A 54803-nucleotide genomic window follows, 5' to 3' on the forward strand; every position below is an offset into this window, starting at 1 on the left:
CTCTGGCAAGCGCGGAGTTTACCACCTTGCGCCTGCGGCTGCTCAAGGTCGCTGCGCGCGTCGTAGAAAGTGCTAGCCGCATCCGCATTGCCTTCGCTTCCGCCTGTCCGGATGCCGACCTGTTCCGCGCCCTCGTTCTCCGGCTGAAGCCTGCGCCGACGTAGCCCATGCGGCAGCGCCGCAGAACTCCGAGCCCAGCCCTTCAACCCGAAAAGCCCATCAATCCGAATGCGGTGAAACAAACGCCAGCGATGCCGGTCGTCCGCGCAATACAGCCAGCCGCAGCAAATGCCCAGAGCGGACCCGAAACCGAGCGTCGTGAATAAGAGAGGTTAGGGAATGCATATTGACAAACCCGCGGTCTTGCTGCGGCCGGGTCGTGCACCAAGAAGAGGGATGCAGAAAGAGGGCCTGCGCACCATCCGCTTTCCACCCCATAACCGCTCTCTAAAAACGAAGGCAGGCTCCATTCCGCCCGGAAAGGAGCCTGCCTTCTCGCGAAAGGTTCAGGACCGCACGTCGGCTTCGGTGACGGGCGCGACCTTGATTTCCACGCGGCGGTTGGACGCCTTGCCTTCCTCGGTCGTGTTCGACGCGATGGGCTGCGTCTCGCCGAAGCCGCGCGTCGCGATGCGGGCGGACTGGACGCCGTGGGATGTGAGATAGTCGGCGACCGACCGGGCGCGCCGTTCGGACAGGCCCTGATTATAGCTGTCGCTGCCGTCGCTATCGGTGTGGCCGTATACGTCGATATAGGTCTTGGGATATTGCGCCAGCACGGACGCCACATCGTTCAGCGTCGGCTGGAACTGCGGCTGCACGGCGGCGCTGTCGAAGCCGAAGGTGATGCCCGAGGGCATCCGCAGCAGCAGATTGTCGCCGTCGCGGATCACGTCCACGCCCGTGCCCGCGGTCTGCTCGCGCAGCTTGCGTTCCTGCGCATCCATATAGGCGCCGATCCCCGCACCGGCGACGGCGCCGATCCCCGCGCCCAGGATCTTTTCCGTGCGGTCATGCCGCCCGCCGACCAGATCGCCCAGCAGATAGCCGCCCAGCGCGCCGCCGACGCCGCCGATCGCGGCCTTCGAAATCTGGCGGTTGCCGGTTTCCGGGTCGGTGGTGCAGGCGGCGGTCGCCAGCATGGCGGCAAGGCCCGCGGCGCTCATGATGCGGTAGGAAAGCTTCATCGGTCCTGATCCCTTGTCTTTATGCGTCCCTGGAGACGACAGGTGTGAAATCGTCGAAAGCGGAACTTGTTCCACTATCGAACTGAACCGACACTGATGGGACTGTTGTGGAAATGAAAGAATATTCGTTATAGGGGGATATCGACCGCCATGGCCATGCTTTCCCCTCATTCGCTGTCGCCCTTTCCCTGGGTCGATCTTGTCATCATCCTCGCGCTGGTGGCGCTGAACGGCGTGTTCGCCATGTCGGAACTGGCCATCGTGTCGTCGCGCAAGCCGCGGCTTCAGGCGATGGAGAAGGCGGGACGGCGCGGGGCGCGGTCGGCGCTGACGCTGGCGAGCGATCCGGGCAAGTTCCTGTCCACCGTGCAGATCGGCATCACCCTGATCGGCATCGTCGCGGGCGCCTATTCCGGGGCGAGCCTGGGCGGGCCGGTGGGCGAGCGGCTGCGGCTGCTGGGGCTGTCGCCCCATCTGGCGGCGAATCTGGGCTTTGCGCTGGTGATCGGCCTCACCACCTATGCCTCGCTGATCGTCGGGGAGCTGGTGCCCAAGCAGTTCGCGCTGCGCCGGCCCGAAGCCATCGCGGTGGTGGTCGCCAAGCCGATGATGTGGCTGGCGCGGCTGACCGCGCCGGTCGTGTGGGTGCTGGACGGGTCGAGCGCGCTGATCTTCCGCCTGCTGGGCATGACCCGCGAGTCCGAGGATCATGTGACGGCGGAGGAACTGCACCTGATCGTCGCCGAAGCCAGCCGGTCCGGGGTGATCGAGGAAAGCGAGCGCGCGATCATCTCCGGCGTGGTGCGGCTGGCCGACCGGCCGGTGCGGGAGGTGATGACGCAGCGCATGGACGTCGACTGGATCGACATCGGCGCGGACGAGGCGACGATTCGCGCCCGGCTGCTGGAAACGCCGCATACCCGCCTGCCGGTGGGGCGCGGATCGGTGGAGGACATCGTCGGCATCGTGCAGGCGCGCGACATCATGACCGCGCTGTTCCGGGGAGAGGCGCTGGACCTGGAGGCGCTGATCCGCAAGGCGGAGGTCGTGCCGGATCAGGTGGATGCGATGGACGCGCTGGAAGTGCTGCGCCGCGCCGACGTGCCGATGGTCATGGTGCATGACGAATATGGCCATTTCGAAGGGATCGTGACGCCCGCCGACCTGCTGTCGGCCATTGCGGGGCATTTCGCTTCGGACCGGGACACGGACGAGGAGCCGGACCTGGTGGAGCGCGAGGACGGCAGCCTGCTGGTGTCGGGACAGATGCCGATGGACCAGCTTGCGGATCGGATCGGCATCGACCTGCCGGAGAACCGGGACTATGCGACGGTCGCGGGCCATGCCCTGTGGCTGCTCAAGCGGTTGCCCGAAGTGGGCGATCATGTCGACGATCAGGGCTGGCGTTTCGAGATCGTCGACATGGACGGGCGCAAGATCGACAAGCTGCTGATCGCGGAGCGATGACGCCGCCTTCCGACGGTCCGGCGCTGGACGCCGTGGCGGAGATGCTGGCGCGCGATCTGGCGGGTGCGCCCGGCGGGCTGTTCGTGCTGGGCCTCTGCGGCGCGCAGGGGAGCGGCAAGTCGACGCTGGCGGCGGCGCTCAAGGAACGGATGGAACGGAGCGGCGCGGCGAGCGCGGTGCTGTCCATCGACGATCTCTACCTGCGCCGGGCCGAGCGGGCGGAGTTGGCGCGGACGGTCCATCCGCTGCTGCGGACGCGGGGCGTGCCGGGCACGCATGATGTTGCGCTGGGCCTGGAGGCGATCGCCGCGCTGGAGCGGGGCGAGGCGGCGGCCCTGCCGCGCTTCGACAAGGCGGCGGACGATCGCGCGGACGAAGCCGATTGGAGCCGGGCGGCGGCGGGGACGCGGCTGCTGATCCTGGAAGGATGGTGCGTCGGCGCGCGGCCGCAGGCGGAGGCGGCGCTGACGGAACCTGTCAACGCGCTGGAGCGTGCGGACGATGCGGACGGCGTGTGGCGGGGCTTCGCGAACGCGGCGCTTGGCGGGGCGTATCAGCGGCTGTTCGCGCGGCTCGACCGGCTGGTGCTGCTGGCCGCGCCGGGTTTCGAGGTGGTGCGGCGCTGGCGGACGCAGCAGGAAGAGGCATTGCGCGCGCGCGTGGGCGCGAACGGCGCCGGCGTGATGACCGATGCCCAGATCGCGCGCTTCATCCAGCATTATGAGCGGCTGACGCGGCATATCCTGACCGAAATGCCGGATCGCGCAGACCTGACGATCCGTTTGGGGGAGGACCGGGCGGTGCGGGGAATCCGCGCGCTGGATTGATCCCATCCGGTTGAGGGGGTGGGGCATGTGCCCGCGGGGCCTCACCCGTTCCTGAAGGATTCGCGTGGAGGAGGGGGCAACCTCGCTCCCCTCCCGCCTGCGGGAGGGAGGGCCAGCGCGACGTCTGCTATTAACCCCCTTCTGTTGCTATTAGTCCCCCTTCCGTCATGCCAGCGACCCCCGGTCCTACTCTTCCGTCCGGAACAGCACCGTTTCGCCCACCAGCAGGAACAGCAGGAACGGCGCCCATGCCGCCAGAAACGGCGGATAGGCGCCCAGACTGCCCATGGCGAGCGAGAAATTATCCGCCACGAAATAGGCGAAGCCCAGAGCCATGCCCAGCACGGCTCGCACGAAAAGCTGGCCCGACCGCGCCAGCCCGAACGCCGCGACGGAACCCAGGATGGGCATCAGGATCGCGGAGAGCGGCCCCGACAGCTTGTGCCACAGGCTCCCCGCCAGTTCGGACGTCGGCCGTCCGGCGTCATGCAGATCGGCGATGGCGGAGCGCAATTCGCCAAAGGTCAGCGCGTCGGGATCGACCTTCGCCAGGGTGAACTGCTCCGGACGGATGTCGCGGCCGAAATGGACCGTGCCCAGATCCCGCACCGTGCCGCGCGTCACGTCGAACTGCTGTGCGTCTTCCAGCACCCAATCCCGGGCGCGGGCGTCATAATGGCCTCTGGGCGCGCGCACGATGGTTGTCAGGCTGTTGTTGACGCGATTGTAGATATGGACTTTCCGCAACTGCGTCGCCGTGCCCCGGCCCGCAACGATGGTGGCGTTGACGAGATTGTTGCCGTCCAGCACCCAGGGATTGACCTTGACCCCGCTATCCTGCGGGATCGGGCCGTAATCGACCGCCTGCCAGGCGCTGAGCGCGGCTGTCGAGCGCGCCACGACCCGCTCGTTGAAGGCATAGCTGATGAGGGCCACGCCCAGCGCCGAAGCGATGAGCGGCGCCAATATCTGATGCGCGGACAGCCCCGCCGCCTTCATCGAGATGATCTCGCTGTTCTGGTTGAGCGTCGCCAGCATGATGAGCGTGCCCAGCAGCACGGAAAAAGGCAGAAAACGGGCAATGATCTGCGGCGCGCGCAGGCCGACATAATGCCATAATTGCGCGTCGCCATTGCCTGCATAAGCCAGGATGTCGCCCGATTCTCCCAGCAGGTCGAGCATCTGGAGCACCACCACCAGCATCGCCAGCACGGCGAAGGTCCGGGTGAAGAACAGCCGCGCCATGTAGAAGCTGATCTGGCGCGACGGGAAGAAATCGAACATCACGCCGCTCCCTGCGGTTCTTGCGTCGAACTGCCGTTGCGCCGGTTGCCCAGCGGCAGGATGCGGCTCACCTGCTTGCCGATCTTGGCGAAGGCATATTCCAGCGCACCGATCGGCTGGCCGCCGGGGCGATGGGCGACGACATGATACATCCAGAAGATCAGGCCCGCCGTCAGCGCGAACGGCCCCCATAGCGCGATGATCGGATCGACGCGGCCCAGCGCGCCGACGCTTTCGCCATATTGATTGATCTTGTGATAAGTCACGATGAACACGATGGAGAGGAACACGCCGAGCGCCGACGTGGAGCGCTTGGGCGGGATGGCGAAGGCCAGCGCTGCCAGCGGCAGCAGCATCATCATCACCACCTCCACCATGCGGAAATGGAAATTGGCGCGCACCTCGTCCCGCAACTTTTGCGGCGTGGCGGGGTCGCGCGCAATGGTGACGAGCTCGGGCAGCGTCTTTTCCCGGTCCACGTCGCGGCCCCGGAAACTTTCTATCTGCGGCAGGTCGATGGGCAGGTCGTGGCTGGAGAAGGAGAGGATGCGGGGCGTCTTGTATTTGGGCGCGTTGTTCACCAGCACGCCGTCGCGCAAACGGAAGATGATGGTGTCCGGATCGTCCGTCGCCAGAAAGCTGCCTTGCGCCGCCGTGACGGCAAGCGACTGGCCGTTCCGGCCTTCCGCGCGCACGAAAATGCCCTGAAGATTGCGCCCCTCGTCCAGGCTGCGCTCGATCCGCATGGTCATGCGCTTGCCCAGGCTGGTGAACTCGCCGACCTTGATCGACGCACCCAGCGCGCCCGATCGCAGTTCGAAACGCAGCGCTTCATAGGCATGGCGGGACAGCGGCTGAACGAAACCGACAATGCCCAGATTGAGGAGCGCCATGGCGATCGCGAATATATAGGGCACCCGCAAGAGCCGCCCATAGGACAGGCCCACCGCCCGCATCACGTCCAGCTCCGACGTCTGCGCCAGTTTGCGGAAGGCGAGCAATATGCCCAGCATCAGCCCGATCGGAATGCCGAGCGAGAGATATTCGGGCAGCATATTGGCCAGCATCCGCCAGACGACGCTGACCGGTCCGCCCTCGGCCGCGACGAAGTCGAACAGGCTCAGCATCTTGTCCAGCACCAGCAGCATGGCGGCGATCACCAGCGTGCCCAGCATGGGCAAGGCGATCAGGCGGGCGAGATATCGATCGATGGCGGTCAGCATTTCAATATGTCGTCGTCCCATCACCATGTTTTGGCCGCAAAGCCGGACCATATCCGATTCCACGGAAAAAGCGGGGCGAACAGGGGCCGCCGTCCGATCCGTTCGGGCGGCTATAGCTTCCAGGAGTGCAATGGTCATGTTGAAAGTTGTTGCGGGCCTGATGTCGATGGGGGCCTTGTTCGCCGCCTCCCCGGCTCTGGCCCAGCATCGCGAGATCGGCAACGACATGGATCTGTGCGCCGCATCGGCCAAGGGGCCGGCGGTGCTGGTGGACGTGCGCGGTTTCGCTGCCTCGACGGGCAGCGTGCGGCTTCAGTCCTATCCCGCCACGCGAGGCGCCTGGCTGGCCAAGGGCGCCTGGCTCAACCGCATCGAGACGGCGGCAAGGCCCAACAACGGCGCCATGCGTTTCTGTATGCCGGTGCCGGAGCCGGGCAAATATGGCATCGCCGTCCGGCACGACCGCGACGGGAACGGAAAGACCGACATTTCCCGCGATGGCGGCGGCTTTTCCAACAATCCCGGCATCAGCATCTTCAACCTGGGCAAGCCTTCGGTCGACAAGGTGGCATTCCATGTCGGACCGGGCGTGACCCGGATCACGATCAACCTCAAATATATGTGACGATATAATCATGGTCCGCGTTGCGCTCCTGTCCAATCCCAAATCCACGGGCAACCGGGAAACCCTGCCGCGCGTGCGGAGCTATTGCGCTAGCAATCCCGACATCTTCCATTATGAAGTGGAGCATGTCGACCAGATCGGCCGCGCACTCCAGACCTTCGCCCGCGTCGATCCGGCCGTCATCGTCATTAACGGCGGCGACGGCACGGTGCAGGCGGCGTTGACGGAACTCTACCAGGGGGAGCATTTCCAGGGCCGCGTGCCGCCCATCGCCGTGCTCCCCAATGGCAAGACCAACCTGATAGCGCTGGACCTGGGCATCCATGGCGATCCCATCAAGGCGTTGGAAAAGATCGTGAAGATCGCCAAATCGGACGTCAGCGACCATGTCGTCGCGCGCGAGCTGATCGCGCTGTCGGACGGGCGGGCCGAAACGCGGCCGGTGCTGGGGATGTTCCTGGGCGGCGCGGGCCTCGCGGATTCGATCCTCTATTGCCGCAACCAGATCTATCCGCTGGGCCTTTCCAACGGGATCAGCCATGGGCTGACGGCCATTGCGGTGCTGTTTTCCCTGCTGTTCGGCATCCGCGCGCGTTTCCTGCCGCCGTCGAGCCGCCCGGTCCGCATCTCGCTGATCCGCGACGGCGAGCTGGCGGGGCGCTTTTCCGTGCTGATCGTCACCACGCTGGAAAGGCTGCTGCTGGGCACGCGCCCCGGCGAAAGCCAGCGCGGCAACATGAAGCTGATGGCCGTGGACCAGAGCTTCCCGGCATTGCTCCGCCTGGGCTGGGCCAGCCTGTTCCGCCGCATGGGCAAGACGAAGATGCAGGGCATCCATCTGGAGCAGGGCGACACCATCCGCATCGAAGGGGACCACAGCAGCGTCATCCTGGACGGCGAGCTGTTCGAAGCGTCGGAAGGTCATCCCATCGTCCTGCGCTCGACCCAGCCGGTGCCGTTCCTGCGGCTGGCGGCTTGAACGCCTTCGTCGACACGCGATGAATGGCGGTTCGTGGGTGGGAAGCGGATCTCCCTTCTTAGGGCACGGCCAAGCTCAAGGGAGATCCCAGCGTCGGCTTACGCCGCCCTCGGGGCGCCGGGATGACGGATGTTGAATGGCTGACAATGGCCGAAACCGTTTCCGCAAATACAATAAACCCTCTTTCCCATCCCTCCGCCTTCCTCCTATGCTGTCCGCCTCAGCAATGGAGTTTCATTCATGCGTCATGTGCTGGCGGCCGTTCTGGCCGCGGTGAGCCTGCCTTCCATCGCCGGCGCCCAGACAGCGGCTCCGCCTGCCTCCGCCCCCGCGCCCCGGCAGAGCGAGATCGGCGCGGCCATTGTGGGCGACATGGACGGCCTCATGGCGCTTTATCGCGACCTCCATGCCAATCCCGAACTGTCGGGGCAGGAAGTCAACACCGCCGGCAAACTTGCCAGACGGCTCAGGGCGATGAAGTTCGACGTCACCGAGAAGGTGGGCGGAACGGGCGTCGTCGCGGTGATGAAGAACGGCTCCGGCCCCGTGCTGCTGATCCGCGCGGACATGGACGGCCTGCCCGTCACGGAGCAGACCGGGCTTGCCTTCGCTTCCAAAGTGCGCGCCAAGACGGCGGAGGGGGTGGACACAGGGGTCATGCACGCCTGCGGCCATGACACGCACATGACCGCCTTTATCGAAACGGCGAAGCTCCTTTCCGCCCGCAAGGACCAATGGAAGGGCACGCTGGTCATGATCCTCCAGCCCGCCGAGGAAACCGGCAAGGGCGCGCGGGCGATGCTGGAGGACGGCCTCTACAACCGCTTCCCGCGCCCGACCCATGCCATCGCCTTCCACGACGCCGCCAATCTGGAGGCGGGCAAGATCGGCTATACGCCCGGCTATGCGCTCGCCAATGTGGACAGCGTCGACATCGTGGTGAAGGGCGTGGGCGGCCACGGCGCCTATCCGCAGGCGACGAAGGACCCCATCGTGCTGGGCGCGCGCATCGTCACCACGCTGCAAACGCTGGTGAGCCGCGAGCAGGACCCGCAGGACCCCGCCGTCGTCACGGTCGGCAGCTTTCAGGCCGGGACCAAGCACAATATCATTCCCGACGAGGCGAAACTGCAACTGACCGTCCGCAGCTATTCCGACGAGACGCGGGCGAAGCTCATCAAGGGGATCGAGCGGATCGCGCGCGGCGAAGCGATCGCGGCGGGCATTCCCGACGATCGGATGCCGGCGGTGTCGGTGCAGGATGAATTTACGCCCTCCACCTACAACCCGCCCGAATTCGCCGAGAAGATGGCGGCCGTGCTGCGCGGCCATTTCCCGCAAGGGCAGGTGGTGAAGACCCCGGCGGTGATGGGGGGCGAGGATTTCGGCCGCTATTACCGCGCGGACAAGAGCATCGCCAGCTTCATCTTCTGGGTGGGCGGCGTGCCCGCGGACCAGATGGCGAAGGCGGCGGCGGGCCAGCTTTCGCTTCCTTCGCTCCACAGCCCTTTCTGGGCGCCGGAAGCCGACAAGGTTGTCGCCAGCGCCAGCGAGGCGATGACCGTGCTGGCGCTGGATATATTGAAGCGGGATTGAGGGGGAGGGCGCAACCCTCTCCCCTCAGGGGCGAGGATTAAGGGACCGCGTCACGCGGCCGAACAGAACCTGATAGCCGTCATCCCCGCCCTGCGCTTCGAAAGCCGCCATCATCCGCCGCAGATCGCGGGGGCTTAACGGTTTGCGGCCCTCGCTCGGCACCACGGCGCCGATTCCCTTGAGATGCGCGATCAGGCCCTTCGCCCCGCCGCAGGCCAGCGCATAATCCTCGTCAAAGGCGAAAGCGTCGTCGAAACCCGCCAGAATCGCGCGCAAATCCTCCAGATCGGGATAATCCGGCACGCCCGCCGCCAGCCCGCACGCTGCGTGCGCCGCGCGCCATCTGGCAAAGCTGCGCCGGCCCATGGTGGAGAAGATCAGGCTCCCTCCCGGCCGCAACAGTCCGGCCAGCCGCTCTACCGCCCCCGCCAGATCGTCGAACCATTGGAAGGCGAGGCTGGAGAGGATCAGGTCGAACCATTCCCCCTCGAACGCCGGAAGCTCTCCGTCCATGGTCAGGAACGTCCCCGCGACCAGCCCGCCCGCCGACGCGCGCGCCAGCATCTCCGGCGACAGGTCCGTCGCCACCAGTTCCGCGCCGGGCCAGCGCGCCTGGATGTCGCGCGTCAGGAATCCGGTGCCGCAGCCTATCTCCAGAATACGCGCCACGCCCGCGGGCTTCTGCCGCTGCGCCAGATCGGCGACCAGCGCCGCCGCCCTCCGCTGCGGCCCGGCATGATCGTCGTAGCGCGCCGCCGCCGCGCCGAAGGCATCGCTTATCCGTTGCTTGCGGCCTCTGTTCATGGCTAGTCGCATGGCAGAGCCTTGCCCCCTTTGCCAGCCTCTTTACAAGGACCTGCCGATGACCGCCCCTTCCTCCCGCATCCTGACGATGGACGTGCTGCGCGGCTGCGGCGTCATGGGCATCCTCTGGATGAACGTCACGGCCTTCGCCTTGCCGCAGCCCGCTTATTTCAATCCGGCGGTGTCGGGTCCGGCGTCGGCCGGAGACGTCCTGTTCTGGGCCGTCGGCTTCCTCTTCTTCGACGGCAAGATGCGCGGCCTGTTCGCGCTGCTGTTCGGCGCGTCCATGCTGCTGCTGATCGACCGGGAGGAAATGGCCGGACGCGATGGCCGGCGCGCCCAGATCGTCCGCGCGGGCTGGCTCTTCGCCTTCGGCCTCGCCCATTACCTGCTGCTCTGGTGGGGCGACATATTGATGACCTATGCGCTTGCCGGGTCGGCCGCACTGTTGTTCGTCCGCCGGGAACCGTTGTCGTTGGTCAAATGGGCGTTCCTTTTCTTCCTGCTCCATTTCCTGCTCTGCGCCGCCTTCCTCGCCAGCCTTTATGCCTGGTCCCACGCCGCCGCCGCGCCGGGAGCCGCCGCCGACGTCCGCGCCGGCTTCGCCCAGTTCATCGCGCCCTATTCCGATCCGCACAGCAGCGCGACGCAGGCCGAAATCGCCACCTACCGCAGCGGCTTCGCCGCCATCGTCCGCCATCATCTGGCGGGCTATCCGGGCGAGTGGATATGGTCGTTTCTCTTCACCGCGCTCGAAACATTGGGCTTCATGCTGCTGGGCATGGCGATGCTCAAGGGCGGCTTCCTGACCGGCCGCTGGAGCGCGGAGCAATATTGGCGGACGGCGCGCCATTGCTTCCTGATCGGCCTGCCGCCGATGGCCGCGCTGGCGCTCTGGGTGATATTCAGCCGATTCGCAGTGCTTCCTTCGCTCGGCAGCATGATGGTCTGGTCCTTCCCCTTCCGCATTCCGCTGACGGTCGGATGGGCGGCGCTGATCCTGCGGCTTCTCTCCGGACGGCCGCAGAGCGCCATAACCGCCGCCATCGCCGCCGCCGGGCGTCTGGCGTTCAGCAATTATCTGGGCACGAGCCTTGTCATGACGGCGATCTTCTACGGTTGGGGCCTTGGCCTTTTCGGGCAGGTCCGCCCCGCCGTCCTGCCGCTGTTCGTGCTGGGGGGATGGGCCGTCATGCTGCTCTGGTCGCCGCTGTGGCTGAAGCGATTCGCATCCGGTCCGCTGGAATGGCTCTGGCGCAGCCTTGCGCGGGGGCATCTGCAAAAGATTCGCAGGAACAACTGAAATGCCTATTGCGACCTATTATCATCTGCGCTATCTGATTCGTCAGGAGAGCGGAATATGGTCGTTTGCGTCTGTAATGCCATCCGGGAAAAGGATTTGAAGGAAGCCGTGCGCGACGGTGCGGATACGCCGTGCAGCGCCTATGCCCGCTTCGGCCGCCGTCCCAAGTGCGGCCAGTGCGTATCCTTCGCCCGCACCATCATCGCGGCGGAACGCGCCACCGCATAAAAGCATTGCGAAGCAGGTGCATAAAAACGGTTCCCCCAATCGCGAAGCTGAAGCAATAGCGTCACAAGAAATGGCGGATTTCCGAGGGTTTTCGGCTTAACAAGCCGTCCCTTTCCCCTTATAATGCCCGGCACTTTCCTAACAACCGGAGCATTCCCCCCATGAAGGGCGATCCCAAAGTCATCGATTATTTGAACGAGGTCCTCAAGAACGAGCTGACCGCGATCAATCAATATTTCCTTCATTACCGTATGCTCGATCATTGGGGCATCAAGAAGCTCGCCAAGTTCGAATATGAAGAATCGATCGACGAGATGAAGCACGCCGACAGGGTGGCGGAGCGCATCCTGTTCCTCGACGGCCTGCCCAATTTCCAGCTTCTGGGCCGTCTCAAGATCGGCGAGTCCGTGGAGGAGGTTCTGAAATCCGACCTCGAACTGGAATATGAGGCGCTGCCCCCGCTCAAGGACGGCATCGCCTATTGCGAATCGATCCGCGACTATGTGTCGCGCGACCTGCTGCAATCCATCCTTGAAAGCGAGGAAGAGCATATCGACACGCTGGAAACCCAGTTCGAGATGATCGACCGCATGGGCATCCAGAACTATATCCAGTTGCAGAGCAAGGCCGCGGAAGAATAACGGATCACGCCGTCGCCTACCCGCGCGCCGGATGACGGCTATGGATGACCGCAAATGGCCCCTCGCGGACAGTCCTGCTTCATCGAAACGTAAACCGGAGGGAGGGAGGGGAAACCCCCTCCCTTAAAGTTCCGCGTCCATGAGGTTCGGGAAGAAGTCTTCATGGGCGGCGCGCAGGGCATCGAGCGTCACGCCGGCCACCTTGCCGCCGCCTGTGGTGCCGATGCGGATCGCGCCGGGGATGGCGACGCCTTCGGGCGCGGTGACGAGATAGCGGGCCTGATCCTCGCCGAAGGCGCTCGCGGCGGTGAGCGGTTCGTCAAGCCGCGCGCCGATATTGCCTGCCAGCGCCATTTCCGCGACCGCGACCAGCAGCCCGCCGTCCGCAATATCGTGGACCGCCGTGGCCTTGCCCTCCGCGATCAGCGCGCGGACGATTTCGGCATGGGCGCGTTCGGCGGCGAGGTCGACCTTGGGCGCATCGCCCGCTTCGCGGCCCGCGATTTCGCGCAGCCAGATGGATTGGCCCAGATGCGTGCCCCAGGAACCATCGGCGCCGCCGATCAGCCAGATCGCTTCGCCTTCCGCCTTGAAGGCGATGGTCGCCATCACGTCGATATCCTTGAGCAGCCCGATGCCGCCGATGGCGGGGGTAGGCAGGATGGCGGAGCCGCCGCCGGTTGCCTTGGACTCATTGTAAAGCGACACATTGCCGCTCACGATCGGGAAGTCGAGCGCGCGGCAGGCGTCGCCCATGCCTTCGAGACAGCCGGTGAACTGCGCCATGATCTCCGGCCGCTGCGGATTGGCGAAGTTCAGGCAGTTGGTGACGGCGAGCGGCGTCGCGCCGACCGCGCTCAAATTGCGATGGCATTCGGCGATGGCCTGCTTCCCGCCCTCATAGGGATCGGCATAGCAATAGCGCGGGGTGCAGTCCGTGCTGATCGCGATGCCCTTTTGACTGCCGTGGACGCGCACCACCGCCGCGTCGCCGCCCGGGCGCTGCACCGTGTCGGCGCCGACCATATGGTCATATTGCTCCCAGATCCAGCGGCGCGATGCAATGTCGGGGCTGCCCATCAGCCTCACGAGGTCCGCGCCGATATCGGACGCGGGGATATCGCCCAGCGGCTGGACGCCGGACCATGCCTTATATTCGTCGCGCGGCATGGCCGGGCGGTCATAGAGCGGCGCGTCGTCGGCCAGCGGGGCGAGGGGAATGTCGCACACCGTCTCGCCATGGTGGACCAGCACCATCCGGCCCGTATCGGTGACTTCGCCGATGACCGCGAAGTCCAGTTCCCATTTGCGGAAAATGGCTTCGGCAAAGGCTTCCTTGCCGGGCTGGAGCACCATCAGCATCCGCTCCTGGCTCTCCGACAGCATCATTTCATAGGCCGTCATGCCGGTTTCGCGCTGGGGCACCTTGTCCATGTCGAGCCGGATGCCGACGCCGCCCTTGGACGCCATTTCGACGCTGGAGGAGGTGAGGCCCGCCGCGCCCATATCCTGAATGGCGACGATGGCGTCCGACGCCATGAGTTCGAGGCAGGCTTCGATCAGCAGCTTTTCGGTGAAGGGGTCGCCGACCTGCACGGTGGGACGCTTCGCATCGGCATCATCGCCGAAATCGGCCGAGGCCATGGTCGCGCCGTGGATGCCGTCGCGGCCGGTCTTGGACCCGACATAGACGATGGGATTGCCCACGCCCGACGCCGCCGAATAGAAGATCTTGTCGGTGTCGGCGACGCCCACTGTCATGGCGTTCACAAGGATATTGCCGTCATAGGCGGGGTGGAAGTTCACCTCGCCGCCCACGGTCGGCACGCCCACGCAATTGCCATAGCCGCCGATGCCGCGCACCACGCCGGAAATGAGATGCTTCATCTTCGGGTGGTCGGGCCGCCCGAAGCGCAGCGCGTTCATGTTCGCCACCGGACGCGCGCCCATGGTGAAGACGTCGCGCAATATGCCGCCCACGCCCGTCGCCGCGCCCTGATAAGGCTCGATATAGCTGGGGTGATTGTGGCTCTCCATCTTGAAGATCGCCGCCTGTCCGTCGCCAATATCGACGACGCCCGCATTCTCGCCGGGGCCGCAAATGACCTGCGGGCCTTCGGTGGGCAGCTTCTTCAAATGGATGCGCGAGGATTTATAGGAGCAATGCTCCGACCACATGACCGAGAAGATGCCGAGTTCGGTGAGATTCGGCTCCCGGCCGAGCGCGTTCAGGACGCGATCATATTCTTCCGGGGAAAGCCCGTGTTCGGCGACGATGGCGGGCGTGATCTGGGTGGCGGTGCTGGACATGAGCGCGCCTTTAGCCGCGCGGGCGCGGATAGACAATCCTTGCAGCGTTCAGGGGAGGAAACATGCTATGGATCGTGCGTTGAAAAGGGAGGAGGCCGTCATGGAATGGATGCTGTTGCCGCTGCGCCGCTATGCGAAATTTTCGGGACGGGCGCGGCCGAAGGAATATTGGATGTTCGTGCTGTTCCTGATCCTTGCGGGGATCGTGGTCGGCATCGTCGAAACCATGCTCGGCCTCAATGTGACGCAGCGGTGGGCCGATCATGGTCCATGGTGGATCGATGCGGGCTACCGGACGCAGGCTGGGCCGCTGACGGGGCTGTTCGCGCTCGCGATGTTCCTTCCGCAGCTCGCGGTGGCGGTCAGGCGGCTGCATGATACGGACCGCAGCGGATGGTGGCTGCTGCTGATCTTCCTGCCGCTGATCGGCGGGATCATCCTGCTGGTCTTCTTCATCATGAGCGGAACGCGCGGCCCCAACCGCTTCGGCCCCGATCCGGTCGAGGCGGGCGAACCGGAATTGGCGCGCGGATCGTGACAGCATGAAAAAGGCCGGGCCTCGATGAAAGACCCGGCCTGTTTGCCGTTAGAGGAAATAACTCAGGCCTTGCAGCTCAGCGCGCTCTTGCCCGGCAGGGTGATGGTGACCTGCTTGCCATTGCCTTCGACCTTGTAGCCCGCCCCTTCGAAGGGCTGGCCGGGTTCGGCGGCGATGAGCTTGGTGGGCGCGCCGTCCTTAGCGGTGCGCAAGTTCGCGGTCTTGTCGTCGCTCAGGAAGTCGACGAAAACCAGGCTGTTGTCCTTGCAACGGAACTGGAAGCTGTTCTTCACCGACGGCGGCAATTCCACCGGCGCGGCGTTGGCGAGCTGCGAGGCCATCGGATCGGCGGGGCCGCCCACGACTTCGGGTTCGTCATTGTTGTTGCAGGCCGACAGCAGGGTCAGGGCCGCGACGGCGGCGAGGGGGAGACAATATTTCATAACGGCCCTTCTATGTGCACTTGCAACAACTGACGTCAACGCAAAAATCGCGCTTTGCCCGTTATAATATTGCGAGCCGGCATTACGGAAGCATGACAGGACGCGCAAGCGGGCGATGACGCCATGCGGGCTTGACCGGGCGGACGGTGAAGGCCAATGCAGGGACATGGCCGAAGACAGCATGACGCAGCCGACCGACCCCACCGCGCTTTCCTTCGAAGAGGCGTTGCGCGCGCTTGAAATCATCGTGCGGCGGCTGGAGAGCGGGGATGTGCCGCTGGACGAGTCGATCTCCCTCTACAGCGAGGGGGAAGCGCTGCGGAAGCAGTGCATGGAGCGGTTGCAGTCCGCCGAGGCGCGCATCCGCAAGCTGACGCTCGACGCGAACGGCGCCGTGACGGGCGCACAGCCCTTTGGCGCGGACTGACGGCGAATGACGGCATCCGCGCTGGTCGCCGAACGGGCCGCGATGGTGTCGGCTGCGATCGATGGCGCGTTCGACACGCTGCTCGCCGTGCCGGACGATGCGCGCGCGGCGCTGTATGACGCGATGCGCCATGCCGCCATCGGCGGGGGCAAGCGGCTGCGTCCGTTGCTGGTGCGGGCGGCGTGCGACCTGTTCAACATCTCGCCCGACTCGGCGCTGCGGGCGGGCCTGGCGGTCGAGTGCATCCATGTCTATTCCCTGGTCCATGACGACCTGCCCGCGATGGACGACGACGACATGCGGCGCGGCAAGCCGACCGTCCACAAGGCCTTTGACGAGGCGGCCGCGATCCTGGCCGGCGACTGCCTGCAAAGTTTCGCCTTCGGGATACTGGCGGACGAGCAGACGCATCCCGATCCCTTCGTGCGAGTGGAACTGGTGAAGGCGCTGGCGCTCGCCAGCGGGGCCGCGGGCATGGCGGGCGGGCAGGCGATGGACCTGGCGGCGGAAAACAGCCGCTTCGACCTTGCCACCGTGACGCGGCTCCAGAGCCTCAAGACCGGAGCGCTGATCGGCTTTTGCGTCGATGCGGCCGCGATCATGGCGCGCATTCCGCCCGAAGGGCGCACGGGGCTGCACGGCTATGCGCGCGATATCGGCCTTGCCTTCCAGATCGCGGACGACCTGATCGACGTGGAGGGCGACGCGGCGGCGGCGGGCAAGGCGCTGGGCAAGGACGCGGCGGCGGGCAAGGAAACCTTCGTCTCCCTGCTGGGCGCGGAGCGGGCAAGGGAGCAGGCGCTGCTGCTGGTCGATCAGGCCAAGGCGCATCTGCATGGTTTCGACGCGCGGGCGGACCTGCTGCGCGCTATCGCCGACTATATCGTGGAGAGGGATCGGTAAGGCATGAAACAGAGGGTGGGGGTTTATCCGGGCACGTTCGATCCCATCACGCTGGGGCATATGGACATCATCCGGCGCGGGGCGAAGCTGGTCGACAAGCTGGTGATCGGCGTCACGACCAACATTGCCAAGTCGCCGATGTTCCGAGACGAGGAGCGGCTGGAGATGGTCCGCCGCGAATGCGCGGACCTCGATACGGAGATCGTCGTCACCGGCTTCAATTCGCTGCTGATGGACTTTGCCGAATCGCAGGGCGCCAGCATTATCATCCGGGGCCTGCGCGCGGTCGCGGACTTCGAATATGAATATCAGATGGCGGGCATGAACCAGCAGATCAACTGCCGCGTCGAAACCGTATTCCTGATGGCCGACGTGTCGTTGCAGCCGATCGCGTCGCGTCTGGTCAAGGAAATCGCGCTTTACGGCGGCCCGATCCACAAATTCGTCAGTCCCACGGTGCGCGAGGAAGTGGAGGCGCGCGTCGCGGAAACGGGGCGCAAGGGCGGATAAGGCTCCGCTCAGCCTTCGTTCAGTTGCCAATCGCGAAGAGCGCGTTATCAGGGGGCAGCTTCGCCATTGGGGCATCAGGAAATTAGGGAAAGCTCATCCATGCGGTTCATTTCGGCGCTCAAGACCGTGGCGATCGGTTTCGCCCTCTATGCGTCCAGCGGCGCCGCCCTGGCGCAGGGCGGCGGACGAGGACAGGGCGAGGAACTGAAGAAGGCGGAAATGTCCGCCATCGCGGAAAAGAACGCCAAGGTGCTGGAACAGTCCGGCACGCCGCAGCTTCCAGCCGCCAGCATTCCGGTGGATCCGCAGAATGTGTGGGATCTGGACCTGTCCACCGGCGGGCGGGTGAAAATCCAGCTTCGTCCCGATGTCGCGCCCGCCCATGTGGAGCGGATCAAGGAGCTGACGCGGCAGGGTTTCTACAACGGCCTGAAATTCCACCGCGTGATCCCCGGCTTCATGGCGCAGGGCGGCGATCCCAAGGGCGACGGCACGGGTGGCTCCGCGCTGCCGGACCTGAAACAGGAGTTCAACTGGCTGCCCCATGTGCGCGGCGCGGTGTCGATGGCGCGCGCGCAGTCGGAGGACAGCGCCAACAGCCAGTTCTTCATCGTGCTGCTGCCCCGGCTCCAGCTCGACAGGAAATACACCATCTTCGGCCGCGTGATCGAAGGGATGCAATATGTGGACGCGATCGCGCCGGGCGAGCCGCCCGCCAATCCCACCACCATCCTGCAAGCGTCGATCGAAAGCGACGGCAGGCCGCCGGTGACGGCGCCCATCGCGCCGCCGGCATCTTCGATCGGCGTACCGTCGATCCTGCCGTCCGCGCCGAAGAAATAGGGCGCCCGCCGGGGCGCTGATCCATGCGCGTAGACCTGTTCGATTTCGATCTGCCGCCCGAGCGCATCGCGCTGCGCCCAGCCGCCCCGCGCGATTCGGCACGGCTGATGCTGGTCGATGGCAATGCGCCCATCGAGGACCGGATCGTCCGCGACCTGCCCGGCCTGCTGCGCGCGGGCGACGTGCTGGTGTTCAACGACACGCGCGTCATCCCCGCCCAGTTGGAAGGGATGCGGGGGCAGGCGAAGATCGGCGCGACGCTGCACAAGCGGCTGGGGCTGCGCCAATGGCAGGCATTCCTGCGCAACGCCAGGCGGGTGCGGGACGGCGACCGGATCGATTTCGGCGCGGGCGTCACCGCCATCGCGGGGCCGCGCGACGGGGAGGGCGGCGTGACGCTGCGCTTCGAGGGCGAAGAGCCGGTGGAAGTGCTGCTGGAGCGGGCGGGGCGGATGCCGCTGCCGCCCTATATCGCCAGCAAGCGTCCGACCGACGAGCGCGACAGGGCCGACTATCAGACCATGTTCGCACGGAAGGATGGGGCCGTGGCCGCGCCCACCGCCGCGCTGCACTTCACGCCGGACCTGATGGCCGGCCTGGCGGCGGCTGGCGTGGCGACGGAGACGCTGACGCTGCATGTCGGCGCGGGAACGTTCCTGCCGGTGAAGGCGGAAGATACCGATGACCACCGGATGCACGCCGAATGGGGCCGGATCGACGCCGCGGCGGCGGCGCGGCTGAACGCGGCGCGGGCGGCTGGCGGGCGGCTGATCGCGGTCGGCACGACCAGCCTGCGCCTGCTGGAAAGCGCGGCGGGCGAGGACGGCCTTGTCCGCCCGTTCGAGGATGAAACGCGCATCTTCATCACGCCCGGCTACCGTTTCCGCGCGGTGGACGGGTTGATGACCAATTTCCACCTGCCCCGATCGACCCTGTTCATGCTGGTCAGCGCGCTGATGGGGCGCGATCGGATGCAGGCGGCCTACGCCCATGCCATAGCCGCGGGCTATCGCTTCTACAGCTATGGGGACTCGAGCCTGTTGCTGCCGGAGGGGTAGGGCGGAACAGGGGGCATCCCGCCCCGCCTTTCGCCGCTCCAGAACGGCCTGACCAGGGCCAGGGAGACGCTCCACAACGTCCGCTGGTTCGAAGCGGTCGCGGTGCGCGGCATCATCGACCGCGTGGAGACCGGCGCTGGCGCAGCGGCGGAATCTTTGCCACGCATGAAAAAAGGGTCCGGCCGGAACCGGACCCTTTCCCTTCGTGACCCATATCGCCGATCAGCGGTCGCGGTCCCTTTCCTGGGACGCGCTGCTGTCCGACCAGCGTGCGCCCCGTGACCCGCGATCCTCGTCCCGGTCGCCGAACATGGCGTGCTGTTCGCGTTCCGTCCGCCAGGCGGTCTGCGCCTGATCGGCGGACTTTTCCAACGTGACCTTCTGCGCGTCGACCGACTTGATCCAGGAGGAAGGGATGGAATGGTGCACGCCGCCCGCCTCCTCGTCATTCTTGGTCAGGATGATGCGGTCGCCGCGCAACTTGTCCACGGTGCCGACATGCTCGCCATCGCTGCCGACCACTTCCATATGTTCGCGCACCTGCGACAATGCCTGCCGCTGTTCGCCGCGCCGGCTGCGCCAGCTTCCGAACTCATGCTCGAAGCGTTCCCGGTTTTCCCGCTGATATTCGGCATAGTCGCGATCCAGTTCGCTGATCCGCTGTTGCCGCCATGCATGATAATTGGCGTCATGATGTTCGCCATAATCATGCTGCGCCCCATAGGCGCGCGTGCGATAGCCATGATCCTCGCTGCCCAGGCCGCTGCGTTCGCTGGTATAGGGCGCATAGCCCCGGCCCGGCAGATAGCGGTCGCTGCCCGAGGCGGAGGCATAGCCCACGCGGCTGCTCTGGTCGCGGGGGTCGCCATAGGTCCGGTTGTAATATTCGTCATATTCGCGCCGGCGTTCGGCCTCTTCGTCGCCGAACCAGCTACGGACCTCGTCGCCCGCCCGATCGAAGAATCCGCGCTCGTCCGGGTCGTATTCGGCCGGTGCGGAACGATAGGGACGCCCGCTGAACTGGCCCTGCGTGCCATAGCGATAGCCGCGATCCTCGCGCCAGTCGCGCGGGCCGGTGGAGCGCGGCTGTCCGGCATATATATCGTCACCGTAGCGGCGTCCGCCCTGGTAACCCATAGTCCTTCTCCTTGCCTGCTGTTGCGGCGGTCTTCCCTTGCGTCGCCGCAAGCGCCGTCCCCCATCCAATGAGCGGCGAAGCCCTTCGTTCCGGGCGTTACGCAGGGGTAACGTCGCTTGTTTCCACCAGCCTGCCGACGGACGCGAGGGGCGTGCGGCAGACGGGTGGCAAAGGCTTGATCGGGATCAGCCGAAGGGGACGTTTTTCCCGCAAAAAGACCGTTGCACGGCACGAAAGGCTCGCCTATAGGCAGCGCTCTTTGGGGCCGTAGCTCAGCTGGGAGAGCGCGTCGTTCGCAATGACGAGGTCAGGGGTTCGATCCCCCTCGGCTCCACCATTTTCCCTTCTAACGCCTTGATAATGGCGACTATCCAGAAAATCAGCCCCTAATCCCGCCATTTGGCCGCATCTGTGGTCACATCACGGCAGGGAAAGGCTGTGCCGCTCAAATGGCGTGAAACCCGGCCAACGCGGAAAAAGATAGGCAGGGTTGAATTTCCCACCGGCGGACGGCGGCATTTTCCGCTTGCGTATCAGGATTATAGGTTCCTATTTGAAGGCGGGCCGCAAGAGGTTCCTGATGAAATTTGCGAGATCGAGCATCCCCTCATCCGGTGCTGGAGCGAGGCGGTGATCGGTGGTTCTCGACCTGAAATCGCCCAGCGGCGTGGCGGCGGTTCTTCGTCTTGTCGGACAGGCCGACGCCTTGATCGAGGGACCTTGACAGGCGGCCACCTAATAGACACCCACTTACGCGCTCGAATCATAGCGACCCTAGGGAAGGGCCTGGTTCGACGCGCGAACAAGTGAGAGGATGCCATGACCGACCTCAGCCGCGACCCGGCCGACGAGCGCTTCCGGAACGAGGTGCGTGCCTTCCTCGAAGACAATCTTCCGCCCGAAATGGCCCGCCGTAATCGCCAGGGCTATCACGCGTCGCGTAGCGACACGCGCGAATGGACGCGCATTCTCCATGCGCGGGGCTGGTCGGCGCCAAACTGGCCCGTGGAGCATGGCGGCACCGGCTGGACGCTGGCGCAGCAGGCGATATTCGACGAGGAATGCACGGCGGCGGGCGCGCCGCTGCTGGACATATTCGGGCTCTCCATGGTGGGTCCGCTGATCTACACCTATGGCACGGACGATCTGAAGGCGCGCATCCTGCCGCCCTTCCTGCGCGGGGAGATCAGTTGGGCGCAGGGCTTTTCCGAACCCAATGCCGGTTCCGACCTCGGCTCGCTCCAGACGCGCGCGGTGCTGGACGGCGACGATTATGTCATCAACGGGCGCAAGATCTGGACCTCCGGCGCGCATGAAGCGACCATGATTTTCTTCCTTGTCCGCACGGGGGAGGGCACCCGCAACGGCCTCACCATGCTGATAGTGGATGCGCGCCAGCCGGGCATCGCCATCCGCCCCATCGACGACATCCGCAAGGAGCACAGCCTCAACGAGGTGATCCTCGACGATGTGCGCACGCCGGTGGCGAACCGTATCGGGGAAGAGGGCAAGGGATGGGGCTATGCCAAGGCGCTCCTGGAAAACGAGCGCGCCTTTGCCGCGGAGATTCCGCGCAACAGAAACCATCTCGCGCTGCTGCGCCGGATCGCGCGCGGCACGATGCGGGCGGGCCGTCCGCTGATCGAGGACCCGGTCTTCGCCGCGCGCATCGCGGAGGCGGAGGTGGAGTTCATGGCGCTTGAATTTCTCGCCCTGCGCGCCATGTCCGACACCGACGGCAGCGGCCCGTCCTTCGGCTCCTTCCTCAAGGTGCGCGGGTCGGAACTGGTGCAGCGTCTCACCCAGTTGCAGGTGGAGGCGCTGGGCGATCACGGCGCCTATCTCTATTCGGAGCAGGCCCATATGGCCGGACAGCCGCAGCCTGCGCCGGGACCGGAATTTGCTCCGGGCGTTTGGTCGGAAGCCATGTATCGCCGCGCCTCCTCCATCTATGGCGGCGCCAACGAAATTCAGCGCACGCTGATCGCCAAGCAATATCTGGATCTTTGAACGATGGATTTTGGCCTTTCCGAAGAACAGGTGCTGCTGGTGGACGGCGCCCGCCGTTATGTCGAGCAGACGTCCGATTATGAAGCGCGCCGCAAGGCCGTCGACTCTGGCGAGGCTTATGGCGCCGCGCGGTGGCAGCAGTTTGCGGAGCTGGGCTGGCTGGCCCTCGCCCTGCCGGAACGGCATGGCGGTTTGGGCGGCAGTGCGGTCGATTATGCGCTTCTGGTGGAAGCGCTTGGCGCCGGGCTGATGCTGGAACCCCTGGTTCCCGTTGCAGCAGCGGCCATGGCGCTCGTCACGGCGGGAGGCGCGGGCGATCTCCCGTCGGCGGTGGCGGAAGGCAGCGCCCGCCCGGTCCTTGCCCATGGCGAACCGGGGTCGGGCGGCTTGCTGACTTTCGTCGAAAGCCGGGCCGAACGGTCCGCCGCGGGCTGGCGGCTGACCGGCGCCAAGTCGCTCGTCCTGGGCGGCGCGGCGGCCACCCATTACCTTGTCAGCGCGCGGACGTCCGGCGATAAAGCGGATGATGCGGGGATCAGCCTGTTTCTCGTTCCCGCGGACCATGCGGCGCTGGGGCGCAGGGATGTGCGGCTGACTGACGACAGCGTCGGCGCGCATCTGGCCTTCACTGGGCTCGACCTTCCCGACGCCGCCCTTCTAGGCCCGGAGAGCGGCGGGTTGCCCGCGCTCCGGGAAGGCATGGCCTGGCTCCAGCTCGGGCTTCATGCCGAAGCATTGGGCGCCATGGACAAGGCGCTATGGACCACGCGCGACTATGTCCGCACGCGGCGTCAGTTCGGCACGGAGCTTTCGACCTTTCAGGCGGTGCAGCACGGCCTTGCCGACATGGCGATGGAGACGGAACTGTCCCGCTCGATGCTGTTGCGCCTGCTGTCCGTGTTCGACGGCGACAGCGCGGAGCGCGACCGGACGCTCGCCGCCGCCAAGGCGCAGTTCGGCAGGAGCGGCTTCTTCGTGGGCGCGCAGGCGGTGCAGCTTCATGGCGGCATCGGCATGGCCGACGAATATCTGATCGGCATGATCTTCAAGCGCCTGCTGCTGCTGCGCAATCTGCACGGGGGACCGGATATGGCGCTTGGGCAACTGACGCAGGATTAATGGAGGGATTTCGGGTGCATGAAGTGCTGTCTCGGCGATTGGAGCAGCCGCGCGCCGCGTGAGACGCAAACGTCCGCCTTGCCAGATAGCTCAAAATAGTCGTTCAAGCCTTGCTTTCCTGCGCCTGTTTCCGTCCCGAACGCGACGGAGGGGCACCGCGATGCGACGCGGAAAGTCGGTTTACGGCAAGAAGAGTGATCGTGGCGGCCAGCGAAAGCAGGCCGAACCACAGGATACCGCCGATCGCGGCGCCCCACGCGGCTATCGCCAGTATAAAGGACAGGGTGAGGCCCATCCAGCCGGCGATCCGCAAGCCGCGCCGCTTGCTCCGGGACGGGTGTTTGTGGACGATGTCCCTATGGTGCCTTTCCATCGAAAGCGCCAGGCACCCGAACGCCAGCAAGGCGGCGAGAAAGGCGAGGATGGTCATTCCGCCGGCTCCAATATGGCCTGGGCATTCGGCAGGGTCGCGACCTTTCGCGCGCTTCGTTTTTGCCTGGGCTGATAGCGGCGCACTTTTCGCGCCATCATCAGGAACGTGGCGCCCAGCGCGCAGATCGTCAGATTCATCGCGACCATCCGCATGTCGCCCATCGCGCCCGACTGGAGCAGGCCGCGGCTGTTGGACAGGTCATGAAACGGCAGCGCGATCATGGCGGCGCCGGTCAGCGCGAACAATTCCACCCAGGCCCGCCTGACCGGACGCAGAAAGCCGACGAGCAGCGCGGCGCCCCAGGCCAGGAACATCGCATGGATTTCCCACTCCGCACGGCCTTGGATGTCCGTGGGCAACAGGCGGTTGGCCCACAGATAGCCCGTCATCGCAAGCGGAAGGCCCGCTATGAAGCCGATATTGAGCCGCTCCACCAACCGGAAGCCGAAATGCGGGTGGTCCGGATCGGGCAGCTTTTCCCGCCGCTTGACGGTCCAGAGGACAAGGCCGCTTGCGACCATCACCGTTCCGCCCATCCCGCTCAGGAAATAAAGCCACCGCAGCAGATCAGGCGCATAGCGGCCCGCATGAAGGCCGATCATGACGCCGGCGGCTTCGGCGGCCCCGTCCGCGCCGTGCGATTGCCAGATCATGCGGCCGGTCGTGCCGGAATAGCTGATGCTGGGCGCGCGCGCGGAAATGCCGCTGGCCTGGCTTGCGCTGATCGTGACGCGCGCGGCCGCGTCGCCCGGCTCGGCGACCCGGACAGTGCCGACCGCCGCGCCGCCCCATCGCGCGCTGGCGTCCCGCATCAGCGGCACGAGGTTGACCAGCGGCGCGGGCGCGCCGGTCCGCGCGACCTCTCCCGCCGATGGGAAAAGGGCGTCGAACAGCTTGTCGGTCTGCTCGTAATTGGCCACTGCGGCCCAGGGCATATAGAGCGTCATCAGCGTGACCAGGCCGGTATAGGTGATCATCAGGTGGAACGGCAGCGCAAGCACGGCCGTCGCATTGTGCCCGTCCAGCCACGTCCTTTGCCCTTTTCCCCGGCGGAAGGTGAAGAAGTCCTTGAAAATCTTCTTGTGGGTGATGACGCCCGATATGATCGCCACCAGCATGGCCATCGCGCAGAAGCCGACGAACCAGCGCGCCCAAATGACCGGCACATAATGCAGGTCGAAATGGAAACGATAGAAGAACTCCCCGCCGCGCGTGTCGCGCGCGTGCAGCGGCTGGCCGTCGGCGTCCACGAGCGCTTGCGTATCGCGGCGGCGGCGGGGCCGCGCCTCGCCCTCCATCGGCTGCGGCTGCCAGAACAACTGGGCGCCGATTTCACGCGCGCCCGGCACGGATATGAACCAGCTTCGGGCATCGGGCGCGGTCCGCCGCAGATAGGCTTGCGCGCCCGCAACGGCCTGTTCAGGCTGGCTGGGTCCAGACAATTCCGGACGCATCCAACGGTTGAGGTCCGCCCGCCAATAGCTCACCGTCCCCATCAGGAAGATCGTGAACAGGACCCAGCCGACGATGAGGCCGGACCATGTGTGCAGGGACGATTGCGATTGACGGAAACCGCTCACACACGGCCTCCCATCGCGATCGAGAGCCATGCGATGCCGCCGCCCAGCGCGCCAAGGGCCAGCGTGACGCAGAACGCCTTGCGTGCGCTGGACGCGGCGAAGACATAGACGATGAGGGCGGCATACAGGGCGAAGGACAGCAGTGTCGCCAGCACGGTCGCCTGCGCGCGGTCGCCGGGCAGCAGACGCGCGAGCGCCATCACCATCAGGCTTGTCGCCGCATAGCCGAGGGGAATGGCGGTCACGATCCGTCCCCACGCCGACAGCCTGTTTCTGCGTCTCGCCCTCATCGCATCACCATTTGTAGCGGAGCGAGGCGACGACCGTGCGCGGCGCGCCGAACCAGCACCAGTTGTTGGAAAGGCAGCTCGTCACATGGCGCTTGTCGAAAAGATTGCTGGCGTTGATCGCGAGACTGACGCCTTCCATCGTTCCGCCCAGACGACCCAGATCATAGGCTATGAGCGCATCGACCAGCGTATATCCGGCGGTGCGGAACCGCGTCGCCGTCGTTATGCCGCCCGAAACCAGCGTATAGGTTCCGTCCGATCCCCCGACATAGCGTATGCCCGCGCCGATGGTCAGGCCGCCGAGCGGGCCGGTGACGGCATCGTTCTTCGAAAGATCGTAGGACAGGAAGGAGGAAGCGGTCCATTTGGGTATCGCGAGCGGCCTGGTGCCGGTGACGCCGGACTGCGCCGCCCCGTTCACGACCGTCGTGGAAGGCGGATTGCCGCGCGCGAACTCGCTATCCATATAGGTGCCGGCAAGGCTGAACTCCAGTCCGGGGCGGATCGATCCCCGGCCTTCCAATTCTATGCCCCGCGTCTTCACTTCCCCCACCTGGATCGTGTTGCGGGGATCGTCGGGGTCGGTGACGGGAACATTCTGGCGCGCCAGGTCATAGACCGACAGGGTCAGGATCGTGTCCGTGCCGCGCGGCTGGAATTTCAGGCCCGCCTCATATTGCCGCCCTGTGACCGGAATGAAGGACTCGCCCGCCAGATTGACGCCGCTTTGCGGTTCAAAGGAGGTCGAATAGCTGAAATAGGACGAAAGACCGAATGTGAAGGCGTAAAGCGCGCCCGCGCGGTAAGTCGTCTTGGACTGGCGCAGGGCCGTGCTGACTCCCGATGTCGTCGTCCGCTGCTCGTACCAATCCTTGCGGATGCTGCCGATCAGGTTGAGGCCGCCGATATGCACCTGATCCTGGGCATAGACGCCGATCTGATTGCGCCGGGAGAAGGTCGGCGGCACGCCTGCGAGCACGTCGGGAATGGCGACGCCGTAGACCGGAGCGTAGATATCCAGATTGGGAATGCCGTTGGCGGCGCCCCGCACAAAGCTCTGATAGCCCGTGCCTTCATTGTGGATGAAATCCAGCCCCGCCAGCAGTTCATGCTTGAGAGGGCCGGTCGTAAAGCTGGCCGCGATATTATTGTCGATGGTGAATGTCGAGAAGCTCTCGTCCGATCCGCCGCCGCCCCGCTCGATCGTTCTTAAATCCGGCAACATGCTGGAATTGTAGACCGAACGATAATGCTGCTTGACCTTGATGTAGCGCGCATTGGCGCGATAGCGGATCGCCTCGTTGAAATCGTGGCGGAAAAGCGCCGAGAGAGACCATTGCTTGCGATCGAAGGCTTCATAGCTTGGCTCGCCGTCATAGAAGCTCCGCCGGATTTGTCCATTCGGATTGGCGACGGCCGAACCGATGGGCGGCACGGACCCATAGGCGCCCCCCTTGGGGTCGCGCTGATAGGCCGCGATCAGGGTGATGGCCGTCGCTTCGTCGGGCACGAAACTGAGCATCGGGCTGACATAATAGCGCTCATTTTCGGTATGGTCGACGAAGCCGTCGCTGCGCTCGGCCCCGCCGATGATGCGATAGAGGAAGCGGCCTTCGCTATCGATCGGGCCGGTGCTGTCCACCGCGCCGCGCAGCAGGTCGAAATTGCCGACGGCCGCTTCCACCGTGCCGTGCGCCTCGGACTGCGGAACCTTGCTCGACAGGTTGATGAGGCCGCCTGGCGTCGAATTGCCGTAAAGCACCGATGCCGGCCCCTTGACGACATCGATCCCCTCGATCCGGTGGAAGTCGATCTGCGGAGAGGAATAGGTGCCGCCCTGAAGCCGCATCCCGTCCAGGAAAACCGCCGGCGAAAAGCCGCGGATGGTGAGCTGGTCGTACCGGGTGGCGACATTGCCGCGCTGATTGGGGCCGACGCCCGCCACATAGGTCAGGGCCTGATTGATCGAAAGAGCATTGCGGCGGACCAGTTCCTCATTGTCGATGAGCGTGATCGTCTGCGGCGTCTCGATCAGCGGCGTTCGTGTCTTGGTGCCGCTTTGCGACGCCACGGCAGTAAGCTGCCCGTTGACCACAATCGTCATATTCCGATCACGATCGGCAATCGCGGACGCCGCATCCGGCGCATCCGCCTCATTTGCCGCCGCCGACACCGCAGGCATCATCAATGCCGCCAAGGAAACGCTCCAATATGCGAATCTCATTATAGTCCCCTGTTGAAAGTCGGACGGCTGTTACTGCGGTTGGTAGAATATTGCAACGCATTATCATTAGCGAATGGCGTGTCGGCGATTGGACCGTTCAGGCGAATGTCCGGAACATCTTCAATGCCCGATATTTCCCGACGGCATCCCTGACCCGGACGACGCCGGGCGAGCCGCGAACATTCATGATCAGCCTTGACCGGCGCTTCTGATCGGCAGCCGTTCGGCCGGCCGTCAGCTCAACGACCGGCACGCGCGGCGCGCCAGTTCCCGCAGCCACATATGCGCCGGGTCATGGTTGAAACGGGAATGGAACAGCATGGAAAGCTCGATTCGTTCGCTTTCACGCGGCCGGATGACCCGCAGCCGCCATCGCTTAGCCTCGCGGGACGCGATCTGGCGCGGGACGAGGGCGATGAGATCGCTGGCCGCCACCAGGGCCGTCGCGCTCAATGCATCGTGAACGGTGACATAGGGCGGGCTTTCGCCTGACGGCGGGGCAAGCGACGTCCTGAGTTCCAGCCCCGCGATCGCGTTCATTCCCGATGTGTCGAAGCGGCGGGGGCGGGCCGAAACCTCCAGCCGCGGCCGCCCCGCCAGGTCGTCCATGCTCACGTCCGGCTTGTTCGGGAGGGTGCGCGCGGCGGCGATCCACACCAGTTCCTCCTCGAAAAGCACTTCCTTCCGCAGTCTTTCCTCCACCTGGCCGAAGGCGCCCAGGGCGATATCGATCTGGCCGGTGTCCAGCGCGGCCTTGAGATCGGGTCCGGGCTGCGAGACGCGGAAGGAGACGTTGGGGGATTCGTCGCGCGCATGACGGACGATCTCCGGCAGCATGATCGTGGAGAAATAGATGCCGGCGGCGATTTCGAAGGTGCGGGTGGTGGATAAGCGGTCGAACGGGCGCTGCGACAACGCGGTTTCCAATTGCATCAGCGCGGCGCGAACGCCGGTCGCGATCTCCTCCGCCCGGGGCGTCGGTTGCAGACCGCCCAGGCCGCGCACGAACAGCGGATCGTCGATATGCGCGCGCAGGCGCCGCAGCGCGTGGCTGACCGCCGATTGGGTGAGGCCCAATTGCTGCGCCGCGCGCGTGACGCTGCGCTGATCCATGAGGATGTCGAAGACGCGCAACAGGTTGAGATCGACGGGAAACATGAATCAAGCTCATAAAGCTATGGACCATTATTCATTGGGTTTATCCTTCAATCACCGATAAGGGGCAACCCTTGTTCGTCCGTGCAAATGGCCATGCAATGGGTCGCGGAAGGAGTCGAGTGACGGAAAGCTCTTATGGATTGGCGCGGCCCGACAAGGCCGGGGGGCATGATGCGCTGGACGATGAAGGGACGCGCGACGGAGTCGTGCCGGCGGATGCGGACGCCGCGCCGGAGCCGTTGGCGGAAAGGCCGTTGAAGAAGCGTTTGCGGATGCCGCTGCTCCTTCTGGGGGTTGTGGTCCTGCTGCTCGGCGGTCTTTATTTCTACCTTCATGGCGGGCGCTATGAGGCAACGGACAATGCCTCGCTTCAGGCGGCGCAGGTTTCTGTGACGGCCAATGTCAGCGGGCAGGTGATCTCGGTCGAGGTGCGGGAAAACCAGCTGGCGCGGAAAGGCGACGTCCTGTTCCGGCTCGATCCCGCGCCCTTCCAGGCTGCCGTCGACGAGGCGGAGGCCGAACTTGCCACCGCGCGCACCCAGATCGGATCGCTCCGGGCCAACTACCGCCAGGGGCAGGCGGAGATGGCCGCCGCCCAGGCGCGGCTGACCTATGCGGTCGGCGAGGCGGCGCGGCAGAAGGAACTGCTGGCCGAAGGGATTTCATCCCAGGCGCAATATGACCAGGCGGTCCTTGCGGTCCGCACCGCGCGTCAGGGGATCGAAACGAGCAGCCAGCAGGCGCAAAGCGTCCTTGCCTCCCTCTCCGGCAAGGTGGATGCGCCGCCCGACGCGCAGCCCGCCGTCCAGCGGGCGGCGGCGGCGCTGAAGCGGGCGCGGCTGAATCTGGGCTATACCATCGTGCGTGCGCCGCAGGACGGCGTCGTCACGCGCGTCAACCAGCTTCAGGTCGGCGACTTCGTTTCCGCCTCCAGGCCCGTATTCAGCCTTGTCGGGCGCCATTTCTGGATCGAGGCGAACTTCAAGGAAAACCAGCTCCGCTACATGCGGCTCGGCCAGCCGGCGACGGTGAAGATCGACGCTTTCCCCGACCGCGAGATCAAGGCGCATGTCGCGAGCTTCAGTCCCGGCACGGGGAACAGCTTCGCCCTGCTGCCGCCTGAAAATGCGACCGGCAACTGGGTGAAGGTGGTCCAGCGCCTGCCGATCGAACTGCATTTCGACGAAATGCCCTCGGACATTCCGCTTCACGCAGGCCTCAGCGCGGACGTGACGGTGGACACCGGCCATGTCCGCCATCTCTTCGGCCGCGATACGCCGCCCGCCGGCCGGATTCGATGACGGCCCCGGCCTATCCGGAACCCGGCCGCCGCCGCCTCATCACCTTTTCGGTGCTGGTGGCGACGATGATGACCTCGCTGGACATGACCATCGCCAATGTGGCGCTGCCCCATATCCAGGGCAGCGTGTCCGCGTCGCAGGAGGAGATCATCTGGGTCCTCACCTCCTATATGGTCGCCGCCGCGATCTTCACGCCGGTCACAGGCTGGCTCGCGAGCCGCTTCGGGCAAAAGCGGGTCATGATGCTATCGATCATCGGCTTCACCTTCGTTTCGGGATTGTGCGGGATCGCCAACAATCTGAGCGAACTGGTGCTCTTCCGTATCCTTCAGGGCGTGTGCGGCGCGGCGCTGGTGCCGATCAGCCAGGCGGTGCTCCTCGACATCAACCCGCCGGAACGGCACGGACCGGCGATGGCGATCTGGGGCATGGGCGCGATCGTCGGCCCGATCATCGGCCCGGCCCTGGGCGGCTGGCTCACCGACAATTTCAGTTGGCGCTGGGTCTTCTACATCAACGTGCCGTTCGGCGTGCTGAGTTGCATCGGCCTGGCCAGCTTCGCCTCCGCGCGGCAGGACGCGCCGCCCCGGTTCGACTTCGTGGGCTTCGGCCTGCTGGCGATCGCCATCGCCTCCTTTCAGCTAATGTTCGACCGGGGGCAGCAGCAGGATTGGTTCTCCTCGACCGAGATCTGCATCGAAGCGGCCTTTGCCGCCTTCTTCTTCTATTTCTTCCTCGTCCACACCCTCACCACGGACCGTCCCTTCGTGGACATCAGGCTGTTCAAGGACCGGAATTTCGTCGTCGGCTGCATCTTCGGCATGTTCATGGGCGCCGTCCTTTTCTCGGTGCTGGCGCTGCTGCCGCCGATGCTGGAAGGATTGATGGGCTATCCCGTCGTGCTGACCGGCCTCGTCACCGCGCCGCGCGGCATCGGCACGATGATCTCGATGTATATGGCGGGCCAGCTGGTGCGAAGGCTCGACGTCCGGATACCGCTGTTCGCCGGCCTGCTGATCTTCTGCGTCTCCTCCCATATGATGACGGGCTTCTCGCTCCAGATGGACGAGCGGCTCGTGATCACATCCGCCTTCGTGCAGGGGCTGGCGAGCGGCCTTGTATTCCTGTCGATCTCGACGCTTGTCTTCGCCTCGCTGGACCAGCGCTTCCGCAACGAGGGCGCGGCGATCTTCACCCTGCTGCGCTCCATCGGCGGAACGATCGGCATTGCCGTGCTTCAGGCCATGACGATCCGGAACTCGGCCACCGTCCACGCCCGGCTGGTGGAAGGGGTGCGGCCTGACAATCCGGTCATGGCCTGGCGGGTGCCCGATTTCGATTTTACGCTCCCGTCGGCGGTGGCGCGCCTGAATGCGGAGATCACGCGGCAGGCTTCCATGGTCGCCTATATCGATTCCTTCTGGATGCTCTTCGCCGGTTCGATCGCCGTCATGCCGCTCCTGCTGCTTGCCCGCCCGCCGAAACGCCGGCCGGGCGAGGGCGATGCTCCTGTCATTCATCTGGACTGATCCAATGCCCGTTTCCTTTGGAAAGCCCGCGTTCCTTGCCTTCCTGCTACCCGCACTGCTGGGCGGGTGCGCCGTGGGGCCGGACTTCAAGGCGCCCGCAAGCCCCGGCGGCGGCGGCGCCTATGGCAGTCCGGCCGATGCGACGCGGCCCGTCGCCGGCGCGCCCGCCACCCTGATCGGCGAAGGCCCTGGGCTTCGCTGGTGGGAGGCGTTCGGATCGCAGGAGATGAACCGGCTGGTCGACCAGGCGATGGCCAACAACCACAGCCTCGCCGCCAGCAATGCGACCCTGGAGAATGCGCGGCAACTCGTCGCCGCCGCGGCGGGCCGCCGGTTGCCGCAGGTGGATGCCGGTGCGCGGGTGGAACGGCAGGAGGCGAATCTCGCGGCCTCGGGCTTTGAGCCGGGGGCGCTGCCGGGCCTGTCCGGCAATCCCGTCTTCAACCTCTATTCCGTGGGCGGCGGCGTCTCCTTCGATCCTGACCTTTTCGGCGGCAAGAAGCGGGCGGTCGAGCAGGCGGCGGCGCAGGCCGAAGCCCGGCAGCGTCAGACCGAAGCGGCGCATCTGACGGTGGCCGGCCGGGTCGTGACGCAGGTGCTGACCATCGCCGCGATCCGGGACCGCATCGCCACCGCCAACGCCCTTCTGGAAGAGGACCGGCGCAATGTCGCGCTGACCGACGCCCGCCGCCGCGCCGGCGAGGGCACGATGGTCGAGGTGCTGAACGCCCAAAGCCAGCTCGCCAACGACCGCTCCGAAATTCCGCAACTGGCGCAGGAACTGGACGAGGCGCGGCACATGCTCGCGGTGCTGGTGGGCATCGTCCCGGCGGATCTGGGGCCGACCGAGTTCCATCTGGAGCAGTTCAGGCTGCCCGACGACATTCCCGTCACCCTGCCGTCGGAGCTGGTGCACAAGCGGCCGGACATCCTCCAGGCGGAAGCGGATATCCATGCCGCCACCGCCGCCGTCGGCGTCGCTGCCGCGCGCCTTTACCCCAGCCTGACGCTGGGCGGCACATACAGCCAGGGGAGTCCGCAACCCGGCGACATCCTCAGCAGCCGTTTTCGCGGCTTCGACATCTTCGCGGGCCTGACCGCCCCGCTTTTCCACGGCGGCACGCTCAAGGCGCAGAAGCGGGGGGCGGAGGCATCGGCACGGGCGGCCGCCTCCGCCTATCGGCAGACGGTGCTGGAAGCCTTCGGCCAGGTCGCCGACCTCCTCGATGCGGTGCAGAGCGATCAGAAATCGATGCGCAACCGGATGGAGGCTTCGGACGTCGCCTCCCGCTCGCTCCGCCTGTCGCGGCGCAGCTTCCAGGTCGGCAACAGCGGCATCCTTCAGGTGCTGGACGCCGAAAGGCTCTATCAGCGGGCGCAGTCAGGGCTCGTCGATGCGCGGGCGCGGCAATATCTGAACATCGCCCGCCTCTATGTCGCGACGGCCGGCGGCTGGACGGGCGACGGCCGGTCGGCGCCTCAGGACGCGGCCGCCCGCTGACAGCGCCGGCCATGCGGCGATCAGGGGAAATGCCGCCGCCCCTTTACCGCCGCCGCCGATGGGGCGTAGAGCAGGCGGCATGACGGATATTGCAAAACTGGCGCGGCCCGCCGCGACGGTGGTGGTCGTGCGGGACCGGCCCGAAGGTCCGGCGGAGATATTGATGATGGAGCGGGCGCGCCACATGGCCTTTGCGGGCGGCGCGCTGGTGTTTCCGGGCGGCGCGGTGGACGAAGGTGATCGCGTGCTCGCGGCCGCCTTCGGCGCGGGGCTGGAGCCGGACGATGCGGCCGCGCGGGTCGCCGCCATTCGCGAAACGCTGGAGGAAAGCGGGATCGGCATCGGCTTTGCCGGAACGGTGGAGCCGGGGCTGCTCGCCGCGATGCGCCGCGCGCTGGCGGAGGGGGCGGGGCTGGCCGCGCTGGTCGAAACGCATCGGCTGGAACTGGCGCTGGACGCTCTGCTGCCCTTCACCCGTTGGCAGCCGACCCACAGGGCCGCGCGGATATACGACACGCGCTTCTATCTGGCGAAGGCGCCGGACGGGCAGGAGGGGACCGTCGACGCGACGGAGAATGCGCGCCTGTTCTGGAGCGCGGCCCAGGCGACCCTGACGCAGTGCGAGGCGGGGGAGGGATTCGCCATCTTCCCCACCCGCCGCAATCTGGAGCGGCTGGCGCGGTTCGACACATTCGACGCGCTCGCCGCCCATGCCGCCGCGACGCCGCTGGAAAAGGTGTTGCCGTGGATCGAGGATCGCGGCGGCGTGCCCCATCTGTGCATTCCGGCGCATCTGGGTTATCCGGTCACGTCCGAGCCGCTCGCGACCGCCTTGCGTCAATAGCGCTGTGGGCCGCCTTCACCGGATTGTGCGTCGACTGGTCGGGCTGGCGGTCCTGCTGGCGCTGTTGCTCGCCGGATGGGCCTTCGTCCGGCAGAGGCCGCAGGACCTGCCCTGGACGACACTGGACCTTGCCCGGCCCATCGGCCTCTTCACCGGGCGCAAGCTGGCCGCGCTGACCGGCGATCCCGCGCAATGCCGGGCGTTGCTGGACCGGGCGGGAATCGCCTACCGCGCCATGCCGCCGGGCGGGGAGGGGCGCTGCGCCTTTCGCGACAGCGTGCGGCTGACCCCCGACCGGGAAGCCGTCGCGCTTTCGCCCGCGTCGGTCGCGCCGTCCTGCCCCGTGGCGGCCGCGCTCAAGCTATGGGAATGGCATGTGGTCCAGCCCGCCGCGCAGCGCCTGCTGGGGCAATCGGTGCGGACCGTTACCCATTTCGGCGCCTATAGCTGCCGCCGCCTATATGGCCGCGATACGGGCGCGTTCAGCGAACATGCGACCGCCGACGCCATCGATATCGCAGGCTTCGTGCTGGAGGACGGGCGCAGGATCGCCGTGGCGGCGGACTGGGCGGGGGAGGGGAAGGACGCCGCCTTCCTGCATGCGGTGCGGGACGGGGCCTGCGGGCTGTTCTCCACGGTGCTGTCGCCCGACTATAACGCCGCGCATCGCGATCACCTCCACCTCGACCAGGCGGAGCGCGGCGCGACGGGCTGGCGCGCCTGCCGCTGACCTACTGCCCGAACCCGGAATCGCGCGCCAGCGTCACGGCTTCGCGCGCGGCGGCGAACAATGCGCTGCCCTTCGCCTCGCACTCGCGCTGCTCATAGACAGGGTTGCTGTCGGCGACGATGCCCGCCCCGGCCTGCACATGCATCACCCCGTCCTTGAGCACGGCGGTCCGCAGCACGATGCAGCTGTCCATATTGCCGTCCGGCGCGAAATAGCCGACGCATCCGGCATAGGCGCCGCGCGTTTCCGGCTCCAGTTCCGCGATGATCTGGCAGGCGCGGACCTTGGGCGCGCCCGAGACGGTGCCCGCCGGGAAGCCCGCGAACAGGGCGTCGAGCGCATCCTTGCCCGGCGCGATCCGGCCGACGACGTTGGACACGATGTGCATGACATGGCTGTAGAATTCGACGGTATAGCTGTCCGTCACCGCCACGCTGCCCGCCGCCGCGACCCGGCCCACATCGTTGCGGCCCAGGTCCAGCAGCATCAGATGCTCGGCTCGTTCCTTGGGATCGGCGAGCAGGCTTTCCCGATTGGCCGCATCCTCCACCGCGTTCCTGCCGCGCGGGCGCGTGCCGGCGATGGGGCGGATGGTGACTTCGCCGTCCCGCGCGCGGACCAGGATTTCCGGGCTGGACCCGATCAGCGCGAAACCGGGGAGGTCCAGATAATAGAGGAAGGGCGACGGGTTGATCCGCCGCAAGGTGCGATAGAGCGCGATGGGCGGCAAGGTGAAAGGGCTGGTGAAGCGCTGCGCCAGCACGACCTGGAAAATGTCGCCCGCGACGATATAATCCTTGGCCCGGCCCACCATTTCCGCATAGCGGCCCGGCTCCAGCACCGGCGTCAACGCCACGTCGGCGATATCGGCGGGCGCGGCCTGCCGCGGGATCGGCGCGGCGAGGCGGGCGGCCACGGCGTCGATCCGGTCCAGTGCCTCCGCAATCGCGCGGTCGGGATCGCGTCGGTCAGGAAAGCCAACCAATATGCGCCGGTCCAGTGCCTCCGCAATCGCGCGGTCGGGATCGCTCACGCTTTCCTTCCACACCGGCGCGACCAGATAGAGCGCGTCGGCCAGCCGATCGAACACCAGCACGACGGTCGGCCGCGCGAACAGCATGTCGGGAATGGCGATGGGGTTGGGCGCGGGGCGGGGGAGCTTTTCCACCAGCCCGATCGTCTCATAGCCGAAATAGCCCACGAGGCAGGCGAGCGCGGGCGGCAGCGCCGGGTCCATCTCCGCCCGGCATTCGGCCACCAGCGCGCGCAGGGCATCAAGCGCGCCCTTTTCCTCGGCCACGAAGGCGTCGCGGTCGGTCGCCCATTGCCGGTTGATCTCGGCCCGCTGTCCCTGCGCCCGGAACACAAGGTCGGGGGCAAGGCCGATCAGGCTGTAACGCCCGCGCACCGCGCCGCCCTCCACCGATTCCAGCAGGAAATCGCCCCGGTCCGCCTCGAACAGCTTCAATGCGGCGGAAATCGGCGTGTCGGTGTCGGCGATCTGCCGCCGCCACACCAGCGCGGACCTGCCCTGCGCCAGCGCCGCGCGCGCGGCCGCTATGCCGTCCGCCGCCGCCTCCCTCCCCTGGGCCTGCCCCGCCGCCGCCGTCATCTTACTGCGCGCCGCTGTTGGTCGCGGTCAGCGCGCGCTCGACGCCCGCCACGGCGTTGGCGTTGCGCTTGACGCCCATCCGCTTTTCGACCGCGCGCTCGAACTGCTGGCCATATTCCTCGCCGACCACGTTGCCCAACTGGTCGCGCACCTGCGCCAGCAACTGCGGCTGGTCCTTCGCGTCGCCGCTCTTGATGGCGTTGAGCTGCACGACGAAATAGCCGCGATCCTGCCCGATCGGCAGCGTCTTCACGCTGCCCTGCGCCATGGAAAAGAGGATGGCGACTTCCGCCGGGGGACGCTGTTCGCCGCGCATGATGTCGGCGCGGCGGCCGCCCAGCACCTGCGGCGGGGGCAGCTTGACGCCCGCCTGCGCGATGGCGTCGGCCAGCTTCATGCCCTTGGCGACCTTCGCCCGGATATCCTCGGCCAGCGCCTTCGCCTTCCGATTGCCCTGGTTGAGCTTATATTGCAGCGCCACCAGCGCCTTGACCTTGGCCAGCGGCGGGGGCGCGGCGGCCACGATTTCGCCCGGCGCGGCCAATGCATAGCGCTTGTCGGGCGTGATCGGCACAAGCTGCGCGTCGTCGTCGGCGCTCATGGCGAAGACGGGCGCCAGCAGCGCCTTCATGTCGGGGGTCGGCTCGTGAAGCTGGTCCTCCGCCTGCTTGCCGTCCGCCAGCAGCAGGGGCGTGGTTTCGAGCTTGAGGCCGTTGTCCTTCACCACTTCCTCGAAGGTGCCGCCATCGGCGATCTGATCCTCGATCTTGCCGGTGAAGTCGGTCAGAAGCTGCTTTTCCTTCTGCGCGCGCAGCGTCTCGACGATCTCGCCCCGCACGGTGGGAAGCGCTTTCGCGGGGATGCTCTGAACCGCCGTCACGCGCAGCAGCACCCAGCCCAGCGCCCCGCGCACAGGCCCGGCCATCTCGCCCTGCTTCGCGGCAAAGACGGCGTCCGCCACCGCCTTCGACGCCGAAGCGGTCAGCGCCTCGCGGCTCTGGTCCTTGAGCGTGGAGACGGCCAGCCCAGCCCCCTGCGCCGCGGCGGCGAGCGATTTGCCCGCCTTCACCTGATCGGCAATGGCCTTGGCCGCCGCTTCGGTCGGCAGCACAAGCTGCTCCACGCTGCGATTTTCCTTCGCGGCATAGGCGGCCTTGTTCTGGTTGTAGGCGGCGGCGATCTCCGCCTCGCTCGGTTGCGCCGCCTGCGCGAAGCGTTCCGTGTCGATCACGGCATAACGGATGCGCCGCTGCTCGGGAATCGTGAAGCGCGCGGCGTTCGCCTTGTAGAAGGTATCGAGCTGCGCGTCGGTCGGCTCTTTCTCCTCAAGGAACGCCTGCGCCGGGATCGCCGCGACCGTGCCCTGCCGCGCCTCCAGCAGCAGCGAGGCATAGGGCAGGACCATGCTGTCGGGCAGCTTCACGCCCAGGCCCAGCGGGGCGAGCATCTGCCTTTCCAGGATTTCGCGGCTGATATCGTCGCGCAGCATCTGTTCGGTGATGCGCTGGCTGACGAGAAGCTGGCGGAACTGGTCCTGGCTGAAATTGCCCGCCGCATCCTGGAAAGCGGGGATCTGCGCGATCTGCGCGTCGACCAGCCGCTTGCTGATATGGACGCCCTGATCCTTCGCATATTCCTTGATGGTGAGCGAGGAGACGAGCTGGTCGTAAATCTGCGCCGCGCCGCCCTGCGCGAAAAAGTCGGTGATCTGCATCCCCGGATCGGACCGGCGCGCATTTTCGAATACGCGCTGCACCCTGTCCTGCAACTCCGTCATGGTGAGTCGCGATCCGCCCGCCTTCGCGACGGTTTCGCCGTTGCCCAACATGCTGCCGGTGCCGAACTTGCCGCTGGTGACATCGCCCAGAATGAACGCGGCGGCGATCACAGCCAGGAACAGGATGGCGAAGATCGCCCCGACCTTGGAGTGAATAAGACGGCGGAAAGTCGTGAGCATGAATAAAGGCTTCCGAACAGCGGCTGTGAGGCGGCCCGCTTTAAGGGCGGATCGGCGCGGCGGCAAGGTCTGGCGGGACGGGGCGGGCTGGACAATTGCCGCCGCGCCGTCCATCGCGCACGCCACGTGCAGCAAGACATTCAAGGGGAAATGATCGATGGGCAGGCGCAAGCTGGTTGTCGGCAACTGGAAGATGAACGGCCTCAAGGCGCAATTGGGCGAAGTGGAAGACATCGGCGCGCTCGCCGCGCGGCATCCCGCCGTCGAGGTGGGCCTCTGCCTTCCCGCCACGCTCATCGCCCCGGCGCAGGGCGTGAAGGGCGCGGCCTTCATCGGCGCGCAGGACTGCCATATGCACGGCAGCGGCGCGCATACCGGCTGCCTGTCCGCCGCGATGCTGGCCGAAGCGGGCGCGGGCTGGACCATCGTGGGCCATAGCGAGCGGCGGCAGGATCAGGGCGAAACCGACGCCGACGTCGCCGCCAAGGCGCTGGCCGCGAAGGCGGCGGGCCTCAAGGTGATCCTGTGCGTCGGTGAAAGCCTCGACGTGCGCGACGCGGGCCATGCGGAATCGGTCGTCTCCGCGCAGCTTCTGGCCTCCCTGCCGCAAGGCGCGGCGGCGGACTGGCTCGCCATCGCCTATGAACCGATCTGGGCCATCGGCACCGGCCGCATCCCCACCATGGAAGCGGTCGAGGCCATGCACCGCGCCCTGCGCGCCGCGCTCGCCACGAAGATCGGGGCAGAGGCGGACGGGATGCGAATCCTCTATGGCGGCTCCATGAACGGCGACAATGCGGCCGAACTGCTGGCGATTGGGGACGTCGACGGCGGCCTCGTCGGCGGCGCGAGCCTCACCGCCGCGAAATTCGCCCCCGTGATCGCGGCGGCGTGCTGAACCTTCGGGTCATGCTTGCTGAGGGGGAAGCAAAACCATAGCCTCGCGCCGGCCCGCTTCCCACCCATAACCGCTACGCCGTAAAACCCTATAATCGCCCGGACCCAACCCTCCCGGTTGCCCCCGCGCGCTATCGTCGCTATGTGCGCGGCAACGCACCCTTCACCGGACAGAAACGCAACCGCATGTTCACCTTCCTCCTCGTCGTGCAGGCCATTGTCGCCGCCTGCCTCGTCACCGTCATCCTGATGCAGAAGTCGGAAGGCGGCGGGTTGGGCGTCGGCGGTTCTCCGGCGGGGTTCATGTCGGCGCGCGGGGCGGCGGATTTCCTCACCCGCTCGACCACCGTCCTCGCGACGATCTTCGTCGCGCTGTCGATCACGCTGGCGGTCATCGCGTCGGTCCGCCATGCGCCCAGCAGCATCGATACCTCGCTGGTGAAGCAGGCCCCCGCCACGCCGCAGCAGGCTCCGGCGACCGGCGGCAACGCCGATCCGCTGGCGGGCGCGGCCGGTGCGGTCGGCAACGGCAGCGCCTCCAACGGCGCGGTTCCGCTCGCCAACTGACCTTTTCGTCGATCGATTGATCTTTTTTGCGTGCGTGGGGATTCCCGCGCTTGCCCAACTCGCTTGTAAAAGGCTAAGCCTCCTCTCCCATGGCGCGGTATATTTTCATCACCGGCGGCGTGGTCTCCTCGCTTGGCAAGGGCCTGATGGCCGCTTCGCTTGCAGCCCTGTTGCAGGCGCGAGGTTTCCGTGTGCGTATCCGGAAGTTCGATCCCTATCTCAACGTCGATCCGGGCACGATGAGCCCGTATCAGCATGGCGAGGTCTATGTGACCGACGACGGGGCGGAAACCGACCTCGACCTCGGCCATTATGAGCGGTTCACGGGCGTTTCGGCGCGCCAGTCCGACAATGTGACGCAGGGCCGCGTCTATCAGACGATCATCGCGCGGGAGCGGCGCGGCGACTATCTGGGCGCGACGGTGCAGGTGATTCCCCACGTCACCGACGAGATCAAGGCGTTCGCCATCGCCGACACCGAAGACCTCGACTTCGTGCTGTGCGAGATCGGCGGCACGGTGGGCGACATCGAATCGCTGCCCTTCATGGAAGCGATTCGCCAGCTTCACAACGATCTGGGCCGCGGCCAGTCGATCTTCGTCCATGTGACGCTGGTCCCCTATATCGCGGCGGCGGGCGAGCTGAAGACCAAGCCGACGCAGCACAGCGTCCGCGAACTCACCTCGCTCGGCATCCAGCCCGACATTCTCCTGTGCCGCTGCGAACAGCCGCTGCCCGACAGCGAGCGGCGCAAGATCGCGCTTTTCTGCAACGTGCGTCCCGAAGCGGTCATCCCCGCGCTCGACGCCAGCAGCATCTATGCGGTCCCGACCCAATATCATGCCGAAGGGCTGGACGACGAAGTGCTCCGCGCCTTCGGGATGGAAGGCGCGCCGCAGCCCTCGCTCGACCGCTGGCACGACATCATGGACCGTCAGCAGAACCCCGAAGGCGAAGTCACCATCGGCGTGGTCGGCAAATATGTGGGCCTCCCCGACGCCTATAAATCGCTGCATGAAGCGCTCCATCATGGCGGTTTCGCCAACCGGGTGAAGGTCAACATCCGCTGGATCGACGCCGAACTGTTCGAGGAAGAGGGCGCGGACATCGCCGCCCGGCTCGAACCCATGCACGGCATCCTCGTCCCCGGCGGCTTCGGCGTGCGCGGCAGCGAGGGCAAGATCGCCAGCGTCAAATTCGCCCGCGAACGCGGCGTGCCCTTCTTCGGCATCTGCCTCGGCATGCAGATGGCCTGCATCGAAGGGGCGCGGAACACGGCGGGGATCGCCAACGCCTCCACCACCGAATTTGGCGAAACCAGCGAGCCGGTCGTCGGCCTCATCACAGAATGGATGAGCAAGGAGGGCCTTCAGCAGCGCACCGCCGACACCGATCTGGGCGGCACCATGCGTCTGGGCGCCTATCCCGCCAAGCTCACCGGCAACAGCGTCGTCGCGGGCATCTATGGCGCGACCGAGATCAGCGAGCGCCACCGCCACCGCTATGAAGTCAATGCAGGCTATCGCGAGCCGCTGGAGAAGGGCGGCCTCATCTTCTCCGGCATGTCGCCGGACGGCACGCTGCCCGAAATCGTCGAGCGGCCCGATCACCCCTGGTTCGTCGGCGTGCAGTTCCACCCGGAACTCAAGTCCAAACCCTTCGACCCGCACCCCCTCTTCGCGGGCTTCATCGAAGCGGCGCTCAAGCAGAGCCGGCTGGTGTAACGACCTCCGTTCGGACGGACTCATAATCCAATATCTCCGTTCGCTTGAAGCGAACGGAGATAAGCTATTTCGCAGGCGTCAGCTTGAGCAGCCGCCCCTGCGATCCCTGCCCGCCATCCTCCAGCAGCCACAGCGCGCCTTCCGGCCCTTGCTCCACTTCGCGGATGCGCGCGCCCATGTCCCACTGGTCGGCCTTGGCGGCGTTCTCGCCGTCCAGCTTCACCCGGACCAGCGCCTGCCCCGACAGCGCGCCCAGGAACAGCGACCCCTTCCACTGCGGAAACAGGTCGCCCGAATAATAGACCAGCCCCGCGGGCGAAATGGAGGGATTCCACCAGACCTTGGGCGCCTCGAACCCATCATGCGGCTGGTGATCGGGAATGTCGCGCCCATCATAATGGCTGCCGTTCGACGCCTTGGGATAGCCATAATTCGCTCCCGGCTTGATGAGGTTCACCTCGTCGCCGCCCTGCGGTCCCATTTCCTGCTCCCACAATCGCCCGTCCTTGTCGAAGGCCAGCCCCAGCAGGTTGCGGTGCCCGTATGACCAGACCGCCGGATGGAATCCCTTGCCGGCCAGCGGATTGCCCGCCGCCGCCGTGCCGTCGGGATTGAGCCGCAACACCTTGCCCAAGGTCGCCTTCGGGTCCTGCGCCGGATCGAATTTCTGCCGCTCGCCATTGGTGAAGAACAGATATTTCCCGTCCGGCGAAAAGGCGATGCGCCCGGAATAATGGCCGTTCCCGTCCACATAGGGGGCGGCGCGGAAGATCGTCTTGAACCCGTTCAGCATCGCTTGCGGAGGGCAGGGCGCGCGGACGCATTGCACCTGCCGCTCGACAATCTGGCCCATGCCCAGCGCCACGCCCTTGCCGCCCGCGCCCTGTTCCGACCAGCTCAGATAGACGATGCCATTGTCCTTGAACTGCGGATGCAGCACCACGTCCATCAGCGCGCCTTGCCCTGCGCTGTCCACGCGCGGCCCGCCGTCGATGCCCACCTGGACCTTGCCGTCCCAGCTCTTATCCTTGTTGCGCGGATCGAACAGCACCAGTTCGCCCGCCTTCTCCGTCACCAGCAGGCGGCCATCGGGCAGGAAAGTCATCGCCCAGGGTGCATCGAAATCGGCGATCACCTCGGTCTTGAAGGGCTTGCCCGCCGTCTCGGCGCGGTTCTGCCCCGTCGCATTGTCGGCCGAGCAGGCCAGCAGGACGAGCGGCAGCGCGGCGAAAGAAAAATGGCGTATCATATGTTTCTCCCTTGCGCTTCCAACCCACGGGCGGGCGGCGCGTTCCGCATTGCAATCGGCGGCTCTGGACCTAGATAGACGATGTAATATTATTGCACGGAAAGGAAATGGCCATGAGCAGCGATCCGGTCGTCATCGCGGGCTATGCGCGCACGCCGATGGGCGGATTCCAGGGCGCGCTGTCGCCGCTCAAGGCCACGGAACTGGGCGCGGCGGCGGTGAAGGCGGCGGTCGAGCGCGCGGGCGTCCCCGCCGATGCCATCGACCGCATCTATATGGGCTGCGTTCTCCCCGCCGGCCTGGGGCAAGCCCCCGCGCGCCAGGCGGCGCTGGGCGCGGGCCTGCCGCAATCGGTCGAGGCCACCACCGTCAACAAGATGTGCGGATCGGGGATGCAGGCCGCGATCATGGCGCAGGAGGCGCTTCTTGCCGGGACCGCCGATATCGTCATCGCGGGCGGCATGGAAAGCATGACCAACGCCCCCTATGCGCTGCCCAAGCACCGCTCCGGCGCGCGCATCGGCCATGACCGCATCATCGACACGATGATGATGGACGGGCTGGAGGACGCCTATGAACCCGGCAAGGCGATGGGCGTCTTCGCCGAGGAAGCCGTGCGCGACTATCAGTTCACGCGGCAGGATCAGGACGCCTACGCCATCCGCTCGCTCGAACGCGCCAACGCGGCCATAGCGAGCGGCGCCTTTGCAGGGGAAATCACGCCGGTCACGGTCAAGGGCCGGGGCGGCGACACCGTCATCGACACCGACGAACAGCCCGGCAAGGCTAAGCCCGACAAGATTCCGTCGCTCAAACCCGCCTTCGTCAAGGATGGCACGATCACCGCCGCCAACGCCTCCTCCATCTCGGACGGCGCGGCGGCGCTGGTGATGACGCGCCGAAGCGTCGCGGAAAAGCTGGGCCTGCCCATCGTCGCGAAGGTCGTCGCCACCGCCGCCCACGCCCATGAGCCGTCGAAATTCACCACCGCGCCGGTCCCTGCCATGCGCAAGGTGCTGGAGAAAGCAGGCTGGTCGGTCGAGGATGTCGACCTGTTCGAAGTCAACGAAGCCTTCGCCGTGGTCGCCATGATCGCCGCGAAGGAACTCGCCATTCCCGCCGAAAAGCTCAACGTCAACGGCGGCGCGACGGCGCTCGGCCATCCCATCGGCGCGAGCGGCGCGCGCATCCTCGCCACCCTGATCGCCGCGCTTCAAAGCCGTGGCGGCAAGCGCGGCGTCGCCTCCCTCTGTATCGGCGGCGGCGAAGCGACCGCGATGGCGATCGAACTGGCGTAAAAGCAGGAGGATTGCGTAGGCAGGCGCGCGCGATAGTTGCGTGGGGCCAGAGGCGGACGGAAGAGGGGACGCTGCAACGTCCGCAAACCACCCATAACCGCCATTCCGCTCCCCTTCCGCAAATTCATACATCCCAAAAGGCAAAACCCGCTCCGCTTCCGCAGAAGCGCGGCACCACGCCCCGATAGGGCATTTTGTCCCCGGCGCTCCCCCTTGAATCCCGCGAGGCTTGGGCGCATGAACCCGGCCCATGACCGCGACCGCTTTTCGTTCCGCCGCGCCTGCCGCGCGTCCCGCCGCCATTGCCCGTTGGCTGCTCATGGTGGCGGCGCTGGTCTTTTGCATGGTGGTGGTGGGCGGCATCACGCGCCTCACCGAATCGGGCCTGTCCATCACCCAATGGAAGCCGATCACCGGCGCGATCCCGCCGCTGACCCACGATCAGTGGATGGAGGCGTTCCGCGACTATCAGAAAATCCCGGAATATCAGCAGCTCCGTCAGGGCATGAGCCTCTCCGATTTCCAGTTCATCTTTTTCTGGGAATGGGTGCACCGGCTGCTCGGCCGTCTGATCGGCGTGGCCTTCGCCCTGCCGCTGATCTGGTTCGCGGCGAAGCGGGCGATCCCGGCGGGCTATGGCTGGCGTCTGGTGGCATTGCTGGCGCTGGGCGGATTGCAGGGCGTGATCGGCTGGTGGATGGTGAAATCGGGCCTGTCGGTCCGCACCGACGTCAGCCATTATCGTCTGGCCGTGCACCTGCTGACCGCGCTGTTCATCATGGGGGCGCTGATCTGGACGGCGCTCGATCTTTTCGCGCTCGCCCGCTATTCCCGCGCGCGGCCGGCCCGGCTTCGGCCCTTTGCGTTGCTGGCGCTGTTCCTGTTGTTCGTGCAACTCCTGTTCGGGGCGTTCACCGCCGGGCTGAATGCCGGCTATGTCTCCAACACATGGCCGCTGATGAACGATCATTTCGTGCCGGAAGGGATCGAATGGGTCGGCTCGCTGTGGGCGACGGTCTCCAGTGATCCCTATCTCGTCCATTTCATCCATCGCTGGTGGGCGTGGATCGCGGCGCTGGCGCTCATCATGCTCGCGCGCAAGGCGAAGCGGGTGGGGGAGCGTGGGCCGTCCATTGCGATCAATGCGGCGGTGGGCACGCAGATCGTCCTTGGCATCGCCACCGTCCTCAGCGGCATCGCCCTGCCGCTCGCTGTGCTGCATCAGGCGGTCGGCGCGCTGGTGGTCGCCTCCGCCGCATGGGGCGCGCACGCCATCGGCATGCGCCGGGCATGAGCGGCGGCGTCGCGATCGTCTACACCCTGTTCGGATCGGCGGAGAGCGCCGAGCGCATCGCGCGGCAATTGGTGGCGGAACGGCTGGCCGCCTGCGTCAACATGCTGGCGCCCTGCACGTCGATCTACGCATGGGAAGGCGCGCTCCAGCGTGAGGCCGAAATCCCCGTCCTGCTCAAGACCGCGCCGGAAAAGCGCGACGCGTTGATGGCGCGGCTGGCGGAACTGCACGACTATGAAGTCCCCGCCATCCTCGCGCTGCCGGTGGAGGCCGCCCATGCGCCCTTCGCCCGGTGGATCGCTGGCCAGACCAGCAGCGCGGAGCATTGTCCGTCGGACTAAAAGGCGAGCGATGTGCCTCCGTAAAACGAGAGGTATTATTTTACCCGCCGCGAATCCCGCCGAATCTCTTGACTTCCGCCTCCCCACCCGTCATGAGCGCCCATCTTCCGATCGCCCGAAAAAGCGTTCGGTTCACTATTTCATTCTGGAGATTGGCACCATGAAGGCGCTGATGAAGACCACGAAGCCGGCGACCCCGGCAACGGTCGAAAAGAAGTGGATCCTGATCGACGCGGAAGGTCTCGTCGTCGGCCGTCTCGCTTCGACCGTAGCGAATATCCTGCGCGGGAAGCATAAGACGAGCTTCACCCCGCACGTCGATTGCGGCGACAATGTCATCATCATCAATGCCGGCAAGGTGAAGTTCACCGGCCGCAAGATGACCGACAAGGTCTATTACAAGCACACCGGCTATGCCGGCGGCATTAAGGAAACCACGCCCGCCAAGATCCTGGAAGGCCGTTTCCCCGAGCGCGTCCTGGAAAAGGCGATTGAACGCATGATCCCTCGTGGTCCGCTCGGCCGTCAGCAGATGCGCAACCTGCGCATCTTCGCCGGCGCCGAACACGCCCATGAAGCGCAGAACCCCGAAGTGCTCGATTTCGCGTCGCGCAACCGCAAGAACAAGGTGGGTGCATAATGTCCGATAACCGCCAGTCCCTGTCCGACCTCGCGTCGCTGACCGCCAATGCGCCCGCCGCTGCCGAAGCGCCCGCCGCTGTTGCCGCCGACGATACGCCCATCGCGCCCGTGCAGCCTTCCGCTCCGCTGCGCGCTCAGGAAATCGACAGCCTCGGCCGCGCTTATGCGACCGGCCGCCGCAAGGATGCCGTCGCCCGCGTATGGGTGAAGCCCGGCACCGGCAAGATCACGGTCAATGGCCGCGATCAGGAAATCTATTTCGCGCGTCCCACGCTGCGTCTCGTCATCAACCAGCCCTTCGGCGTCACTGATCGCGAAGGTCAGTATGACGTGATCGCCACTGTCAAGGGCGGCGGTCTGTCGGGCCAGGCCGGCGCGGTGAAGCACGGTATCGCCCAGGCGCTCAGCAAGTACGAACCGGCGCTTCGCAGCGCGGTCAAGGCCGAAGGCTTCCTGACCCGCGACAGCCGCGTCGTCGAACGTAAGAAGTACGGCCGCGCCAAGGCCCGCCGCAGCTTCCAGTTCTCGAAGCGCTAAGCGGTTCATACAGGATTTTCGAGAAGGGGCCGGTTATCCGGCCCCTTTTTCGTTGGCGGTCATGGACGGTCGGCGCAACCTTTGTTGTCCGTCGAAAACGGCCATCTTATGCTCCCTTGTCGTTGCGTTCCCGTTCCGGTGGCAACCGCTTGCCCTTGGCGCTCGTTTAGCTTGCAACCCTAACCAAGGAGAGATCGACATGGGTGAGATGACCGACAAGATGAAGGCCGCGGGCAACAAGGCGGCCGGTGCAGTCAAGGACGCGGCCGGCAAGGCGACCGGCAATGAACGCCTGCAGGCCGAAGGCAAGGCGCAGAAGGCCAAGGGCACCGTGCAGGACGTGGCCGGTTCCGCCAAAGGCGCACTTGGCGACAAGATCTGACGTGCGGGTTTTATAGCGGCAAGAGGGCTCGTTTCTTTCGGGAACGGGGCCTCTTGCCTTTAGCCGTTTGCATGGGCTGATCCATGTCAGGCAGAGCGGCCCGTCCCATCGTTATGGTGCAGATAGCCCCGTACGTCCCGTCGCAGTTCCCCGGCGCACAGATAGAGCGCGATGACATTGGGAATCGCCATCAGGAAGAAGCTGCTGTCCACGATGCCGACCACCCGACCCAGATCGATCGCCGCCGCGGGGGGCAGGGCGACGATGTAGAGGATCTTATAGGCCCATTGCGCCCGAGGTCCATTGCCGAACAGGTAGCCCCACGCCTGCAATCCATAGAATCCCCACGCCACCAGCGTAGAATAAGCGAAAAGAAATACCACCACCGCGAGCAGCCACGGGAACCATGGCGACACCTTGGCAAAGGCGGCCGAAGTGATCGCGATCCCCTCCAGTCCCGTATTCCATGTTCCCGCAACCACCAGCGCCAGCCCGCCCAGCGCGCACACGATCATCGTGCCCAGCAATGGCTCCAGCAGCGCGACCAGCCCTTCGGACACCGGATGCCGCGCCCGTGCAAGGCTGTGCGCCATGACGGCGGACCCGACGCCCGCCTCGCTCGCGAATACCGCGCGCCGCATTCCCGCGACGAAAGCGCCCACCGCGCCGCCCGTCGCCGCGCTGCCGGTCCATGCGCCCTGCCAGATTTGCGCCAGCGCGCCCGGGATGGCGTCCATATGCAGGATGAGGATCGCCGCCACGCCCGCCAGATAGACCGCGACCTTGAGCGGCGTCAGGCGCTTCGCCACCTCGCCCAGCCATGCAGCGCCGCCCAGCGTCACCAGCGCCACCGCCCCGGCCAGGAACACGCCATAGGCCCAGCCGTTGCCAAGACCCGTCACGACCTTCACCTGCGCGAAGCTCTGGTTCACCTGCACCATCGGGATCGCCCCGAACAACGCGAAGAAGGCATATAGTCCGCCCAGCATCAGCCCCGCCTTCGGCCAGCCCCGCGCCGCGCCCACGGCTTTGAGCACGTACATCGGCCCGCCATGCACATGGCCTCGATCATCGAAGACCCGGTATTTGAGGCCCAGCGTCACCTCCGCCATCTTCACCGTCATCGCGAACCAGCCGATGACGAACATCCACAGGATCGCGCCGGGGCCGCCCATGGTCAGCGCCACCGCGACCCCCGCGATATTGCCGAGGCCGATGGTCCCCGACAGGGCGGTCGACAGCGCCGCCCACTGGCTGACATCGCCCACTGCCTCGCCCTTGTCCGGCTGTGTCCGCAGGATGCGGATCGCGCGGCCCACCTGCGTCACATTGGGAAAGCCCAGCCATGCCGTGAAGAAGAGCATGGGCACCGCCAGATACAGCACGATCAACTCGATGTGCGTTCCCAGCACCGGCATCTTGAAGAACACCGTGCCCGACAGCGCGTCGACCCATGCGTTGAAACTTTCCATCCGTCCCGATTGACGGCTACCCAGTGGAAAGTCGAACAAAGATTGCTATGGAGGCGATGAATTTCCCCGCAGCAGGAACGGCGGCAGGCACGATATGAGCAGGCAATATTTCGGCACCGACGGAATCCGGGGCCGCACGAATCAATGGCCGATGACCGCCGAACTGGCGATGAAGGTCGGCATGGCGGCGGGCCGTCATTTCCTGCGCGGCAGCCACCGCCATCGTGTCGTCATCGGCAAGGATACGCGCCTGTCAGGTTATATGGTGGAGAACGCCCTTGTCGCGGGTTTCACCGCTGTCGGCATGGATGTGGTGCAGTTCGGCCCGATCCCGACGCCGGCGGTCGCGCTGCTGGCCCATTCGATGCGGGCGGACCTGGGCGTCATGATATCCGCGAGCCACAATCCTTATTTCGACAATGGCATCAAGCTGTTCGGCCCGGACGGCTACAAGCTGTCGGATGAGGACGAACTGAAGATCGAGGCGCTGCTGGATCAGGATATCCCGCTCGCCGCGTCGCAGGATATCGGCCGCGCCCGCCGCGTGGAGGATGCGCGCGGCCGCTACATCCATGCGGTCAAGTCCAGCTTCCCGGCCGACCTGCGGCTGGACGGCATGAAGATCGTGGTCGATTGCGCCAATGGTGCCGCCTATCAGGTCGCGCCGTCTGCCCTGTGGGAATTGGGCGCGGAAGTGATCGCGGTCGGCGTCACGCCCAACGGCACCAACATCAACGACGGATGCGGCTCCACTGCGCCACTGCTTTGCCAGGAAACCGTGGTATCATCGGGCGCGGATATCGGCATCGCGCTGGATGGCGATGCCGACCGGCTGATCGTGGTGGACGAGAAGGGCAATATCGTCGATGGCGACCAGATCATGGCCCTGATCGCGGCCAACTGGGCGCGGGAAGGCACGCTGCGCGGCGGCGGTCTCGTGGCGACGATCATGTCGAACCTTGGCCTTGAGCGGTTCCTGACCGGACAGGGTATCGCCCTTGAGCGCACCAAGGTTGGCGACCGATACGTGCTGGAACGGATGCGCGAGGGCGGCTTCAATGTCGGCGGCGAGCAATCGGGCCACATGATCCTGTCCGATCATGCGACCACCGGCGACGGGACCATTGCAGCGCTGCAAGTGCTGGCCGCGCTGGTCCGCTCCGGCAAACCGGCAAGCGACGTGCTGCACCAGTTCGACCCCGTGCCCCAGCTTCTGAAGAATGTCCGCTTCGCTGGCGGCAAGCCGCTGGAGCATGAGGACGTGCAGCGCGTCATCGCGCAGGCTGAGGCGGAACTGAACGGCTGCGGCCGCCTCGTCATCCGCCCGTCCGGCACGGAGCCGGTGATCCGCGTCATGGCAGAGGGGGATCGTGAGGATCAGGTGAAGGATGTGGTCGACCGCATCTGCGCGGCGGTGGAGAAGGTCGCGGCATAATGCTGGAAATGCGCCCGGATTGCGAACGCTGCGGCGTCGACCTGCCCGCTGACCAGGCGGGGGCCTTCATCTGTTCCTTCGAATGCACCTTCTGCGCGGCCTGCGCGGAGGCTCTGGACGATCGTTGCCCCAATTGCGGCGGCGAATTGATGGACAGGCCGACCCGGACGGGCAAGGCGCTGGCCGCCAATCCCGTATCGACGGAGCGGCGCCGCAAGTCATGAGCATCGCGCGCATCCTCATCATCGCGGGGTCCGACAGCGGCGGCGGCGCGGGTATTCAGGCGGACATAAGGACCGTTACCCTGCTGGGCGGCCATGCCATGACCGCGATTACGGCGATCACCGCGCAGAACACGCTGGGCGTGCAAGGCGTCCTTCCCGTGCCGACGGACATGGTGCTGGCGCAGATAGAGAGCGTCATAGGCGATATCGGCGTGGATGCGGTGAAGATCGGCATGATCGGATCGGCGCAAACAGCCGCGGCCGTCGCGGACAGGCTGGCCGCGCTGGATGGCGTGCCTATCGTCTTCGACCCCGTGATGGTCGCGACCAGCGGATCGGTGCTGGCGGATGAAGCGACCGTTGCGGCCTTTGAAAGGCTGATGGCGCTCGCGGCCGTGATGACGCCCAACCTGCCGGAACTGGAGGCGCTGGGCGGGGAAGAAGCGGCAGTCCGATTCGCGACCCATGTGCTTGCGAAGGGCGGGCATGGCGAGGGACCGATGTTGACCGATCGGCTGATCGGGCCGCAGGGCGTGGTGAAGGCGTGGAGTAGCGCCCGGATCGACACGCCGCACACGCACGGCACCGGCTGTACGCTGGCGAGCGCCATCGCGACCGGGCTGGGGCAGGGGCTGGATCTGGTGGACGCCATAGAGCGCGCGCGCAATTATGTGCGGCAGGCCCTGTCGCTCGCGCCGGGGCTGGGGCAGGGGCAAGGGCCGATGGGGTCGCCCTTCGGATTTCACGTCCATGCCTGATTTTTCCCACGAGTTGCGTCATCATCCCGGCCTCGTCGCGGGCGTGGACGAGGCGGGCAGGGGGCCGCTGGCGGGGCCGGTGGTCGCTGCTGCCGTCATCCTGCGCGCGGAAGATTGCCCCGACGGCCTCAATGACAGCAAGCAATTGACCGCTGCCCGCCGCGCGACGCTGGAGGTGGAGATCAAGGCGCGGGCGCTGTGCTGGGGCATCGGGACGGCCAGCGTGGAGGAAATCGACAGCCTCAACATCCTCTGGGCGACGATGCTGGCGATGAAGCGGGCGATGGAGGCGTTGAGCCAGGACTGCGCGCATGTGCTGGTGGACGGCAATCGCTGCCCCGACTGGCGCTGGCCCGCGACGGCGGTGGTGGAGGGGGACGCGAAATGCCTCTCGATCTCCGCCGCCTCGATCCTCGCCAAGGAGGCGCGGGACCGGATGATGGTGGAGGCCGCCGCGCTCCACCCCCATTATGGCTGGGAAAGCAATAAAGGCTACGGCAGTCCGCACCATCTGGCGGCACTGCGCCAACATGGGCCGACGGCGTTCCATCGCCGCAGCTTCGCGCCGGTGGCGCAACTTCTGCTGCTCTGACCAGCCTGTCCCGCCATGGGACTGATGCGGCAAGCTGTTAACGCCGGTCTGGCATATGGCTAACATATGGTTAAAAAAGGTTCATGCCTTTTGCTTTGCGCCAATCCCTGCTGCCGCTTGCGCTTGCCGCATTTTGCGCGCTGCCTTCGGAGGCGAGCGCCGCGCCCGTCCTGCCGGATGAGTCCGCGCTGGCCGCGGGCGGGTATCGCTGGCTGGACGAAGGGCCGTGGACCGGGCCGATCTATATGGTCATCAGCATCGACAGGCAGATGGTGCACGTCTATGCCGGCGACCGGCTGATCGGCGCGGCATCCGTTTCCACGGGCATGAAGGGGCACCGCACGCCCACCGGGGAATATCCGATCCTGCAAAAGCGGCAATGGCACCGCTCCAACCTCTACAGCAATGCGCCCATGCCCTTCATGCAGCGGCTGACATGGGATGGCATCGCGCTTCATGCCGGGCATAATCCGGGCTACCCCGCGAGCCACGGCTGCATTCGCCTGCCCCATGCCTTTGCGCGGCGGCTGTTCGAAATCACGCAGCTGGGGACGCTGGTGAGCGTGACAGCCGACCGCCTGTCGCCAGCACTGATGCTGGATACGCTGGTGATGGGTGATCCGGAAAGCACGGTGGTCACCTTCTCGCCCCGAAGCGCGCAGCAGAAGCAGGGTCCGGAGGACGCCGTGCCGGCGAACCGAAATGAGAAAGGACCGCCCACTCTGGAAGTCGATCCCGCGATCTTCGTGCCGCGCTTTTCCCGATAATGCCGGAGGGGACGGTCCTTTTACCGGACCGTCCCCCTGGCTTGTTGCTCAGGCCGCTTCGGCGGTCTCGTCGCTCGCGGGCAGGCGGATCATATAGTCGAAGGCGGAAAGCGCCGCCGTCGATCCCGCGCCCATAGCGATGACGATCTGCTTGTAGGGGACCGTCGTGCAGTCGCCCGCCGCGAAGATGCCCGGCTGGCTGGTTTCGCCCCGCGCGTCGATCTCGATCTCGCCGCGCGGGGATAGGGTCACCGCGTCCTTGAGCCATTCGGTGTTCGGCACCAGCCCGATCTGAACGAAAATGCCCTCCAGCTCGATGTCATGCTCGGTGCCGTGATTGCGGTCCTTGTAGCTGAGGCCCGTCACCTTGTTGCCGTCGCCATTGACCTGCGTCGTCAGCGCCGATGTGATGATCTTCACATTGGGCAGGCTGGCGAGCTTGCGCTGGAGCACGGCGTCGGCGCGCAACTGGCTGTCGAACTCGATCAGCGTCACATGGGCGACGATGCCCGCCAGATCGATGGCCGCTTCGACGCCGCTATTGCCGCCGCCGATCACCGCCACGCGCTTGCCCTTGAAGAGCGGGCCATCGCAATGGGGGCAGTAGGCCACACCCTTGTTGCGATAGTCATCCTCGCCCGGTACGCCCATCTGCCGCCAGCGCGCGCCGGTGGAGAGGATCACCGTGCGGCCTTTCAGCGATGCGCCGTTTTCCAGCACAACCTCATGATAGCCGCCTTCGGTCTTGGCCGGGATCAGCTTCGCCGCCTTCTGGAGGTTCATGATCTCGACGTCATAGTCCTTGACGTGCTGTTCGAGATGCGCGGCGAGCTTCGGCCCTTCGGTATGGGGGACGGAGATGAAATTCTCGATCGCCATGGTGTCGAGCACCTGACCGCCGAAACGCTCCGCCGCGATGCCGGTGCGGATGCCCTTGCGCGCGGCATAGATCGCCGCCGCCGCGCCCGCTGGGCCGCCGCCGACGATCAGCACTTCGAACGGGTCCTGCGCCTTGATCTTCTCGGCGGCGCGTTCCGCCGCGCCGCTGTCGATCTTCGCGACGATCTGCTCCAGTTCCATGCGGCCAGAAGCGAAAGGCTCTCCGTTCAGGAAGACGGTGGGCACCGCCATGACCTTGCGCGCATCGACTTCCTGCTGGAACAGCGCGCCATCGATGGCGACATGGCTGATGCGGGGATTGAGCACGCTCATCAGGTTCAGCGCCTGCACCACGTCGGGGCAGTTCTGGCAGGAGAGCGAGAAATAGGTTTCGAAGGCGAAGTCGCCGTCCAGATCCTTGATCTGCTCGATCAGGTCCTGCGCCGCCTTCGACGGATGACCGCCCACCTGGAGCAGCGCCAGCACCAGGGACGTGAACTCATGGCCCATCGGCAGGCCCGCGAAGCGCACGCCGATGTCTGTTCCCGCCCGGCGGATAAGGAAGCTGGGCTTGCGCTTGTCGTCGTCGGCGCGGACCACGGACACCTTGTCCGACAGTTCGGCGATTTCGTTCAAAAGCTCCTGCATTTCGCGCGATTTCGCGCCGTCATCCAGCGAAGCCACCAGCTCGATCGGCTGGGTGATGTTCGCCAGATAGCCCTTGAGCTGTCCTTTGAGATTTGCGTCCAACATCGATTATGGCTCCGTTGCATGAGAAGAGGTGCGCGGTCAGGCCGCAAGCCACCAGTTCCGAGGGAAAGGATGGCCCATCCCTCGGAGAGATTTGGTCTGAACATGTCAGAGATCAAGCCGCGCCGGGCCGGGGATGCTCCCCGAAAGCCCGGCCGCGGAAAAGTCGTCAGATCTTGCCGACGAGGTCCAGCGAGGGAGCAAGGGTCTTTTCACCCTCTTCCCATTTGGCCGGGCAGACTTCGCCGGGGTGGCTGGCCCAATATTGCGCCGCCTTGATCTTGCGAAGCAGTTCGGTCGCGTTGCGGCCGACGCCTTCCGGGGTGATCTCGACAAGCTGGATCACGCCTTCGGGATCGAGCACGAAGGTGCC

At 65.9% G+C, this 54803-nt stretch carries 55 protein-coding genes and 1 tRNA gene (1 of these 56 running past the window's edge); 38 read left to right on the plus strand and 18 right to left on the minus strand.

The genetic code is table 11. The features are described 5' to 3' along the window. Positions 1-164: transposase (locus IQ35_RS06285; RefSeq protein WP_199739923.1), on the plus strand; the 164-nt coding region annotated here is incomplete at its 5' end. Positions 165-506: 342 nt separating this feature from the next. On the opposite strand, the gene IQ35_RS06295 is transcribed toward IQ35_RS06285, so the two are convergent. Then, positions 507-1187 (minus strand): YiaD family glycine zipper/OmpA-like lipoprotein, encoded by a 681-nt coding sequence (locus tag IQ35_RS06295; RefSeq protein WP_021245663.1) that lies wholly within the window; start codon positions 1185-1187, stop codon positions 507-509. A 150-nt stretch (positions 1188-1337) separates the two neighbouring features. Between IQ35_RS06295 and IQ35_RS06300 the strand changes: the two genes are divergently transcribed. Then, complete coding sequence (locus IQ35_RS06300; RefSeq protein WP_021245662.1) at positions 1338-2654, plus strand: hemolysin family protein; 1317 nt, start codon at positions 1338-1340, stop codon at positions 2652-2654. Further along, complete coding sequence (locus IQ35_RS06305; protein ID WP_021245661.1) at positions 2651-3481, plus strand: hypothetical protein; 831 nt, start codon at positions 2651-2653, stop codon at positions 3479-3481. Before IQ35_RS06300 ends, IQ35_RS06305 begins: the two co-directional genes overlap by 4 nt. Before the next feature lie 186 nt (positions 3482-3667). On the opposite strand, the gene lptG is transcribed toward IQ35_RS06305, so the two are convergent. Both lptG and lptF read right to left on the minus strand, forming a co-directional pair. Next, positions 3668-4768 (minus strand): LPS export ABC transporter permease LptG, encoded by a 1101-nt coding sequence (lptG, locus tag IQ35_RS06310; RefSeq protein WP_081659749.1) that lies wholly within the window; start codon positions 4766-4768, stop codon positions 3668-3670. Further along, a complete protein-coding gene (gene lptF / locus IQ35_RS06315; RefSeq protein ID WP_145072533.1) occupies positions 4765-5988 on the minus strand; it encodes an LPS export ABC transporter permease LptF in 1224 nt (407 codons plus the stop codon). Before lptF ends, lptG begins: the two co-directional genes overlap by 4 nt. Before the next feature lie 130 nt (positions 5989-6118). Between lptF and IQ35_RS06320 the strand changes: the two genes are divergently transcribed. The 3 genes from IQ35_RS06320 to IQ35_RS06330 all read left to right on the plus strand — a co-directional run bounded on the left by IQ35_RS06320 (position 6119) and on the right by IQ35_RS06330 (position 9188). Next, positions 6119-6613: a DUF2141 domain-containing protein gene (locus IQ35_RS06320; protein ID WP_145072306.1), complete on the plus strand. Its 495-nt coding sequence runs from the start codon at positions 6119-6121 to the stop codon at positions 6611-6613. Between the two features lie 10 nt (positions 6614-6623). Continuing rightward, a complete protein-coding gene (locus tag IQ35_RS06325) occupies positions 6624-7592 on the plus strand; it encodes a diacylglycerol/lipid kinase family protein (protein WP_021245657.1) in 969 nt (322 codons plus the stop codon). A 240-nt stretch (positions 7593-7832) separates the two neighbouring features. Beyond that, positions 7833-9188: an amidohydrolase gene (locus IQ35_RS06330; protein ID WP_145072307.1), complete on the plus strand. Its 1356-nt coding sequence runs from the start codon at positions 7833-7835 to the stop codon at positions 9186-9188. Positions 9189-9212: 24 nt separating this feature from the next. On the opposite strand, the gene IQ35_RS06335 is transcribed toward IQ35_RS06330, so the two are convergent. Then, complete coding sequence (locus tag IQ35_RS06335; protein WP_021245655.1) at positions 9213-9992, minus strand: methyltransferase domain-containing protein; 780 nt, start codon at positions 9990-9992, stop codon at positions 9213-9215. Between the two features lie 58 nt (positions 9993-10050). Between IQ35_RS06335 and IQ35_RS06340 the strand changes: the two genes are divergently transcribed. The 3 genes from IQ35_RS06340 (at position 10051) to bfr (ending at position 12164) form a co-directional block, all read left to right on the plus strand. Further along, positions 10051-11295 carry a DUF418 domain-containing protein gene (locus IQ35_RS06340; protein ID WP_021245654.1) on the plus strand — a complete coding sequence of 415 codons (1245 nt, stop codon included), beginning with the start codon at positions 10051-10053 and terminating at the stop codon, positions 11293-11295. Positions 11296-11352: 57 nt separating this feature from the next. Beyond that, positions 11353-11523: a (2Fe-2S)-binding protein gene (locus IQ35_RS06345; RefSeq protein ID WP_021245653.1), complete on the plus strand. Its 171-nt coding sequence runs from the start codon at positions 11353-11355 to the stop codon at positions 11521-11523. A 161-nt stretch (positions 11524-11684) separates the two neighbouring features. Beyond that, positions 11685-12164, plus strand: a complete 480-nt coding sequence (bfr, locus tag IQ35_RS06350) for a bacterioferritin (protein WP_021245652.1) — start codon at positions 11685-11687, stop codon at positions 12162-12164. A gap of 123 nt (positions 12165-12287) precedes the next feature. Here bfr and purL read toward each other — a convergent pair whose 3' ends face one another. Then, a complete protein-coding gene (purL, locus tag IQ35_RS06355; RefSeq protein ID WP_145072308.1) occupies positions 12288-14474 on the minus strand; it encodes a phosphoribosylformylglycinamidine synthase subunit PurL in 2187 nt (728 codons plus the stop codon). Positions 14475-14574: 100 nt separating this feature from the next. On the opposite strand from purL, the gene IQ35_RS06360 reads away from it, so the two are divergent. Continuing rightward, positions 14575-15012: a DUF805 domain-containing protein gene (locus tag IQ35_RS06360; RefSeq protein WP_031291523.1), complete on the plus strand. Its 438-nt coding sequence runs from the start codon at positions 14575-14577 to the stop codon at positions 15010-15012. A 62-nt stretch (positions 15013-15074) separates the two neighbouring features. Here the strand turns inward: IQ35_RS06360 and IQ35_RS06365 are convergent, their stop codons facing one another. Continuing rightward, positions 15075-15455: a hypothetical protein gene (locus IQ35_RS06365; RefSeq protein ID WP_021245649.1), complete on the minus strand. Its 381-nt coding sequence runs from the start codon at positions 15453-15455 to the stop codon at positions 15075-15077. A gap of 166 nt (positions 15456-15621) precedes the next feature. On the opposite strand from IQ35_RS06365, the gene IQ35_RS06370 reads away from it, so the two are divergent. The 5 genes from IQ35_RS06370 (at position 15622) to queA (ending at position 19196) form a co-directional block, all read left to right on the plus strand. Continuing rightward, on the plus strand, positions 15622-15882 hold the full coding sequence (locus tag IQ35_RS06370; RefSeq protein ID WP_031291522.1) for an exodeoxyribonuclease VII small subunit: 261 nt from the start codon (positions 15622-15624) through the stop codon (positions 15880-15882). Between the two features lie 6 nt (positions 15883-15888). Continuing rightward, entirely contained in the window at positions 15889-16785 is an 897-nt protein-coding gene (locus IQ35_RS06375) for a polyprenyl synthetase family protein (RefSeq protein ID WP_021245647.1), read from the plus strand. 3 nt (positions 16786-16788) lie between these two features. Continuing rightward, positions 16789-17295, plus strand: coding sequence for a pantetheine-phosphate adenylyltransferase (coaD, locus tag IQ35_RS06380; RefSeq protein ID WP_031291521.1), 507 nt, complete (start codon positions 16789-16791; stop codon positions 17293-17295). Positions 17296-17394: 99 nt separating this feature from the next. Beyond that, positions 17395-18138, plus strand: a complete 744-nt coding sequence (locus IQ35_RS06385) for a peptidylprolyl isomerase (protein WP_145072309.1) — start codon at positions 17395-17397, stop codon at positions 18136-18138. A gap of 23 nt (positions 18139-18161) precedes the next feature. After that, on the plus strand, positions 18162-19196 hold the full coding sequence (gene queA / locus IQ35_RS06390; RefSeq protein WP_059140345.1) for a tRNA preQ1(34) S-adenosylmethionine ribosyltransferase-isomerase QueA: 1035 nt from the start codon (positions 18162-18164) through the stop codon (positions 19194-19196). Between the two features lie 222 nt (positions 19197-19418). Here the strand turns inward: queA and IQ35_RS06395 are convergent, their stop codons facing one another. Then, complete coding sequence (locus tag IQ35_RS06395) at positions 19419-20333, minus strand: DUF2171 domain-containing protein (RefSeq protein WP_021245643.1); 915 nt, start codon at positions 20331-20333, stop codon at positions 19419-19421. A gap of 262 nt (positions 20334-20595) precedes the next feature. On the opposite strand from IQ35_RS06395, the gene IQ35_RS06400 reads away from it, so the two are divergent. The 4 genes from IQ35_RS06400 to IQ35_RS06410 all read left to right on the plus strand — a co-directional run bounded on the left by IQ35_RS06400 (position 20596) and on the right by IQ35_RS06410 (position 23463). Further along, a tRNA-Ala gene (locus IQ35_RS06400) sits at positions 20596-20671 on the plus strand. 300 nt (positions 20672-20971) lie between these two features. After that, positions 20972-21058 (plus strand): hypothetical protein, encoded by an 87-nt coding sequence (locus IQ35_RS21880; RefSeq protein WP_376699474.1) that lies wholly within the window; start codon positions 20972-20974, stop codon positions 21056-21058. Between the two features lie 95 nt (positions 21059-21153). Next, on the plus strand, positions 21154-22344 hold the full coding sequence (locus IQ35_RS06405) for an acyl-CoA dehydrogenase family protein (protein ID WP_021245642.1): 1191 nt from the start codon (positions 21154-21156) through the stop codon (positions 22342-22344). Between the two features lie 3 nt (positions 22345-22347). Next, on the plus strand, positions 22348-23463 hold the full coding sequence (locus tag IQ35_RS06410; RefSeq protein ID WP_145072310.1) for an acyl-CoA dehydrogenase family protein: 1116 nt from the start codon (positions 22348-22350) through the stop codon (positions 23461-23463). A gap of 103 nt (positions 23464-23566) precedes the next feature. On the opposite strand, the gene IQ35_RS06415 is transcribed toward IQ35_RS06410, so the two are convergent. The 5 genes from IQ35_RS06415 to IQ35_RS06440 form a co-directional block, all read right to left on the minus strand. Continuing rightward, positions 23567-23893: a DUF3325 domain-containing protein gene (locus tag IQ35_RS06415; RefSeq protein WP_021245640.1), complete on the minus strand. Its 327-nt coding sequence runs from the start codon at positions 23891-23893 to the stop codon at positions 23567-23569. Beyond that, positions 23890-25476: a PepSY-associated TM helix domain-containing protein gene (locus IQ35_RS06420; protein WP_242003297.1), complete on the minus strand. Its 1587-nt coding sequence runs from the start codon at positions 25474-25476 to the stop codon at positions 23890-23892. The genes IQ35_RS06415 and IQ35_RS06420 overlap by 4 nt, the downstream gene beginning before the upstream one ends. Beyond that, positions 25473-25721 (minus strand): hypothetical protein, encoded by a 249-nt coding sequence (locus tag IQ35_RS06425; protein WP_236614780.1) that lies wholly within the window; start codon positions 25719-25721, stop codon positions 25473-25475. Before IQ35_RS06425 ends, IQ35_RS06420 begins: the two co-directional genes overlap by 4 nt. Before the next feature lie 49 nt (positions 25722-25770). Next, entirely contained in the window at positions 25771-27963 is a 2193-nt protein-coding gene (locus tag IQ35_RS06430; protein ID WP_158636602.1) for a TonB-dependent siderophore receptor, read from the minus strand. Positions 27964-28224: 261 nt separating this feature from the next. Beyond that, positions 28225-29148 (minus strand): LysR family transcriptional regulator, encoded by a 924-nt coding sequence (locus tag IQ35_RS06440; protein WP_021245634.1) that lies wholly within the window; start codon positions 29146-29148, stop codon positions 28225-28227. Positions 29149-29267: 119 nt separating this feature from the next. Between IQ35_RS06440 and IQ35_RS06445 the strand changes: the two genes are divergently transcribed. The 5 genes from IQ35_RS06445 to IQ35_RS06465 all read left to right on the plus strand — a co-directional run bounded on the left by IQ35_RS06445 (position 29268) and on the right by IQ35_RS06465 (position 35053). Next, positions 29268-30449 (plus strand): HlyD family secretion protein, encoded by a 1182-nt coding sequence (locus tag IQ35_RS06445; protein ID WP_242003298.1) that lies wholly within the window; start codon positions 29268-29270, stop codon positions 30447-30449. Next, positions 30446-31978 (plus strand): DHA2 family efflux MFS transporter permease subunit, encoded by a 1533-nt coding sequence (locus IQ35_RS06450; RefSeq protein WP_021245632.1) that lies wholly within the window; start codon positions 30446-30448, stop codon positions 31976-31978. The genes IQ35_RS06445 and IQ35_RS06450 overlap by 4 nt, the downstream gene beginning before the upstream one ends. Positions 31979-31982: 4 nt before the next feature. After that, complete coding sequence (locus IQ35_RS06455; RefSeq protein ID WP_145072315.1) at positions 31983-33479, plus strand: efflux transporter outer membrane subunit; 1497 nt, start codon at positions 31983-31985, stop codon at positions 33477-33479. Positions 33480-33558: 79 nt separating this feature from the next. Next, positions 33559-34323, plus strand: coding sequence for an NUDIX hydrolase (locus tag IQ35_RS06460; protein ID WP_021245630.1), 765 nt, complete (start codon positions 33559-33561; stop codon positions 34321-34323). A gap of 25 nt (positions 34324-34348) precedes the next feature. Further along, a complete protein-coding gene (locus IQ35_RS06465) occupies positions 34349-35053 on the plus strand; it encodes an extensin-like domain-containing protein (protein ID WP_021245629.1) in 705 nt (234 codons plus the stop codon). A gap of 1 nt (position 35054) precedes the next feature. Here the strand turns inward: IQ35_RS06465 and trpE are convergent, their stop codons facing one another. After that, positions 35055-36665, minus strand: a complete 1611-nt coding sequence (gene trpE, locus IQ35_RS06470; protein WP_145072316.1) for an anthranilate synthase component I — start codon at positions 36663-36665, stop codon at positions 35055-35057. A gap of 1 nt (position 36666) precedes the next feature. After that, complete coding sequence (locus IQ35_RS06475) at positions 36667-38622, minus strand: peptidylprolyl isomerase (RefSeq protein ID WP_031291503.1); 1956 nt, start codon at positions 38620-38622, stop codon at positions 36667-36669. A 157-nt stretch (positions 38623-38779) separates the two neighbouring features. On the opposite strand from IQ35_RS06475, the gene tpiA reads away from it, so the two are divergent. From tpiA to IQ35_RS06490, 3 genes are all read left to right on the plus strand, one after another. Continuing rightward, positions 38780-39520, plus strand: a complete 741-nt coding sequence (gene tpiA, locus IQ35_RS06480; RefSeq protein ID WP_145072317.1) for a triose-phosphate isomerase — start codon at positions 38780-38782, stop codon at positions 39518-39520. A gap of 185 nt (positions 39521-39705) precedes the next feature. Further along, positions 39706-40086 carry a preprotein translocase subunit SecG gene (gene secG, locus IQ35_RS06485; protein ID WP_145072537.1) on the plus strand — a complete coding sequence of 127 codons (381 nt, stop codon included), beginning with the start codon at positions 39706-39708 and terminating at the stop codon, positions 40084-40086. A gap of 89 nt (positions 40087-40175) precedes the next feature. Beyond that, positions 40176-41810: a CTP synthase gene (locus tag IQ35_RS06490; protein WP_021245623.1), complete on the plus strand. Its 1635-nt coding sequence runs from the start codon at positions 40176-40178 to the stop codon at positions 41808-41810. A gap of 64 nt (positions 41811-41874) precedes the next feature. Here IQ35_RS06490 and IQ35_RS06495 read toward each other — a convergent pair whose 3' ends face one another. Continuing rightward, positions 41875-43059, minus strand: a complete 1185-nt coding sequence (locus IQ35_RS06495; RefSeq protein ID WP_145072318.1) for a PQQ-dependent sugar dehydrogenase — start codon at positions 43057-43059, stop codon at positions 41875-41877. Between the two features lie 113 nt (positions 43060-43172). Between IQ35_RS06495 and IQ35_RS06500 the strand changes: the two genes are divergently transcribed. The 6 genes from IQ35_RS06500 (at position 43173) to IQ35_RS06525 (ending at position 47553) form a co-directional block, all read left to right on the plus strand. Then, the gene (locus IQ35_RS06500) at positions 43173-44357 is read left to right on the plus strand and encodes an acetyl-CoA C-acyltransferase (protein ID WP_145072319.1); all 1185 of its coding nucleotides are present in this window, start codon (positions 43173-43175) and stop codon (positions 44355-44357) included. A gap of 250 nt (positions 44358-44607) precedes the next feature. After that, a complete protein-coding gene (locus IQ35_RS06505) occupies positions 44608-45651 on the plus strand; it encodes a COX15/CtaA family protein (RefSeq protein ID WP_145072320.1) in 1044 nt (347 codons plus the stop codon). Further along, on the plus strand, positions 45648-45992 hold the full coding sequence (gene cutA / locus IQ35_RS06510) for a divalent-cation tolerance protein CutA (RefSeq protein WP_031291501.1): 345 nt from the start codon (positions 45648-45650) through the stop codon (positions 45990-45992). The genes IQ35_RS06505 and cutA overlap by 4 nt, the downstream gene beginning before the upstream one ends. 160 nt (positions 45993-46152) lie before the next feature. Next, on the plus strand, positions 46153-46632 hold the full coding sequence (gene rplM, locus IQ35_RS06515) for a 50S ribosomal protein L13 (RefSeq protein WP_021245618.1): 480 nt from the start codon (positions 46153-46155) through the stop codon (positions 46630-46632). After that, positions 46632-47171: a 30S ribosomal protein S9 gene (gene rpsI, locus IQ35_RS06520; protein WP_021245617.1), complete on the plus strand. Its 540-nt coding sequence runs from the start codon at positions 46632-46634 to the stop codon at positions 47169-47171. Before rplM ends, rpsI begins: the two co-directional genes overlap by 1 nt. A 199-nt stretch (positions 47172-47370) precedes the next feature. Beyond that, on the plus strand, positions 47371-47553 hold the full coding sequence (locus IQ35_RS06525) for a CsbD family protein (RefSeq protein ID WP_021245616.1): 183 nt from the start codon (positions 47371-47373) through the stop codon (positions 47551-47553). 86 nt (positions 47554-47639) lie between these two features. Here the strand turns inward: IQ35_RS06525 and IQ35_RS06530 are convergent, their stop codons facing one another. Beyond that, entirely contained in the window at positions 47640-49025 is a 1386-nt protein-coding gene (locus IQ35_RS06530; RefSeq protein ID WP_021245615.1) for an alanine/glycine:cation symporter family protein, read from the minus strand. Positions 49026-49119: 94 nt separating this feature from the next. Here IQ35_RS06530 and glmM point away from each other — a divergent pair, with 94 nt between their 5' ends. The 5 genes from glmM (at position 49120) to IQ35_RS06555 (ending at position 52801) form a co-directional block, all read left to right on the plus strand. After that, positions 49120-50460, plus strand: a complete 1341-nt coding sequence (gene glmM / locus IQ35_RS06535) for a phosphoglucosamine mutase (RefSeq protein WP_021245614.1) — start codon at positions 49120-49122, stop codon at positions 50458-50460. After that, positions 50460-50684, plus strand: a complete 225-nt coding sequence (locus IQ35_RS06540; protein ID WP_021245613.1) for a DUF1272 domain-containing protein — start codon at positions 50460-50462, stop codon at positions 50682-50684. Before glmM ends, IQ35_RS06540 begins: the two co-directional genes overlap by 1 nt. After that, the gene (thiD, locus tag IQ35_RS06545) at positions 50681-51442 is read left to right on the plus strand and encodes a bifunctional hydroxymethylpyrimidine kinase/phosphomethylpyrimidine kinase (protein ID WP_145072321.1); all 762 of its coding nucleotides are present in this window, start codon (positions 50681-50683) and stop codon (positions 51440-51442) included. The genes IQ35_RS06540 and thiD overlap by 4 nt, the downstream gene beginning before the upstream one ends. After that, a complete protein-coding gene (locus tag IQ35_RS06550; protein WP_145072322.1) occupies positions 51435-52034 on the plus strand; it encodes a ribonuclease HII in 600 nt (199 codons plus the stop codon). Before thiD ends, IQ35_RS06550 begins: the two co-directional genes overlap by 8 nt. Positions 52035-52117: 83 nt before the next feature. Further along, positions 52118-52801, plus strand: coding sequence for a L,D-transpeptidase family protein (locus IQ35_RS06555; RefSeq protein ID WP_145072323.1), 684 nt, complete (start codon positions 52118-52120; stop codon positions 52799-52801). A 48-nt stretch (positions 52802-52849) separates the two neighbouring features. On the opposite strand, the gene ahpF is transcribed toward IQ35_RS06555, so the two are convergent. Then, positions 52850-54433, minus strand: a complete 1584-nt coding sequence (gene ahpF / locus IQ35_RS06560) for an alkyl hydroperoxide reductase subunit F (RefSeq protein WP_021245609.1) — start codon at positions 54431-54433, stop codon at positions 52850-52852. A gap of 166 nt (positions 54434-54599) precedes the next feature. Continuing rightward, positions 54600-54803, minus strand: partial view of an alkyl hydroperoxide reductase subunit C gene (gene ahpC, locus IQ35_RS06565; RefSeq protein ID WP_021245608.1) — the 3' end only. Its footprint extends 360 nt past the window's final position; the window shows 204 of its 564 coding nt (coding positions 361-564); the start codon falls outside the window, past its right edge; it ends in the stop codon at positions 54600-54602.

It is taken from the genome of Sphingobium wenxiniae, from assembly GCF_007830065.1.
Taxonomy (GTDB): domain Bacteria; phylum Pseudomonadota; class Alphaproteobacteria; order Sphingomonadales; family Sphingomonadaceae; genus Sphingobium; species Sphingobium wenxiniae.

Bases quoted from the DNA above. Each gene is read 5' to 3' on its own strand.
- IQ35_RS06295 (WP_021245663.1), bottom strand. From the start codon at position 1,187: ATGAAGCTTTCCTACCGCATCATGAGCGCCGCGGGCCTTGCCGCCATG.
- IQ35_RS06300 (WP_021245662.1), top strand. From the start codon at position 1,338: ATGGCCATGCTTTCCCCTCATTCGCTGTCGCCCTTTCCCTGGGTCGAT.
- IQ35_RS06305 (WP_021245661.1), top strand. From the start codon at position 2,651: ATGACGCCGCCTTCCGACGGTCCGGCGCTGGACGCCGTGGCGGAGATG.
- lptF (WP_145072533.1), bottom strand. From the start codon at position 5,988: ATGCTGACCGCCATCGATCGATATCTCGCCCGCCTGATCGCCTTGCCC.
- IQ35_RS06320 (WP_145072306.1), top strand. From the start codon at position 6,119: ATGGTCATGTTGAAAGTTGTTGCGGGCCTGATGTCGATGGGGGCCTTG.
- IQ35_RS06325 (WP_021245657.1), top strand. From the start codon at position 6,624: ATGGTCCGCGTTGCGCTCCTGTCCAATCCCAAATCCACGGGCAACCGG.
- IQ35_RS06330 (WP_145072307.1), top strand. From the start codon at position 7,833: ATGCGTCATGTGCTGGCGGCCGTTCTGGCCGCGGTGAGCCTGCCTTCC.
- IQ35_RS06335 (WP_021245655.1), bottom strand. From the start codon at position 9,992: ATGAACAGAGGCCGCAAGCAACGGATAAGCGATGCCTTCGGCGCGGCG.
- IQ35_RS06340 (WP_021245654.1), top strand. From the start codon at position 10,051: ATGACCGCCCCTTCCTCCCGCATCCTGACGATGGACGTGCTGCGCGGC.
- IQ35_RS06345 (WP_021245653.1), top strand. From the start codon at position 11,353: ATGGTCGTTTGCGTCTGTAATGCCATCCGGGAAAAGGATTTGAAGGAA.
- bfr (WP_021245652.1), top strand. From the start codon at position 11,685: ATGAAGGGCGATCCCAAAGTCATCGATTATTTGAACGAGGTCCTCAAG.
- purL (WP_145072308.1), bottom strand. From the start codon at position 14,474: ATGTCCAGCACCGCCACCCAGATCACGCCCGCCATCGTCGCCGAACAC.
- IQ35_RS06360 (WP_031291523.1), top strand. From the start codon at position 14,575: ATGGAATGGATGCTGTTGCCGCTGCGCCGCTATGCGAAATTTTCGGGA.
- IQ35_RS06365 (WP_021245649.1), bottom strand. From the start codon at position 15,455: ATGAAATATTGTCTCCCCCTCGCCGCCGTCGCGGCCCTGACCCTGCTG.
- IQ35_RS06370 (WP_031291522.1), top strand. From the start codon at position 15,622: ATGGCCGAAGACAGCATGACGCAGCCGACCGACCCCACCGCGCTTTCC.
- IQ35_RS06375 (WP_021245647.1), top strand. From the start codon at position 15,889: ATGACGGCATCCGCGCTGGTCGCCGAACGGGCCGCGATGGTGTCGGCT.
- coaD (WP_031291521.1), top strand. From the start codon at position 16,789: ATGAAACAGAGGGTGGGGGTTTATCCGGGCACGTTCGATCCCATCACG.
- IQ35_RS06385 (WP_145072309.1), top strand. From the start codon at position 17,395: ATGCGGTTCATTTCGGCGCTCAAGACCGTGGCGATCGGTTTCGCCCTC.
- queA (WP_059140345.1), top strand. From the start codon at position 18,162: ATGCGCGTAGACCTGTTCGATTTCGATCTGCCGCCCGAGCGCATCGCG.
- IQ35_RS06395 (WP_021245643.1), bottom strand. From the start codon at position 20,333: ATGGGTTACCAGGGCGGACGCCGCTACGGTGACGATATATATGCCGGA.
- IQ35_RS06405 (WP_021245642.1), top strand. From the start codon at position 21,154: ATGACCGACCTCAGCCGCGACCCGGCCGACGAGCGCTTCCGGAACGAG.
- IQ35_RS06410 (WP_145072310.1), top strand. From the start codon at position 22,348: ATGGATTTTGGCCTTTCCGAAGAACAGGTGCTGCTGGTGGACGGCGCC.
- IQ35_RS06415 (WP_021245640.1), bottom strand. From the start codon at position 23,893: ATGACCATCCTCGCCTTTCTCGCCGCCTTGCTGGCGTTCGGGTGCCTG.
- IQ35_RS06440 (WP_021245634.1), bottom strand. From the start codon at position 29,148: ATGTTTCCCGTCGATCTCAACCTGTTGCGCGTCTTCGACATCCTCATG.
- IQ35_RS06450 (WP_021245632.1), top strand. From the start codon at position 30,446: ATGACGGCCCCGGCCTATCCGGAACCCGGCCGCCGCCGCCTCATCACC.
- IQ35_RS06455 (WP_145072315.1), top strand. From the start codon at position 31,983: ATGCCCGTTTCCTTTGGAAAGCCCGCGTTCCTTGCCTTCCTGCTACCC.
- IQ35_RS06460 (WP_021245630.1), top strand. From the start codon at position 33,559: ATGACGGATATTGCAAAACTGGCGCGGCCCGCCGCGACGGTGGTGGTC.
- trpE (WP_145072316.1), bottom strand. From the start codon at position 36,665: ATGACGGCGGCGGCGGGGCAGGCCCAGGGGAGGGAGGCGGCGGCGGAC.
- IQ35_RS06475 (WP_031291503.1), bottom strand. From the start codon at position 38,622: ATGCTCACGACTTTCCGCCGTCTTATTCACTCCAAGGTCGGGGCGATC.
- tpiA (WP_145072317.1), top strand. From the start codon at position 38,780: ATGGGCAGGCGCAAGCTGGTTGTCGGCAACTGGAAGATGAACGGCCTC.
- secG (WP_145072537.1), top strand. From the start codon at position 39,706: ATGTTCACCTTCCTCCTCGTCGTGCAGGCCATTGTCGCCGCCTGCCTC.
- IQ35_RS06490 (WP_021245623.1), top strand. From the start codon at position 40,176: ATGGCGCGGTATATTTTCATCACCGGCGGCGTGGTCTCCTCGCTTGGC.
- IQ35_RS06495 (WP_145072318.1), bottom strand. From the start codon at position 43,059: ATGATACGCCATTTTTCTTTCGCCGCGCTGCCGCTCGTCCTGCTGGCC.
- IQ35_RS06500 (WP_145072319.1), top strand. From the start codon at position 43,173: ATGAGCAGCGATCCGGTCGTCATCGCGGGCTATGCGCGCACGCCGATG.
- IQ35_RS06505 (WP_145072320.1), top strand. From the start codon at position 44,608: ATGACCGCGACCGCTTTTCGTTCCGCCGCGCCTGCCGCGCGTCCCGCC.
- cutA (WP_031291501.1), top strand. From the start codon at position 45,648: ATGAGCGGCGGCGTCGCGATCGTCTACACCCTGTTCGGATCGGCGGAG.
- rplM (WP_021245618.1), top strand. From the start codon at position 46,153: ATGAAGGCGCTGATGAAGACCACGAAGCCGGCGACCCCGGCAACGGTC.
- rpsI (WP_021245617.1), top strand. From the start codon at position 46,632: ATGTCCGATAACCGCCAGTCCCTGTCCGACCTCGCGTCGCTGACCGCC.
- IQ35_RS06525 (WP_021245616.1), top strand. From the start codon at position 47,371: ATGGGTGAGATGACCGACAAGATGAAGGCCGCGGGCAACAAGGCGGCC.
- IQ35_RS06530 (WP_021245615.1), bottom strand. From the start codon at position 49,025: ATGGAAAGTTTCAACGCATGGGTCGACGCGCTGTCGGGCACGGTGTTC.
- glmM (WP_021245614.1), top strand. From the start codon at position 49,120: ATGAGCAGGCAATATTTCGGCACCGACGGAATCCGGGGCCGCACGAAT.
- IQ35_RS06540 (WP_021245613.1), top strand. From the start codon at position 50,460: ATGCTGGAAATGCGCCCGGATTGCGAACGCTGCGGCGTCGACCTGCCC.
- thiD (WP_145072321.1), top strand. From the start codon at position 50,681: ATGAGCATCGCGCGCATCCTCATCATCGCGGGGTCCGACAGCGGCGGC.
- IQ35_RS06550 (WP_145072322.1), top strand. From the start codon at position 51,435: ATGCCTGATTTTTCCCACGAGTTGCGTCATCATCCCGGCCTCGTCGCG.
- IQ35_RS06555 (WP_145072323.1), top strand. From the start codon at position 52,118: ATGCCTTTTGCTTTGCGCCAATCCCTGCTGCCGCTTGCGCTTGCCGCA.
- ahpF (WP_021245609.1), bottom strand. From the start codon at position 54,433: ATGTTGGACGCAAATCTCAAAGGACAGCTCAAGGGCTATCTGGCGAAC.